Origin of the sequence: Nocardioides sp. Soil796 (assembly GCF_001429525.1) — a bacterium.
Classification (GTDB): domain Bacteria; phylum Actinomycetota; class Actinomycetes; order Propionibacteriales; family Nocardioidaceae; genus Nocardioides.
The window spans coordinates 9350-67020 of the sequence record NZ_LMSQ01000016.1 but is presented as its reverse complement, the minus strand read 5'-3'; the positions used below and the strand labels follow the sequence as shown (position 1 = coordinate 67020).

Annotated in this window: 47 protein-coding genes, 1 tRNA gene and 1 pseudogene (1 of these 49 cut by a window edge); 25 read left to right on the top strand and 24 right to left on the bottom strand. The window is 69.5% G+C overall.

The window, feature by feature from the left end:
* A protein-coding gene (locus ASH02_RS06460; protein WP_057294467.1) for an SDR family oxidoreductase crosses the window boundary here: on the bottom strand, window positions 1-188 show its 5' portion. Its footprint begins 562 nt before the window's first position; the window shows 188 of its 750 coding nt (coding positions 1-188); its start codon is at window positions 186-188; the stop codon falls past the left edge of the window.
* Window positions 189-381: 193 nt separating this feature from the next.
* Here ASH02_RS06460 and ASH02_RS06455 point away from each other — a divergent pair, with 193 nt between their 5' ends.
* Window positions 382-1419 carry a trypsin-like serine peptidase gene (locus ASH02_RS06455; RefSeq protein ID WP_056680108.1) on the top strand — a complete coding sequence of 346 codons (1038 nt, stop codon included), beginning with the start codon at window positions 382-384 and terminating at the stop codon, window positions 1417-1419.
* A 21-nt stretch (window positions 1420-1440) separates the two neighbouring features.
* Here ASH02_RS06455 and ASH02_RS06450 read toward each other — a convergent pair whose 3' ends face one another.
* Together ASH02_RS06450 and ASH02_RS06445 are read right to left on the bottom strand one after the other, a co-directional pair.
* Window positions 1441-2832: an FAD-binding oxidoreductase gene (locus ASH02_RS06450; protein WP_057294466.1), complete on the bottom strand. Its 1392-nt coding sequence runs from the start codon at window positions 2830-2832 to the stop codon at window positions 1441-1443.
* Entirely contained in the window at window positions 2829-3911 is a 1083-nt protein-coding gene (locus ASH02_RS06445; RefSeq protein ID WP_057294465.1) for a zinc-dependent alcohol dehydrogenase, read from the bottom strand. The genes ASH02_RS06450 and ASH02_RS06445 overlap by 4 nt, the downstream gene beginning before the upstream one ends.
* 201 nt (window positions 3912-4112) lie before the next feature.
* Here ASH02_RS06445 and ASH02_RS06440 point away from each other — a divergent pair, with 201 nt between their 5' ends.
* The 3 genes from ASH02_RS06440 to ASH02_RS06430 are packed head-to-tail and all read left to right on the top strand — an operon-like array spanning window position 4113 to window position 7827.
* Complete coding sequence (locus ASH02_RS06440) at window positions 4113-5282, top strand: acetyl-CoA acetyltransferase (RefSeq protein ID WP_057294464.1); 1170 nt, start codon at window positions 4113-4115, stop codon at window positions 5280-5282.
* On the top strand, window positions 5279-6901 hold the full coding sequence (locus ASH02_RS06435) for an AMP-binding protein (RefSeq protein ID WP_200959100.1): 1623 nt from the start codon (window positions 5279-5281) through the stop codon (window positions 6899-6901). The genes ASH02_RS06440 and ASH02_RS06435 overlap by 4 nt, the downstream gene beginning before the upstream one ends.
* Window positions 6898-7827 (top strand): hypothetical protein, encoded by a 930-nt coding sequence (locus ASH02_RS06430; protein WP_057294463.1) that lies wholly within the window; start codon window positions 6898-6900, stop codon window positions 7825-7827. Before ASH02_RS06435 ends, ASH02_RS06430 begins: the two co-directional genes overlap by 4 nt.
* Window positions 7828-8066: 239 nt before the next feature.
* Here the strand turns inward: ASH02_RS06430 and ASH02_RS06425 are convergent, their stop codons facing one another.
* The 6 genes from ASH02_RS06425 to ASH02_RS06400 form a co-directional block, all read right to left on the bottom strand.
* Window positions 8067-8852, bottom strand: coding sequence for an SDR family NAD(P)-dependent oxidoreductase (locus ASH02_RS06425; protein ID WP_057294462.1), 786 nt, complete (start codon window positions 8850-8852; stop codon window positions 8067-8069).
* Window positions 8849-10201 (bottom strand): MFS transporter, encoded by a 1353-nt coding sequence (locus tag ASH02_RS06420; RefSeq protein WP_057294461.1) that lies wholly within the window; start codon window positions 10199-10201, stop codon window positions 8849-8851. Before ASH02_RS06420 ends, ASH02_RS06425 begins: the two co-directional genes overlap by 4 nt.
* Before the next feature lie 100 nt (window positions 10202-10301).
* Window positions 10302-11501, bottom strand: a complete 1200-nt coding sequence (locus ASH02_RS06415) for a helix-turn-helix domain-containing protein (RefSeq protein ID WP_057294460.1) — start codon at window positions 11499-11501, stop codon at window positions 10302-10304.
* A 26-nt stretch (window positions 11502-11527) separates the two neighbouring features.
* A complete protein-coding gene (locus ASH02_RS06410; RefSeq protein ID WP_057294459.1) occupies window positions 11528-12166 on the bottom strand; it encodes a hypothetical protein in 639 nt (212 codons plus the stop codon).
* 67 nt (window positions 12167-12233) lie between these two features.
* A complete protein-coding gene (locus ASH02_RS06405) occupies window positions 12234-12902 on the bottom strand; it encodes a hypothetical protein (RefSeq protein WP_056680084.1) in 669 nt (222 codons plus the stop codon).
* 58 nt (window positions 12903-12960) lie between these two features.
* Window positions 12961-13215: a DUF3303 domain-containing protein gene (locus ASH02_RS06400; protein WP_056680082.1), complete on the bottom strand. Its 255-nt coding sequence runs from the start codon at window positions 13213-13215 to the stop codon at window positions 12961-12963.
* A gap of 119 nt (window positions 13216-13334) precedes the next feature.
* Here ASH02_RS06400 and ASH02_RS06395 point away from each other — a divergent pair, with 119 nt between their 5' ends.
* Window positions 13335-14102 carry a SurA N-terminal domain-containing protein gene (locus ASH02_RS06395; protein WP_056680080.1) on the top strand — a complete coding sequence of 256 codons (768 nt, stop codon included), beginning with the start codon at window positions 13335-13337 and terminating at the stop codon, window positions 14100-14102.
* A 23-nt stretch (window positions 14103-14125) separates the two neighbouring features.
* Here the strand turns inward: ASH02_RS06395 and ASH02_RS06390 are convergent, their stop codons facing one another.
* The 4 genes from ASH02_RS06390 to ASH02_RS06375 all read right to left on the bottom strand — a co-directional run bounded on the left by ASH02_RS06390 (window position 14126) and on the right by ASH02_RS06375 (window position 18291).
* Window positions 14126-15445, bottom strand: coding sequence for a hypothetical protein (locus ASH02_RS06390; protein WP_156409717.1), 1320 nt, complete (start codon window positions 15443-15445; stop codon window positions 14126-14128).
* Complete coding sequence (locus tag ASH02_RS06385) at window positions 15442-16224, bottom strand: hypothetical protein (RefSeq protein ID WP_057294457.1); 783 nt, start codon at window positions 16222-16224, stop codon at window positions 15442-15444. The genes ASH02_RS06390 and ASH02_RS06385 overlap by 4 nt, the downstream gene beginning before the upstream one ends.
* A gap of 142 nt (window positions 16225-16366) precedes the next feature.
* Window positions 16367-17230: a glycerophosphodiester phosphodiesterase gene (locus tag ASH02_RS06380; RefSeq protein WP_057294456.1), complete on the bottom strand. Its 864-nt coding sequence runs from the start codon at window positions 17228-17230 to the stop codon at window positions 16367-16369.
* A gap of 266 nt (window positions 17231-17496) precedes the next feature.
* Window positions 17497-18291 (bottom strand): MBL fold metallo-hydrolase, encoded by a 795-nt coding sequence (locus ASH02_RS06375; protein ID WP_056680071.1) that lies wholly within the window; start codon window positions 18289-18291, stop codon window positions 17497-17499.
* Between the two features lie 229 nt (window positions 18292-18520).
* Between ASH02_RS06375 and ASH02_RS06370 the strand changes: the two genes are divergently transcribed.
* Together ASH02_RS06370 and ASH02_RS06365 are read left to right on the top strand one after the other, a co-directional pair.
* The gene (locus ASH02_RS06370; protein WP_200959098.1) at window positions 18521-18910 is read left to right on the top strand and encodes a nuclear transport factor 2 family protein; all 390 of its coding nucleotides are present in this window, start codon (window positions 18521-18523) and stop codon (window positions 18908-18910) included.
* Between the two features lie 172 nt (window positions 18911-19082).
* The gene (locus ASH02_RS06365) at window positions 19083-20663 is read left to right on the top strand and encodes an HYR domain-containing protein (protein WP_082620824.1); all 1581 of its coding nucleotides are present in this window, start codon (window positions 19083-19085) and stop codon (window positions 20661-20663) included.
* A gap of 83 nt (window positions 20664-20746) precedes the next feature.
* On the opposite strand, the gene ASH02_RS06360 is transcribed toward ASH02_RS06365, so the two are convergent.
* Entirely contained in the window at window positions 20747-21595 is an 849-nt protein-coding gene (locus ASH02_RS06360) for an SDR family oxidoreductase (protein WP_235539006.1), read from the bottom strand.
* Between the two features lie 253 nt (window positions 21596-21848).
* Here ASH02_RS06360 and ASH02_RS06355 point away from each other — a divergent pair, with 253 nt between their 5' ends.
* Window positions 21849-22937, top strand: a complete 1089-nt coding sequence (locus ASH02_RS06355; RefSeq protein WP_156409716.1) for a hypothetical protein — start codon at window positions 21849-21851, stop codon at window positions 22935-22937.
* A gap of 305 nt (window positions 22938-23242) precedes the next feature.
* On the opposite strand, the gene ASH02_RS06350 is transcribed toward ASH02_RS06355, so the two are convergent.
* The gene (locus tag ASH02_RS06350; RefSeq protein ID WP_057294451.1) at window positions 23243-24898 is read right to left on the bottom strand and encodes a bifunctional 3'-5' exonuclease/DNA polymerase; all 1656 of its coding nucleotides are present in this window, start codon (window positions 24896-24898) and stop codon (window positions 23243-23245) included.
* 146 nt (window positions 24899-25044) lie between these two features.
* Between ASH02_RS06350 and ASH02_RS06345 the strand changes: the two genes are divergently transcribed.
* The 4 genes and pseudogenes from ASH02_RS06345 to ASH02_RS25565 all read left to right on the top strand — a co-directional run bounded on the left by ASH02_RS06345 (window position 25045) and on the right by ASH02_RS25565 (window position 27781).
* The gene (locus ASH02_RS06345; protein WP_056680055.1) at window positions 25045-25251 is read left to right on the top strand and encodes a hypothetical protein; all 207 of its coding nucleotides are present in this window, start codon (window positions 25045-25047) and stop codon (window positions 25249-25251) included.
* Between the two features lie 2 nt (window positions 25252-25253).
* Window positions 25254-26384 carry a cupin domain-containing protein gene (locus tag ASH02_RS06340; RefSeq protein WP_057294450.1) on the top strand — a complete coding sequence of 377 codons (1131 nt, stop codon included), beginning with the start codon at window positions 25254-25256 and terminating at the stop codon, window positions 26382-26384.
* A complete protein-coding gene (locus ASH02_RS06335; RefSeq protein WP_057294449.1) occupies window positions 26381-27289 on the top strand; it encodes a sucrase ferredoxin in 909 nt (302 codons plus the stop codon). Before ASH02_RS06340 ends, ASH02_RS06335 begins: the two co-directional genes overlap by 4 nt.
* 25 nt (window positions 27290-27314) lie before the next feature.
* Window positions 27315-27781: pseudogene (locus ASH02_RS25565) on the top strand (putative molybdenum carrier protein).
* 36 nt (window positions 27782-27817) lie between these two features.
* On the opposite strand, the gene ASH02_RS06325 reads toward ASH02_RS25565, so the two are convergent.
* Window positions 27818-28144, bottom strand: a complete 327-nt coding sequence (locus tag ASH02_RS06325; RefSeq protein ID WP_235538999.1) for a helix-turn-helix domain-containing protein — start codon at window positions 28142-28144, stop codon at window positions 27818-27820.
* A gap of 1 nt (window position 28145) precedes the next feature.
* Complete coding sequence (locus tag ASH02_RS06320; protein WP_235532541.1) at window positions 28146-28505, bottom strand: type II toxin-antitoxin system RelE/ParE family toxin; 360 nt, start codon at window positions 28503-28505, stop codon at window positions 28146-28148.
* Between the two features lie 253 nt (window positions 28506-28758).
* Here ASH02_RS06320 and ASH02_RS06315 point away from each other — a divergent pair, with 253 nt between their 5' ends.
* A complete protein-coding gene (locus ASH02_RS06315; RefSeq protein ID WP_235538997.1) occupies window positions 28759-29145 on the top strand; it encodes a cupin domain-containing protein in 387 nt (128 codons plus the stop codon).
* A 38-nt stretch (window positions 29146-29183) separates the two neighbouring features.
* Here ASH02_RS06315 and ASH02_RS06310 read toward each other — a convergent pair whose 3' ends face one another.
* From ASH02_RS06310 to ASH02_RS06290, 5 genes are all read right to left on the bottom strand, one after another.
* Window positions 29184-30734: an HD domain-containing phosphohydrolase gene (locus tag ASH02_RS06310; protein WP_057294446.1), complete on the bottom strand. Its 1551-nt coding sequence runs from the start codon at window positions 30732-30734 to the stop codon at window positions 29184-29186.
* Window positions 30731-31477, bottom strand: coding sequence for a hypothetical protein (locus tag ASH02_RS06305; RefSeq protein WP_057294445.1), 747 nt, complete (start codon window positions 31475-31477; stop codon window positions 30731-30733). Before ASH02_RS06305 ends, ASH02_RS06310 begins: the two co-directional genes overlap by 4 nt.
* A gap of 122 nt (window positions 31478-31599) precedes the next feature.
* Window positions 31600-34851, bottom strand: a complete 3252-nt coding sequence (locus tag ASH02_RS06300; protein ID WP_057294444.1) for a family 78 glycoside hydrolase catalytic domain — start codon at window positions 34849-34851, stop codon at window positions 31600-31602.
* 50 nt (window positions 34852-34901) lie between these two features.
* Window positions 34902-38651, bottom strand: a complete 3750-nt coding sequence (locus tag ASH02_RS06295; protein WP_057294443.1) for a glycosylhydrolase-like jelly roll fold domain-containing protein — start codon at window positions 38649-38651, stop codon at window positions 34902-34904.
* Entirely contained in the window at window positions 38648-41794 is a 3147-nt protein-coding gene (locus ASH02_RS06290; protein WP_057294442.1) for a glycoside hydrolase family 78 protein, read from the bottom strand. Before ASH02_RS06290 ends, ASH02_RS06295 begins: the two co-directional genes overlap by 4 nt.
* 277 nt (window positions 41795-42071) lie before the next feature.
* On the opposite strand from ASH02_RS06290, the gene ASH02_RS06285 reads away from it, so the two are divergent.
* Window positions 42072-46739, top strand: coding sequence for a family 78 glycoside hydrolase catalytic domain (locus ASH02_RS06285; RefSeq protein WP_156409713.1), 4668 nt, complete (start codon window positions 42072-42074; stop codon window positions 46737-46739).
* Window positions 46740-46747: 8 nt separating this feature from the next.
* Here the strand turns inward: ASH02_RS06285 and ASH02_RS06280 are convergent, their stop codons facing one another.
* Window positions 46748-47200 (bottom strand): carboxymuconolactone decarboxylase family protein, encoded by a 453-nt coding sequence (locus tag ASH02_RS06280; protein ID WP_057294440.1) that lies wholly within the window; start codon window positions 47198-47200, stop codon window positions 46748-46750.
* Between the two features lie 139 nt (window positions 47201-47339).
* Between ASH02_RS06280 and sigJ the strand changes: the two genes are divergently transcribed.
* The 3 genes from sigJ (at window position 47340) to ASH02_RS06265 (ending at window position 49586) form a co-directional block, all read left to right on the top strand.
* Window positions 47340-48218 carry an RNA polymerase sigma factor SigJ gene (gene sigJ, locus ASH02_RS06275; RefSeq protein WP_057294439.1) on the top strand — a complete coding sequence of 293 codons (879 nt, stop codon included), beginning with the start codon at window positions 47340-47342 and terminating at the stop codon, window positions 48216-48218.
* 83 nt (window positions 48219-48301) lie between these two features.
* Window positions 48302-48375 (top strand) — tRNA-Gly (locus ASH02_RS06270).
* Between the two features lie 224 nt (window positions 48376-48599).
* Window positions 48600-49586, top strand: a complete 987-nt coding sequence (locus tag ASH02_RS06265; RefSeq protein WP_057294438.1) for a hypothetical protein — start codon at window positions 48600-48602, stop codon at window positions 49584-49586.
* Between the two features lie 55 nt (window positions 49587-49641).
* Here the strand turns inward: ASH02_RS06265 and ASH02_RS06260 are convergent, their stop codons facing one another.
* Window positions 49642-50346 carry a FadR/GntR family transcriptional regulator gene (locus ASH02_RS06260; RefSeq protein ID WP_057294437.1) on the bottom strand — a complete coding sequence of 235 codons (705 nt, stop codon included), beginning with the start codon at window positions 50344-50346 and terminating at the stop codon, window positions 49642-49644.
* 151 nt (window positions 50347-50497) lie between these two features.
* Between ASH02_RS06260 and ASH02_RS06255 the strand changes: the two genes are divergently transcribed.
* The 8 genes from ASH02_RS06255 to ASH02_RS06220 are packed head-to-tail and all read left to right on the top strand — an operon-like array spanning window position 50498 to window position 57618.
* Window positions 50498-50764 (top strand): biotin/lipoyl-containing protein, encoded by a 267-nt coding sequence (locus ASH02_RS06255; RefSeq protein WP_057294436.1) that lies wholly within the window; start codon window positions 50498-50500, stop codon window positions 50762-50764.
* Complete coding sequence (locus ASH02_RS06250; RefSeq protein ID WP_057294435.1) at window positions 50761-51750, top strand: thiamine pyrophosphate-dependent dehydrogenase E1 component subunit alpha; 990 nt, start codon at window positions 50761-50763, stop codon at window positions 51748-51750. Before ASH02_RS06255 ends, ASH02_RS06250 begins: the two co-directional genes overlap by 4 nt.
* On the top strand, window positions 51747-52754 hold the full coding sequence (locus ASH02_RS06245) for an alpha-ketoacid dehydrogenase subunit beta (RefSeq protein ID WP_156409712.1): 1008 nt from the start codon (window positions 51747-51749) through the stop codon (window positions 52752-52754). Before ASH02_RS06250 ends, ASH02_RS06245 begins: the two co-directional genes overlap by 4 nt.
* Entirely contained in the window at window positions 52751-54088 is a 1338-nt protein-coding gene (locus ASH02_RS06240; RefSeq protein WP_057294433.1) for an aminotransferase family protein, read from the top strand. The genes ASH02_RS06245 and ASH02_RS06240 overlap by 4 nt, the downstream gene beginning before the upstream one ends.
* 46 nt (window positions 54089-54134) lie before the next feature.
* Entirely contained in the window at window positions 54135-55109 is a 975-nt protein-coding gene (locus ASH02_RS06235) for an ABC transporter substrate-binding protein (RefSeq protein ID WP_057294432.1), read from the top strand.
* Window positions 55110-55123: 14 nt separating this feature from the next.
* Complete coding sequence (locus tag ASH02_RS06230) at window positions 55124-56074, top strand: ABC transporter permease (RefSeq protein WP_057294431.1); 951 nt, start codon at window positions 55124-55126, stop codon at window positions 56072-56074.
* Window positions 56058-56921, top strand: coding sequence for an ABC transporter ATP-binding protein (locus ASH02_RS06225; RefSeq protein WP_200959096.1), 864 nt, complete (start codon window positions 56058-56060; stop codon window positions 56919-56921). Before ASH02_RS06230 ends, ASH02_RS06225 begins: the two co-directional genes overlap by 17 nt.
* Complete coding sequence (locus ASH02_RS06220) at window positions 56914-57618, top strand: 2-oxo acid dehydrogenase subunit E2 (RefSeq protein WP_057294430.1); 705 nt, start codon at window positions 56914-56916, stop codon at window positions 57616-57618. The genes ASH02_RS06225 and ASH02_RS06220 overlap by 8 nt, the downstream gene beginning before the upstream one ends.
* Window positions 57619-57671: the final 53 nt, after the last annotated feature.

Sequence of the window (57671 nt, the reverse complement as noted above, 5' to 3'; positions counted from 1 at the left end):
GCCCAGGACGGCGAGTTGGTCAGGTCCACGACCACGTCCGCCCCCTTGACCGCATCGGCCACGCCCTTGCCGGTCGTGGTGTCGATGCCGTCCTCGCGTCCCAGCGCGTCGACCTGATGGCCCTGCTCCCCCAGTCGGGCAGCCAGCTGGCTGCCGATCAGGCCTGCTCCGAAGATGACAACCTTCATGATCCCACTCCTTACTGAGACAAGTTTTGTAGTAGTTTACTACGACACTCCTTGTCCGAGTCAAGGAGTGTCCTGCCGATCCCCGACAACGGGGAAGTCGACCGGCTCGGGTATCGCGCGTCGCCATGCGTGCTCCTTCCGTTCGACGCACCACGCGTCGTACTCATCGAAGTCGTACTCATCGGAGGACACCATGGCAACCGGACGCAGCGACCACGACCACGACAGGACGACGCGGGAGCGAGCGGAGGAGCCGCTCACCGTCGACCAGGAGCTGGAGCTCGGCGACCGACAGGGTGAGCCCGACTGGTTCGACCTCAACCGCCTGCGCTCCCCCGCCGAACGCGAGGCGGAGCCGTCGGGGAGCGTCGGCCTCGGCGAGGAGCTGCTCCGCGACGAGATGGTGCACAGCGTCGACGAATGGACCCCGGAGAACTCCCGGACGATCATCGGCGGACCGCGCTCGCTGGGCGTCCACCGTCCGCGGATGCTGCGCCGGTTCAACGGGTCACCCGTCGAGCCCGCGAACTTCACCCAGATCTACGACGGTGAGAGCCGGCAGGTCTACTCGACGACCGCGGCCCCGTGGGTCCGCATCGGTCAGCTCGACACCGGTCGTGGCAAGGGCAGCGCCACGTTGATCGGGGAGTCCACGATCCTGACGGCCTCCCACGTCGTGGCGAACTCATGGTCCCCGGGTGGTCCGGTGATCGGGAACGTCACCTTCACACCCGGCATGTTCGACGGCACGTCGGTGCTCGGCGGGAGCTGGACGGCCAACGTCATCGGCATCGCCGCCTGGGAGCAGTTCGTCGGGCAGGACGGCTACGACATGGCCATCTGCCAGCTCGACCAGCCCTTCGGCCGGTGGCTCGGCTACTTCGGCTACCGGACGTACGACGACGACTGGGAGGACCTGCACGTCTGGAACCACGCGGGCTATCCCTACGACCTGAGCGCGACCGGCCAGCGGCCCTGCTTCGAGCTCGGCATCTCGGTGCACGACGACGACAGTGACAGCTACGACACGCTCGAGCTCGAGACCAGGGCCGACATCGCCAGCGGTCAGTCCGGCGGACCGCTGTGGGGTCGCTGGACCAATGGTGGTCGCCAGGTCATCGGCACCCTCAGTGGCCGTGAGGACAACTTCGCCGAGGAGAAGAACAGCCTCTTCGCCGGGGGCAACGGCCTGAGCCGACTCTGCAGGTGGGGCCGCGACAACTGGGGCTGAGGGTGTCGGCAGCCGCGCGGGTCAGATCGGCAGAGCCTTGCCAGGGTTGAGGATTCCGTGCGGATCGAGCGCGGCCTTCACCGAGTGGTGCATCTGCGCCACGGCCGGCGAGAGCTCCTGTCCCAGTCCGGCGCGCTTGAGGAGGCCGATCCCGTGCTCCCCCGTCACCGTGCCGCCGGCCTCGAGCGCAACCCGCAGGATCTCGTCGAACGCGGCCCGGGCCCGCACCCCTGCAGCCTCGTCGCCCGGCGGCGTGACCAGCAGGGGATGCAGGTTGCCGTCGCCGGCGTGGGCGATGTTGGCCACCATGACGTCGTGGGCGCGGCCGATGTCGCGCACCTGTCCGAGCACGTCGGCCACGCGCGCCAGCGGCACGCAGATGTCCTCGGTCAGCACCACGCCCTTGCGCTCCATGGCGGGGAAGGCGAAACGCCTGGCGGCGTACAACGCCTCCGACTCCTGCTCGTCCTCGGAGGCTGCGGTGAAGGTCGCCCCGGCCTCCTCGAAGCAGCGGATCAGCTCCTTCGTCTCATGGACCGCCAGCTCCCCCGGTGCGTCGGTGCGACCGATCAGCACGGTGTCGGCGTCGTTCGAGAGGCCCATGTGCTTCCACTCGTCGACGGCCTCCAGGCAGCCGCGGTCGACGAGCTCGAGGACGCTCGGTGAGATGCCGGAGGCGCCGATCAGCGCGACCGCGCGCCCGGCGTCCTCCAACGAGTCGAAGTTGCCGATGACGGTTGTCGCGGACGGCGGCAACGGCCGCAGGGCCAGCACGACCTCGGTGACGACGCCCAGGGTTCCCTCCGACCCGACAACCAGGCCGCGCAGGTCGTAGCCGGCAACGCCCTTGGCGGTACGCCGACCGAGCCGCACCACCTCCGCGGTTCCGGTGACCACCTCGAGCTCGCGCACGTAGTCGCCGGTGACGCCGTACTTCACGCAGCACATGCCGCCGGCGTTGGTCGCGACGTTGCCGCCGATCGTCGACCAGGGGCTGCTGGCCGGGTCCGGCGGATACCACAGCCCGTGCTCCACGAGGGCGGCACGGAAGTCGTCGTTGACCACACCGGGCTGCACGCGCGCCAGCCGGTGCTCGACGTCGACCTCGAGGATCTGGTCCATCCGCTCCATCGACACGACCACGGCGTCGGCGGTGGCATTGGCCCCGCCCGACAGGCCCGTGCCCGCACCCCGGGTCACCAGTGGAGTGCCCGTCCCGACACAAGCCGCCACGACCGCACGCACCTCCTCCGTCGTGCGAGGACGCACCACTGCCGCCGGGACGTCGTACGCCGCCCACACCGAGCGGTCGTGCGCGTAGGCCGACGTGGAGTCGGGGTTGGTCAGCACGTCGAGGCCCTCGATTGCCTCGAGGGCCTCCACGATCGAGGCCGAGACGGTGGACGCGGTCATCGGGTCTTTCCTTCGGTCGAGGTCTCGTGCAGCTGCGTGTCGGGCAGCGACGGCAACAGCAACACCTTGCCTGCATCCTCCCGCATCAGCTCAAGGGCGAGCGGCAGCCCGCTGAGCGGCAGCCGGTGCGTCAGGAGCCCGGCCAGGTCGACCCGGCCGGAGATCACCAGCTCCGAGAGCCGGTCCCAGGTGCCCCACAGGGACCGACCGAAGCTGCCCCGCAGGGTCAGTCCCCGGGTGATCAGGGTGCGCGTGACCGGCAGTGCGACCTCGCCCTTGACCAGGCCCACGACGACGACGGTGCCCTCGTTGCGGGTCGCGTCGAGGACGGTGGACAGCGCCGCGCCCGCGCCCGAGCACTCGAAGGCCACGTCGTAGCCACCGCGGTGGCGCGTCGTCGGGTCGGCGACCTCCATCGGGTCCACACCGACGTCGAGCACGACGGCGCCGGACCGCTCGGCCATCTTGCGACGCATGGGGTTGGGCTCGACCACGGTGACGATGCGGGCGCCCATGGCCACGGCGATCTGGACGAGCACCAGCCCGACCGGGCCTGCACCCGAGACCAGGACGCTGCTGCCGGCCAGGGACACTCCGCTGCGCAGCACGGCGTGCATGGCGCTGCCCCCGGGCTCGAGCAGTGCGGCCTCCTCGAGCCCGATTGCGTCGGGCAGGGCGAAGCAGCTCGCTGCCGGGACGACGACCCGCTCCGCGAACGCGCCGTCGAGGTGGACGCCGAGCAGCTGCACCCGCGCGCAGTTGTGGCCGTCGCCGTTTCGACAGAAGAAGCACTCGCCGCAGTGGAGGTGGGTCTCGACCGTCACCCGGGTGCCGACGGCGACCCGCGTCATGGGGTCGGCCTCCACGACGATCCCGGCAACCTCGTGCCCCATCGTGACGGGGAACCTCATGCCGAAGTCGTCCAGCACCGGTCCGGAATCGTGGATCGCGGCATCCGTGCCGCACACGGACGCCGCGGCCACCTCGATGCGCACCTGGCCGGGGAGCAGCACCGGCTCCGGTCGATCGGTGACGAACCGGCAGCCGGGTCCGCGGTCTGCCTTGACTGTCGCTCGCATGAGCGCCTCCTTCGCGTTGCTCCCATGCTCGGCGGGAACGACGGGACGGCGGCACCGCTGCGAGACGAGACCGCAGATCGGCACCTTCGACAGATGTCGAAACACCGCAGGTGACGTGCTCGACGCCCGCACGTAGTCGCTGACCGGGGCGCGAGGCCATCGTGGAGGCACAGCGCACCGCCACGTGGAAGAGGACACGCAATGAACTCCAGTACGTCGATCATCGGTTGGGCCCACACGCCGTTCGGCCGGCTCGAAGCCCCGGACACGACCGCCCTGATGGCCTCGGTCATCCCGCAGGCCCTCGCCGACGCGCAGATGGACGCCGCCGACGTCGACGGCATCTTCGTCGGCGTCTACAACAACGGGTTCAGCGCCCAGGACTTCCAGGCAGCACTGGTCTCGGTCGCCGACAGCCGCCTCGCCGCGACACCCGCGACGCGACTGGAGAACGCCTGCGCCACCGGCTCGGCCGCGATCAACGCCGCCTGCGACTTCATCGAGTCCGGACGCGGTCGCGTCGCGCTCGTCGTGGGCGCCGAGAAGATGACCGGCGTCAGCACCCCGCGAGCCGGCGAGATCCTGCTCAGCGGCTGCTACCAACCCGAGGAGGCCGCTGTGGAGGCCGGTTTCGCGGGCGTCTTCGCCGGCATTGCCCGCGCCTACGCCGACAGGTACGGCGACCCGTCCCGGGCGATGGCGATGGTCGCGGCGAAGAACCACGAGAACGGCGTGACGAACCCCCTCGCGCAGATCCGCAAGGACCTCGGCCTCGACTTCTGCTCGACCGTCTCGGAGAAGAACCCGTTCGTGGCCCCACCGCTGCGTCGCACCGACTGCTCGTTGATCTCCGACGGAGCCGCGGCCCTGGTGCTCGCCGCGCCGGACGTGGCCGCGACCAGCGACCGCCGGGTCCGGTTCAGGTCCCGTGCACAGGCCAACGACGCCTTCCCGCTCTCCCGCAGGGATCCCACCGAGTTCGCCGGCGCCCGTCAGGCCTGGGCCGCGGCCACCGCCGACGCCGGACTGCAGACCCTCGACCTGGACCTGATCGAGACCCACGACTGCTTCACGATCGCCGAGCTCATCCAGTACGAGGCGTTCGGCCTGGCCGAACCCGGCCAGGGCCACCGGATCCTCGAGGAGGGGCTCACCACCGCCGACGGCAAGCTGCCCGTCAACCGGTCCGGAGGCCTGAAGGCCAAGGGCCACCCCATCGGCGCGACCGGTGTCTCGATGCATGTCATGGCCGCCATGCAGCTGACCGGCACCGCCGGCGACCTGCAGCTCCCCCGTGCCGACGTCGCCGGGGTCTTCAACATGGGCGGCGCCGCCGTCACCAACTACGCGAGCATCCTGGAGCGCTGGTGAGCACCACACGGACCGACACCCGAGCGACGCCGACGACGGCCCTCACGATGAAGACGACCAACCTCTCCTCGCTCCTGCGCCAGACCGCGGCTCGGCTCCCCGCCCACACGGCGATCGTGCGTGGCGACCTGGCATGGACCTGGCGCGAGCTCGACCAGCGGGTCGACGCCCTCGCCGCCGCGATGTCCGACACCGGCATCACCCGCGGCTCCGTGGTGCTGCTGCACAGCGCCAACGCCCGCGACTACCTCACGGTGATGTTCGCGGCGTGGAGGGTCGGCGCCGTCATCACCCCGACCAACGCCAAGCTCACGCCGACGGAGCTGCTGCCGCTCGCGGACGTCGTACGCCCCGACCTGGTGGTGCTCGAGAGCTCGCTGACCGGGCACGCAGCGGCGCTCGCCAGCGCTTCGGTCGCCCCGGTCTGGAGACTCTCGGACGACGAGCCGGACGACGTGCCGAGCGACGGGCACGTCACCGTGGCCGGACTGATCAGCGACCACCACGGCCGCCGCATCGACGACGTACCGGTCGACGCCGGCGACCCCTGCTGGTTCTTCTTCACCTCGGGGAGCTCCGGCCGGCCCAAGGCCGCGGTGCTCACCCACGACCAGATGGGCTTCGTGGTCAACAACCACATCGCCGACCTGATGCCGGGCCTCGACCACACCGACGCCACCCTCGTGCTCGCGCCGTTGTCGCACGGCGCCGGCGTCCACGTGCTCACCCACGTGGCCCGGGGCGCGGCCGTCGTGCTGCTCCCCGGTGACAGCCTCGACCCGACGGCGGCCTGGGAACTCGTCGCCCGCCATCGGGTCACCACGCTGTTCACCGTGCCGACGATCCTGAACCGTCTGGTCGCGGCCGCGGACGGCGTCGACCACTCGAGCCTGCGTCACGTCGTCTACGCCGGGGCACCGATCACCGCACCCGACCAGCGCCGGGCGTACGACGTCCTCGGGCCAGTGCTGGTGCAGTACTACGGGCTGGCCGAGGTGACCGGCGCGATCACCGTGCTCCCACACGACCGGCACGCCGACGTGCCGACCGTGGACGGGATCGGCACCGCCGGCTACCCACGAACCGGCATGACGATCTCGATCCAGGACGCCGAGGGGAACCCGCTGCCGCCCGGGAAGCGCGGGGAGATCTGCGTGGCCGGCCCGGCGGTCTTCGCCGGCTACCTCGACCACCCCGAGGGCAACGTGAAGGCGTTCCGCGACGGCTGGTTCCGCACCGGCGACCTCGGACACTGCGACGAGGCGGGCTTCCTCTACATCACGGGACGCGCGTCGGACATGTACATCTCCGGCGGCTCCAACATCGACCCGCGCGAGGTCGAGGAGAAGGTGCTCCAGCACCCCGGCGTACGACAGGTCGGTGTGGTCGGCGTACCCGATGCCGACTGGGGCGAGGTCGGCGTGGCCGTGTGCGTCGTCGAGCCGGGCCTCGAGCCCGAGTCGCTGCTGGCGTGGTGCCGCGAGCACATGACCCGGTACAAGGTGCCCAAGCGCGCGCACTTCGTCGACCGCCTGCCCACCTCGGCCTACGGCAAGGTCACCACTCCCCTGCTGCGCGAGCTCGTCACCGGCGCCGGACTCGCGGAGGCGACCCGATGACCTCTACCGCCGGTACGGCGACCCGCGCGGCCGCACCGGAGCCGCTGTGCCACCCCGGCCCGGTCCTCCCCGACCGGGTCGTCTCCCTCGAGACTCGTCTCGTCACCCATGAGGTCGAGCTGCCGGCGGGTGCGCGGCTCCTTGACGCCCTGGGCGACGTGCTCGACCGCTTTTGCGCGGCGGGGGCCGTGGGTCGTCTGGTCGGCGGCTCACTGGCGGAGTTCGACTACTACATCCCCGCCCTGGGGCCGCCGGGCGGTTCGGTCGCGACGTTCAGCGAGCCGATCCCGGGCGGCCGCAACGGGCGCCTGCGACTGGGCGGCGTGACCCTGGGCCACCGCGACGGGGAGGTCTTCGCGCACAGCCATGCGCTCTTCGACACCGCGCTCGGCGAGCGCCGGGCCGGTCACCTGATCCCTGACTCCGTGGTCCTCGGCCGCGGAGTCACCGCCCACGTCGCCGTGAGCGCCGACGTGCGGTACGACGTGGCGCACGACCCGGAGACGACGATGTCCCTGTTCGAGCCGCGACGCGTGGTGCCCGGCCCGGCCGACCGCGGCGAACCGATCGGCCGGCGGGCGATCGTGTGCCGCGTGCGGCCCAACGTCGACCTGCCGACCACGATCGAGCGGCTCACCGAGCAGCAGGGGTGGACGGGCGCGCGCGTGCACGGGCAGATCGGCTCGATCGTCGGCGGACGCCTGCGCCAGCCCGACGGCTCGATCCTCGTTGTGGAGGGGCCAGCGACGGAGGTGATGTACCTCGACGGCGAAGTCCGCCGCGTCGACGGCCGGATGACCGCGGACCTGATGGCCGGTCTCGTGGACCGCTTCGGCGGCATCCACCACGGTGGCCTCGTGCGCGGGATGAACCCGGTCGCGATGACCTACGAGCTGGCACTCGCCGAGTCCGACCCGATCGGCTGACACCTTCAGGACAGAGCAACCCGGCCCACCCCGTCGACGGGGTGGGCCGCGTTGTTCGTCGTACGCCGAGTCAGCGGGTCCTCAGCGCAATGCCGGCAAGACGGTCGGGCCGCTGAACGGGCACAACGGGCCGTTCCGTGCCGGAATCGGACCGTGTGCGGGCGTTGTGCCCGTTCAGCGGTACAGCGAGACGCTCCCAGCCATCGCACGGTGGGGCGTGCGGGCCCACGGTGGCCGGGTCAGACGCTGCGCATGCCCAGTCCCCCGTCGACCGGGAGGCAGACCCCGTTGATGTAGGCCGCCTTGTCGGAGGCCAGGAAGACCGCGGCATTGGCGACGTCCCACGGCGAGCCCATGCGCCCGGTCGGGCTGAGCGCGTGGCGTGCCTCGACCTCGGCCTGCGAGCCGGCCAGCTGCTGACCCACCAGGGGCGTGTCGATCAGGCCGGGGAGGATCGCGTTGGCGCGGATGCCGCGGTCGGCGTACGTCAGGGCGATCGAGACGGTGAGCTGGTTGAGCGCGGCCTTGGCGGCGCTGTACGCCGGGTACGGGTAGCCGGTGTGTCGCACGCTGGCGAGCGAGGAGACCTGGACGAAGACGCCACGGCCCTCCTCGAGCATCGGCGGAAGCGCATGCCTGAAGGCCAGGTAGGCACCGTTCAGGTTCACGTCGACTGCCGCCTGCCACTCGGCCGGTGCCAGCTCCATGACGGAGCCGGTGCGGGCGACACCCACGTTGCCGTGGACCACGTGGGGTACGCCGAACCGGGCGATCGTCTCCTTGACGACCGCCTCGACATCGGCGTCCACGGTGACGTCGGCCTCGAGAGCCAGAGCCCGACCGCCGGCCGCGGTGATGCGATCGGCGACCCGGTGGGCCTCGTTGCCGTTGCGATCGACGGCCACGACGGTCGCGCCGGACTCGGCGTACGCCAGGGCAGCAGCCTCGCCGTTGCTGGTGCCGGCTCCACTGGAGCCGGCACCCATCACGACGACGACCCGGTCCTGCAGGTCGCCGGCGCTCATCGTTCGGCGACGGTGGTGCGGGCGACGGGGATGACCTTGCTCATCGCGAGCAGCCCGATGGCGGCTCCGACGGCGAGCACGCCGACGACCCACAGGCCGGCTCGTGCGTTGCCGGTGAGGTCGACCAGCCACCCGGTGGCGTAGGGCGCCAGGAAGCCTGAGGCCGCACCGATGGTGTTGACCAGGGCGATGCCGGTGGCGGCGCCCGGTCCCGAGAGGAAGGTCGGCGGGAGGTACCAGAAGACCGGGAAGGCCGAGAAGATGCCGATCGAGGTCAGGGTGATGACGACCATCGTGGTGAACGGCGAGTTCATGTAGAGCGCGACCGGGATCGTCACGCCGGCCAGCAGCATCGGCAGCACGACGTGCCAGATCCGCTCGTCGGAGCGGTCGGAGTGCTTCGACCACAAGACCATCGCGATCGCCCCGGCCGCGAACGGCACGGCCACGATCAGACCGGTCTGGAGGATCGAGAACGAGGTGTCGAACGTCTCGGAGAAGCCGGCCACGATCGAGGGGAGGAAGAAGCTCAGCGCGAAGAGGCTGTAGCCGAGGCCGAAGTAGACGCCTCCGAGGGCCCAGACCCGACCGTCACGCAGGCTGGCGCGCACCGAGTGGTGACCAGTGGCGGCCGACTCCTGCTGCTCGGCCTCCATCGTGTCGTGCAGCCACTCCCGCTCCTCGGGCTCCAGCCAGGCGGCCTGGTTGGGGCGGTCGGTCAGGTAGAACCAGGCTGCGACGCCGAGCACCAGGGTCGGCAGGCCCTGCAGGAGGAACATGGCCTGCCATCCGGCCAGGCCCATCCAGCCGTGGGTGTACTGCAGGATCAGGCCCGAGATGGGCGATCCCAGCGCCGAGGACAGCGGCAGGAAGACCATGAAGAGGCCGACGAGCCGAGCGCGGTCCGCGCGCGGGAACCACCAGGTCAGGTAGAGGATGATGCCGGGGAAGAAGCCGGCCTCGGCGATGCCGAGCACGATGCGCGCGGTGTAGAGCCAGCCGGCGGTCGGCACGAAGGCCATCAGCGTGGCGACCAGCCCCCAGCTGACCATGATCCGGGCGATCCACCGTCGGGCGCCGAAGCGCTGGAGGGCCAGGTTGCTGGGCACCTCGAAGAAGATGTAGCCGATGAAGAAGAGACCGCTGGCCAGGCCGTACATGGTCTCGGTGAGACCGAGGTCGGCGCTCATCGTGAGCTTGGCGAAGGCGATGTTGCTGCGGTCGAGGTAGTTGAGCAGGTAGGCGATTCCCAGGAACGGGATGAGCCGCCGGGCTACCTTCTTCATCACCCGCTGCTGCAATGCGTGCTCCTCGGGAAGTGATGAAGTCGGTGCGAGTTCCGTGGTCATCGCGGAACCTCCTTGGTCTGTGACGGTGGTAACACCGACGATCGGCCACCCACCCCCGCGGCAACCATGTGGAGCAGACGAAAGCGCCCGGCTCCACTTGCTACATATGTCGAACGTCGGGCAGGAGGTCCATCAGGGTGAGCCCGAGGTGCATCGTCAACCTGACCCGGCCGTCGGACAGGTCGTAGCCGGTCAGCTCCTCGATCCGGCTCAGCCGGTAGTAGAGCGTCGTGCGGTGGATGTTGAGCGCCGCGGAGGCAGTCGGTGCCGATCCCCCGGCATCGAGGAAGGCACGCAGGGTGACGGCGAGCTGGCGGTCCCCGTCGACCTCGAGCAGTCGTTGGACCTCGGCGGGGAGCGCCCGGGGGCCGAGCTGGTCGTGCGGGATCCGCATCAGCGGACCGTAGGGGCCCAGCTCCTCCCAGGTCGTCGTACTGCCCTTGAGGCCGGCGTCCGTGGCCCGACTCGCGAGCGCGGCGAGCTCGGCGGTCTCGAAGGCCCGGTCCAGGCCGGTCACGGCCGGCCCGATCCCGGCCACCGCCCGGAAGCGGCCCGAGGAGAGATCGTGAACCCGGGTCAACATGCGCTCGGCGTGGGCGCGCACCTTGACCGGCTTGGCACTGCCCAGCAGGAGCACGGCGGTGCGCTTGTCGACCGCTGCCAGCTGACGGCGTACGCCGACCGGCGTGGGCAGGGTGAACGCGCTGCGCATCGCCACGTTGACGTGCGCCTGCGAGGCATCCGAAGACGTCTCCGGGATGGCCAGCCAGATGGCGGTGACCAGTGCGAAGTCCTCCGCGGTCCTGGTGGAGGCGACTTCGGTCAGTGCGCGTCGTCGTACGGTCGGCTCCTGGCTGACCAGGTCGAGCACGGCCTGCTCACTCGTCTCGTCGGCGACCGAGAGCTCGTCGGCCAGGAGCGGGGCGACCTGCTCGGCGATCCCGGAGATCTCCGCCATCTCGGCCATCGTGAACGAGCCGTCGGGGTCCATCACCATGATCAGGGCGAGCAGCTCTCCCCGCCAGCGCACCGGGACGCAGATCCGGGCCTGCATGCCGAGCTCGGCGTTGGACGGGATCACCCCGGCCCGGGGCCACGACGCGACACCTTGGGCGAGCACGTGGCCGATGGCCTTGCTGTTGGCTCGACGCTTGAGGATCGCGTCGACGCGGACCGGGTCCTCGTCGCCGAAGTGGGCGCTGCTGTAGAGCAGCTTCACGTTCGGATCGTCGATGATCACGGAGCGCTGCAGCTTGCTGGCGATCCGATCGACGATCTCCTGGATCTCTTCGCTCGGCATGAGTCGATCCTAGGGCCGAACGAGGATCAGCCGACCTCGACGAATCGCGACGACTCGGCCGTGCGGACGCGAGCGGACTCCGTCAGCGAACGCCTGGCCCGCAGCCGGTCGACCTGCCCTGCTGCGGCGTACAGGCCGAAGCCCGCTGCAAGCACGAGGACCAGCAACAGGGACACGTGCCTGACGAACGACGCGGGGTGCGCGGGATCGAGGGCCTGATAGACCAGCAGGTCGCCGACGAGGTAGTACGCCAGGTAGGCCAACGGCGGAACCAACCAGGTCAGCGGGTGCCACCAACGCAGGTGCGACAGCTTGTCGCCGACGACGAGGAAGTCGATCACCACCAGGGTGGGCGTGACCATGTGCTCGAACACGGAGTAGGTGTCGAGGAGGTTGCCGTGCTGCATGGCAATGAAGGCCAGCGACACGAGCACCATCAGGGTGGCCAGGGCTCCCCGCACCCGGGTCCAGTTCCGCACCCGCCGACCCTCCGCAGGGGCCGACGCGCCCAGGGTGAGATAGCAGAACCCGACTGCGAGGCTGGCGAGCTGGCTCAGCGCCGTCCACCAGACGTCGTACTGCCGAGCGGCCAGGGTGACGCCCAGGAATGCGGAGGCGGCGATCAGCAGGTGCCAGAGCCTGAGGGGCGGAGTCGTGTCGGACATCCGCAAAAGGGTACGCCAACTACCGTCTGCCCCACGTTCATTCGTCGTTCACCCGGCGAAGTCCAGGTCACTCGGAGCCGATGGAGTCGGAAACCTCGAACCGCTTCTCGTGCCGCACCCGCACCGACCCGGCGTACCCGTCGACGAAGCCGACGACCACCGCGTAGGTGTCCCCCGCGCGCGAGCGGAGCTTGAAGGTCCAGGAGTTCTCGGTCTGGTGGTGCTCCTCCGCGCTGAGCGAGAGCGTGTCCGCGTCCACGGCGTACGCCGTCGCCGCCGCGGCTCGTGCCCGCAGGATCGCTGCATCCCGAGAGGTCTGCGCCGACTCCGGTCGGCCGACCACCTCCATCAGGTCGCGGAAGGCGCGGGTCACGCCGTCGAGAGGTGCATCGGGACCGGAGGCCCGCGTCCCGGAGCCGGTCGTCACGAGGAGCCCGATCTCCACGGCACCCGAGCTCGGACCCCAGCTGGTGTGCGACCGGTGCTGGTGCAGGGAGTAGTGCCGCGGCGCATCGCCGCCCGCGAACACGACGGGCTCCAGGGCACTGAGCGCCAGGCGCTCGTCGAAGGCCTCTCCGTCGCGCCCGTCGACCGTCTCCAGCACCGGGAGGTCGAGCAGGAACTGCTGGTACGCCGGCGTCTCGGGGCTCGCGCGATAGCCGACCTGGACCCGGACCAGGTCCACCCGGCCGAAGGTGAGCATCGTGCGCGAGGGATCGACCGCGTGAGTGTCCATGTCCTCAGACTTGGGCCTGCGGACACGGAGGTCAAGGACTCGGCTCCGGACTGCGGCGTCAGTCCTTGGGAACCGGGACTTCGCTCACCGGCGTGACGGTGCTCGTGCAGCGCCTGAACCCAGGCCAGAGGAACTTGTGGACCGCGTTGACGTCGTCCGCCTCGACCACGAGAAACAGCGTGTGTTGGGCGTTGGCGCCGTACCGGCCGACCACGCGGACGCCCTCGACGCTCGCGTCGAACAGCGAGTTGGAGCCGCCCTCGTCTCGAGGGCAGAGCTCCGGACTGTGAACCTGCGTGATGTGGAACAGCATTGATCCTCCTCTGGTGCCCCGATTCGTCTCCTGCAGCCCATGGTGGCCCTCCCGGGAGGGCCTGTCACTCGAACTCGGAATTGGGGTCATCTCAGGTGCGATCCGTATGGTCGACATGGATGAATCACTCCAAGCGCACCAAGACCGTCCTCGGCATCGCACTCGCAGCCGCCCTCCTTGCCACCTCCGCGTGCGGTGGCGACGACAAGGATTCCGGTAGCAAGGGATCCTCCGAGGAGACGACCGCTCAGGACAGCCAGCAGGCAGCGGGTCCCGACCTCGAAGGCATCCCGGACGTCGTGGCCGACGTCAACGGCGAGGAGGTGACCAAGGACGAGTTCGTCCCGATCTACGAGGCGCAGTTCCAACAGGCCGCCATGCAGGCACAGCAGACCGGCCAGCAGCCTGACGAGGACGCGCTCAAGAAGCAGACCGCTGAGACCCTCGTGGACACCGAGCTCCTCGTGCAGGAGGCCGCCAAGCGCGGCATCTCGGCGACCGACCAGGATGTCGACGCCGCCCTCACCAAGCTGGCCAAGCAGAACCAGATGGCTTCGGTCGACGAGTTCCTCGCGGCTCTTGAGAAGCAGGGCACCTCGGAAGACGTGGTCCGCAGCCAGATCGAGATCCAGGTCGTGATCGAGCAGCTGGTCGAGGACGAGGCCGGCCCGGTCAAGCCCACCGAGGCGGAGCTCCGCAAGATCTACGACGCCGCCGTGCAGCAGCAGAAGAAGGCCGGCAAGCAGAGTGGCCAGCAGCCGATTCCGCCCTTCGCGAAGGTCAGGCCCCAGATCGCGCAGCAGGCGAAGTCGGACGAGCAGACCAAGACGGCCCAGACCCTGGTCGACGGGCTCCGCAAGGGTGCGGAGATCAAGATCAACCTCTGAACGAAGACGTCGCGCCCGTCGTGTCAGCCTCGCAACTGGAGGCTGTCGGCTGCCTCGTTGGCCTGCGCAGCGAGGTCGGTCAGCTGGGCAGGCGTGAGCACGACACTGGCCAGCTCACGGAGGTTCCTGACCGCCCGCTCGACGTCGGCGCCCGGTCGGGCGGCGTAGTCCTGGTAGGCCCGAATCGTCGCCGCAGCGGTCGGCCTCGCCTCCGCCACGAGTTGTACGTCGAGAAGCCGGGCCACCAAGTTGTGTCGGGCCTCCGCGAGGCTGATCTCGTGCTCGAGCTCGCCACCGGCCGATGGCACCATGCGCTGCAACACCGAGAGGGCACCCCGCTGAGCCACCAGCGCGGCGTCCGCCAGTCCGATCGCGAGGAGCGGTTTCACGAACTCGGCGAAGTCTCGTTGGACGCGGAACAGGTCAGCACCCTCCCGCTCGGCGTACGTCCGGTAGCCCGACAGGGCAGGCTCGGCCAGCGGCGCCGCCTGTGCGTCCATCCCGCTCTCGAACAGCCGGACGAGCAGGTTGTGCCGCGCCTCCGCCAGCGCGATCACGTGCTCCGTCGCGCCGCCTTCAGGGGGCTGGAAGGCGGCGAGCGCGTCGGTCGCCATCTGTTGCGGAGTCACGGCATCGCGCGGCAGGTGCGCGGCCGCCAGCTGACCGGACAGCTGACTCAGCTCGCGCCCGGCTTGCACGACGTCGGCTCCGGGTCGAGTGAGGTAGTCGCGGTAGTGGTCCACCAGCAGGCGAGCCTGCGTCGCCAGGCTGCTGCCTTCTTCGGCGGTTGACGGAGCAGGCTGTGGTGCGCCGGCGACCGCTGCAGGTTCGTGGAACATGACCCAGCTGGTCACCTCGACGGCGCACGCCCAGATGACTCCATCAGCCATGTTGGCGGTGTCGGCGTCCAGCAGCCATCGACCGTCGTCGTCGAAGCAGGTGGTGAGTCCCGATCCGGGCATCGGCTGGTGTTGGCCCGTGGCATCGCAGGCGACCAGGAAGTCGCCGTCGTCACTGGCCTGCAGCATCCGGACCGACGGGGCACTCGAGGACCGGGCTTCGTGCAGCGCCGGGTCGGCGCCCGGGTCGAATCCCCTGACCCGCAACGCGGTGGGGATGCCGCGAATCTGCAGCCTGCGGATGTTTCCGTCCGCCGGAGTGACCAGTCCCGGCAGGCGGGTGTGTACGACGGCCACCATGTTGAACGGCGGCGGCCCCTTGATCGGGATCCGGACCACGGGTGTCGGTTCGGAGAGCGGAAATCGGTACGGCAGCAACGGGTAGAGCTCCTGCCACGTCGGTAGGCGCGCGGGGACGACCGGCGGGACAAAGGGATCGCTCATGCCGGGCCGCCTACCTTGACTCCCTTGAAGTTGACGTTGCCACGAGTCGGCTGGGCCGCGCTGAGGGTGAACCTGGCGACGTTGAAGGGATCGGGCAGCATCCTCGCCCCCGCACCGCCCGGCGGCTCGAGCGCGCGCGCCACGACGACGATCTCTATCAGCGTGTCGACCGGGACACCGGCGACCCGGTAGGTCGCGGTGGTCGTGGTGTCCCCGACCGTGACTCCCGTGATCGTGCCGAAGGCGAGAAAGGTGAGCTCGTCCATCGTGCCGCCGGTGACCCGCACCGCCTTGGCCTCGATGTCGAAGGCCCCCGCCAGCGAAGCCGGGTCCGTCGAAGCCGGCCGGAACCACGCTGTCGGCCAGGACAGGGTTCCGGTGACCTCGGTGGCCAGGGCGTGGTCGATGCAGACGACCTGGTACGAGAATCGGTTCAGGGTCGAGGACTCACCCATCAGCGCCAGGTGCGCGACCAGCACCAGCTCCCCGGACTCGTCGATCTCCAGCGAGGCCTCGTCGGTGGCGAACACATAGGCGGACTCGTCGTTGCTGAACGCGGCCGGGCCCACGTGGACGGTCAGCTGCTCGATCCTCGTGGCCGGCACCCGTAGCCGGACCCGGCACACCTCACGGTGGACCTGGTCGTCATCGATCCCGAACTCAGGCCGCGCCACACCCGACACCACGAGCAGGGACCTGCCCTCCCCGAGATCCGCACGGAGGGAGGAGGCCGACGCGACCTGGCCCGGGACACCGGCGTCGAGATTCAAGTTGGCCATGCTGGCACCGCCTCGCCTCCGGTGCCCGACGACGCGGCCTGCAAGACGACCGGGGCACGGTGATTGCGACTCTCAATTCACGCTAAGCCCGGCCCTCATGCTGCGGCAATAGACCGAACGGGCCCCTTCACCGGCGGTCAGGTCAGCTGCGACGGACGATGTCGCGCAGCACCTGCGGGTAGTTGGTGATGATGCCGTCGACGTCCCAGTTGATCGCCCGACGCATGTCGGTTCCGGCGTTGACGGTCCAGACGTGGATCTCCATGCCATGGGCGTGCACCTGGTCGACGCCTGCCTCGTCGATTGCGCCGAGGGCAGGGTTCACCTGCTGCGCCCAGGTGGCCGCGGCGGCGATGTCGGCCCCGCTCGGCTTGGTGCCGTACAGGAGCCCGACCGGTACGTCGGGGGCGAGGTCCTTGTAGACGCGCAGCCAGGCGTGGTTGAAGGACTGGACGACGACCCGGTCTGCCTTGAGTGCCCTCTGGAAGGCCGGCAGAGAACGCAGCTCCTTGTCGATGTCGACCTCGATGCCCGGGTAGAGCTCGGGCGCCTTGGGCTCGAGGAGCATGCCGGCCTGCTGGCCGACCGCGTTGACCCACTCGGCCAGGGTCGGCACCCGCTCGCCGGCGAACTCGGGCGCGAACCACGACCCGGCGTCGAGCTGCTTGATCTCGGCGAGGGTGAAGTCGCCGACGTTCCACGGGGCACGGTCCGGGAAGACCTGCTCGACGTCGGTGGTGCGGGCCAGGGTCGTGTCGTGCACGATCACCAGCTCGCCGTCACTGGTGCGCTGGATGTCGTTCTCCATGACCTCGGCCTTCTGCGCGATGGCCAGTCGGATGGCGGCGAGGGTGTTCTCCGGTGCCGCGCCGGAGGAGCCGCGGTGGGCGATGATGTCGACGTCCGGGCCGTCTGCAGCGGAGCTGGGCGTGGACAGGCCGAGGACGGCCAGGAGCGGGATGAGCATCGCGACGAGTACGCCGAGAAGCCGCGCGGTGCGAGACATGGGGTTCCTCCCGAGGATGGTTGGCCGCTGCCGATCGGCGGCGCCGTCTCGGACCCTGTCGGGCACATGCCAATGAACGGCGACATCGCGCCCAACCCCCGGTGACGACTGCCGGACGTTGCGCGCCAGCGGCTGCTCCGGTCGTTCCTGAGAGCCCGCGTGTGGCGGCCGAGTCAGCGTGGGCGGTCGCACCGACCAGGCCGAGTTCGAGAAGCTCGAGGGCCGTGTCACCCTGCGTGTCGTTGCGGCTTCGCGACTGACTCGAATCAGGCTGGTTCGAAGCTGGCCAGGAGCGCCTCCAGGGCCTGCTGGTCGGGGCCGACGAACTCGGGCCCGTCCGGGGCGGCTGCGATGTGGGCGAAGAGCAGGTGGTTGAGGCCCAGGGCGGGTGGCAGGTGGGAGCTGAGGATCGCCGAGGGGTCCAGTGCCCGAATCGGGTCGATCGTGGCGCCGTACTTCACCGGGTCGACCAGGCGTGCCCACGGACTGTCGATGGCCGCCCAGAGCATCATCGCCGACTCCAGGTCCGGCGCCTCCCGCACGTCAGGTCCGGTTGCCAGGTCCGCGGTGGGCATGGGGCCGCCGAAGCAGTCGGAGGAGAAGAACACTCCGCCACGGCTCTCCTGGAAACCAACGGTGGCGGGGTTGTCGAAGAGCGGGGGCCGGTAGCCGGTCAGTGTTCGATCGCCGATGTCGAGGGACTGTCCCGGGTTGAGGAAGTACACCCGGGACAGGGGCACCTCCCACTGCGTGGACATGATGCCAGCGCCGGCGAACGTCGTGATCAGACGCGCTTGGGGAGCTGCTTCGAGGAGCTGGAAGAGACCTCCAGTGTGGTCCCGGTCCGGGTGGGTCAGCCAGATCCAACGTACGTCGGCGGGATCGATGACCGCCGACAGGTCACGGACGAAGTCCTTGTCCGGGTTGCTGAGGCCGGTGTCGACGACCACGGGCTGCTCTGCGTGCAGGACGAAGGAGTTCACGGGCAGGAAGCCGAGCCCCGGCACTTCCGCGCAGTCGCTGAGCAGCGTCACGTCGGGCGTGATCGAATGAGCGTGCATCGAGTTCTCCAGGTGAGGTCGGACGGGACGTGCGCCAGTGACAGGCGCGGCCCGACGTCCGACCCGAGCGGATCAACCGCGTCCAGTGGCGGCGTGAATCGACTTCGTCCATCGTCATCCACTTCTCTCCGGGTTGTCATGGTCCACATGGGGTATGTGGACGGTTCACCCTTGTTCGCACACGTGCCGTGGGTCGACCATGGGGAGAACGCTCGAGGGGAGACCTGACGTGGATGACTTGGACGGTCGAACGGCCCGAGAGGTGCTCGACGACCACCTCGACATCGCGAACACCTGGGCCGACGAACACGCATCCTTCGACGACGTCCTCGACGAGGACCTGCGGCGCAACGTCTCGCCGGACATCGTGGTCCTGATCAACCGAGGCGTCTTTCGCGGCCACCAGGGCGTCAGGCAGCTTGCCGAGATGCTGGCCGAGGAGCTCCCCGGGCACCGCGCCTTCCGGTACACCCACGTCTCTGCGGAGGGCCGGGTTGCCCTGCTCGAGTGGACCTATGAGGACGACGAGGTTCGAGTCGCGGACGGCGTCGACTCCTACCTCATCGAGGACGGAAAGATCGTGGGGCAGACGATCCACTACACGGTGCAGGCCAAGTAGTCGACCGCCCGGACAGCACGTCCACCGGGGGCGGAAATGGCCTCATGGGGTCATGGCGGATCACGCGGCACCGCACGTGCGGGGCCCGGCAATGGGCACATGACGTCATGGTGGTGCTGCATCACGCGGGACCAGAGTGGAGTGTCAGTTCACCTCATGAGGAGGCTGTGCCATGGAGCACACATCCCGTCGTGGGCAGTCTCGGAGAGCATTGACGGCGATCTTCGCCGTACTGCTGGCCGGGACAGCAACCACGGCATTTGCCGTACCCGGGGTCACGCCGTCGCCGTACGCGACTGCGCTGGAGCCCGGACAGTCCGTGACGATCACCAAGACCGTGGACACCCCGGTCATCCCGCCCAACCCGGACATCGTCTTCCTGGCCGACACCACGACCAGCATGGGCGCCAGCATCTCCAACGTGCAGGCCAACGCCGACTCCATCGTCGACCAGGTGCTGGCCGACCAGCCGACCGCGCAGTTCGCGGTCGCGGACTACAAGGACGTCGCCGACTACTCCGGCGCCCACTTCAACCTGCGCCAGCAGCTCACCGCCGACCCCGCTGCAGTCGCCGCCGGCATCAACGCCTGGACTCCCCTCTCGGGTGGTGGCAGCGATGCCGCCGAGGACTGGATCGGCGCCCTCGGCGAGGTCCCCTCAGCCATCGACTTCCGCAATGACGGCACTCCCGTGGTGGTCATGTTCGGTGACTCGACCAGCCACGATCCGTCGGCCGGTTTCTCGCTGGCCACGGCGACCGCTGCGCTGCAGGCTGCCGGCGTGCGCGTGATCGCGATCGCGGTCCCCGGCGCGGACGGCTTCCTGTGGAACGGGCTGGACACAGCCGGCCAGGCCACCGCGGTCACCAGCTCCACCGGTGGCACCCTCGCGTCGGCCAACCCGTCAGAGGTCTCCGCCGCCATCCTGTCCGCACTCCAGAACCTGCCCGCCCAGGTCACCCATCAGGCGGTGTGTGACGCAGGCGTCTCGGTCAGTCTCACCCCGCCGTCGCAGAACGTGACCAGCGGCGGGACCGTCTCCTTCGACGAGACGATCACGCTCGCTGCGGACGCTCCGCAGGGTACGACGGTCTCCTGCCAGGTCAGCTTCCTCGTCAACGGCCAGCTGCCCGGTCCGGAGTTCGTCCAGCAGGTCGACGTCGACGTGCTGGACGTCGAACCCCCGGTGGTGACGGTCAGTGACGAGACCGTCGAGGCGACCGGGCCCGACGGTGCCGAGGTCGACTACGACGCGACCGCGACGGACAACGTCGACGGCCCGCTCGTGCCGACGTGCGCTCCCCCGTCGGGATCGCTCTTCGCGATCGGGGCCACGGTCGTCACCTGTACGGCGACCGACGCCGCCGGCAACACGGGCTCGGGTACCGGCACGATGACGGTGGTCGACACCACGCCACCCGATGTTGCCTGCAGTGAAGGCGCCAACCCGGGCGGCACGGTGCCGCGCTCGCACAACCAGGACGGGTTCTTCCTCCTGGGCGCCACCGACCTCGTCGATCCGGACCCGGAGATCTGGGTGCGCGACTCCGGCAGTGGCACGCTGTTCGGGCCGTACGCCGATGGGCAGCAGATCAAGTACACCGAGACACCCGGCGGGCAGCCTCGTTCGAAGTCGATGCCCGGCGACATCGTCCACCTCTTCGGCACCGGTGACGCCGAGGTCTACGCGGTGGATTCATTCGGCAACACCTCAGCTCCGGTGAGCTGCCTGGTGCCGCCGCCCCCGATGTAGCAGTCGGTCGCACCGCCCTGCTCCATCTGATGTGAGCGGGGCGGTGCGACGAGGGGGCGCAGGGTGCATGCACCGCCGGAGCGTCACCCGTGTGACGCGGTGGACTCGGCCTGCTGGCGGAGAAAGTCGCTTGCCGTCCTCGGTGTGATTCCGCGCTCTCGCAGCGCTGCGTCGTCCCAGTCTGCGGGGCGGATGTCCTGGAGAAGGCCGGCGCCGAAGGCCGACGCGAGGGCGTCATTCCGCTTGTTCAACAGACGGATTGCCATCCGGGCGATGGGCCTGGGCATGTGCTGGACCTTCATCCGGCGCCCAGCCACCTCCTCCACGAACGCCACCGCTTCGTTCTTGGTCATCGCCTCCGGACCACCGACGGTGATCAGGCTCGGCGGGTCGGGCTCGACGGCTGCCGACGCAACGAGCGCGGCGATGTCCCCGGTGCTGACCCAGCGTCGCTTGCTGTCCCCTCGACCGATGATCGTGATCTTTCCTGCCGCCACGTCGAAGCGCGCTGCGGCTCCGAAGTGAATCTCCTGGAATGCATCAGAACGAATGATGACGCGCTGCATCGCCGAGCCACGCAATCGCTCCTCCGTGGCCAGCTTGGCCCGTTCCAGCGGCGTACCGATGGCCTTCTCGACCCCCGGAAAGGACAGGTACACGAAGCGCCGCACCCCTGCGGACTCGGCGGCCGCGATCAGGGATGCCATCCCCTGCTCGTCGGCTTCATGAATCGTGGGCCGGGTCGCACCGGCCAACCTGCGCGCGATCATCGTCGCGGTGGCCACGACCGCCGTGACACCTTGGCACGCGGCGGCAAGCGACTCAGGGTCAGTGAGGTCACCCGGCGTCACTTCGACTCCAAGGCCCCGCACGACGGAGTCGTCACTGGTGGGGCGCACCAAGCAGCGGGCTGCATGGCCCTGTTCGCTCAGGGTGCGAGCGACGCGGCCGCCGAGGTCACCTGTCGCACCGACTACGAGAATCATCTCGGTCACCTCTTCTTCTGAAGACTCATTGTCCTCCGTGCACGCTGCGGCGTACAGACATCAGGTTCCCGAACTCAGGACAGGTTGAGCGGGCCGCGTCATTCCACCGCGCACCAACCGCTCGCCCCGCGCCAAAGCGTCCAGGACGGTGGGCTGACCGAAGTTGGGTACCTAGCGGCCGGGAGTGGAGGGAGGGACCTTGGCGAGCACGAAATCGGCGTACCGACTGGCCACGAACGCGTTGGGGCGCTTTCCGCTGTTGCCGGTGGCGCTCAAGGCCGCCGTGGCAGCAGCCTTGGCCTGGATCGTGGTGCAGCCGTTGCACGGCGCCGCCGACGACTACTCCTACTACGCCCCGCTGGGTGCCGTGGTGGCGGTCTCGTCGCGTCTGGCCCAGTCAATGCGCGCGTCGGTGGAGACAATCCTGGCCATCGGCCTGGGCGCCTGCCTCGCCCTCGGTGCCCGCGCCGCCCCGGTGCCCGAGGTGCTCTCCATCGGGTTGGTGGTCGGCGTCGGCACGCTGGTCGGGGCCTGGAAGCGCGTGGGGTCGATGGCCAGCTGGGTGCCGATCTCGGCGTTGTTCATCCTGATCGTCGGCGGGTCCGACCCAGCGCCGTACGTGTTGTCCTATCTCGGTCTCACCGCCTTGGGCGCCGCCGTGGGAGTCGTGGTCAACGTGGTTGCTCCCCCGCTGCCGCTGGTCGCGACCGAGCACGTGCAGGACGCCCTCCGCGAGGTTCTCGCCGACCAGCTGGACGGCCTCGCGGACGGCCTCGAGCGCGATCCCCTGCCGACCACTGACGAGTGGCAGACGGGGGTCACCAGGCTTCAGCAGCGAAACCAGCGGGCCCAGGAGTTGATGGGGCAGACGCTCGACACTCCGCGGATGAACTGGCGCGTCCGGCGACGAAGGGAGGCCACCGAGCGGCAGCGCCGGCAGGGCGAGGCGCTCACCCATCTGACCTTCCTCGTGCAGGAGATGATGACGCTTCTCTCCCACGCCGAGCACGCTGATCGTTCGCTGGTCGCCCTCGGTCCCGAGTTGCGGCCCTCGGCCGCCCGGGCATTCCGCAAGTCAGCAGCGGCCCTGCGCTCCGTGGAGGCCTCGGTCGCCGATGAGGAAGCACTCGACGAGGCACTCCGGGCCGCGGACGAGCTGGCCCTCGCCATCCGCCGGCAGCAGGACGACCAGAGCGGAGAGACCTTCGCCGCCGGAGGCCTGGTCACCGCCATCCGGCGGGTGCTGGCCTCGGTCACACCCGAGGAGCTGGCGAGCCTCGGTCGTTGACGAGGTCGGTGGGCCATGGCAGCAGAGTTCCCCTGCCGTAGGGCTACGGCAGGGGAACTCGGGCTCCGATCACTGCCGGAGCGTGGTCGGGCGTGGGGTCAGAGCCCGCGGCCTCCACGTACGCGCCCAAGGATGAAGAGCACTAGTGCGACAACTACCAACACGACAAGGATGGTCCACAACACGATGAGACTCCGTTCACGAGGTCCGGGGCCGAGTCCCCGGCGGGCCGGCGGCCGCGATCCCTCGGTACCCACACAGCTCTTCTCCATTCCGGCCACTGCCTGACCTTTCGACGTGGGACATCACCCGTGAGGGGCAACCACGGCCCCGGGCTTGCCTGCGTCGGCGTACGACCGCACGGTCGAGATGGTGAGCGGGAAGTCGATGCCCAGGGTGCGGAACAGCAGGCCGGAGGCAGTCGCGGCCGCCTCGGTGGCCTGCGCTGCGACGTCGTCGGCCAGGGCGAGCGGGGTGTGCACGACGACCTCGTCGTGGAGGAAGAAGACCAGGTGCGGGCGCGCCTTGAAGGGCCCGCCGCCACCCATGTGCCAGAGCCGGTTGCGCAGGTCCGCGATCCAGCAAGCCGCCCACTCCGCACCGGTGCCCTGCACCACGAAGTTGCGGGTGAAGCGGCCGAAGGTACGGCGGTGACGTGACTGCACCTCGGGGTCGACCGGCGGGCCCTCCGGGTTCCGGGCCCACGACTCCCCCAACGTCGGGGACCCGCGTCCCAGCAGGGTGCGCACCGCCTCACCTCGCTCACCCGCACGCGCAGCCTCCTCGACCAGACCGAACGCAGCCGGGTAACGCTTCGTGAGGCCGGCGACCATGCGTCCGCTCTCCCCGCTCGTGGCGCCGTACATCGCGCCGAGCAGGCCCAGCTTGGCATCGTTGCGGGTGGCAACAGCGCCGTCGTCGACCATCCCCTGATAGAGGTCGGCGCCCCTCGCCGACCTGGCCAGGGCGCGGTCGCCACTCATCCCGGCCAGCACCCGGGGCTCGAGCTGCGCCACGTCGGCGACCACGAGGGTCCAGCCCTCGTCGGCCACCACGGCGTGCCGGACCTGCGCCGGGAACGACAGTGCTCCTCCCCCGTTGGAGGACCACCGGCCGGTGGCGGATCCCGCCGGTTGGTACGACGGCCTGAACCTGCCGCCACGCACCCACTCGTCGCTCCAGGCCCAGCCGTTGGTCTGGAACAGGTGCGCCAGCTGCTTGTAGCGCAGCAGCGGTTCGACGGCCGGGTGATCGAGCTGGCGCAGCGTCGAGGCCCGGGTGTCGGGGACCTCCAGCTCGGCCCGCCGCAGTGCGGCGAGAAGTTCGGGATGTGAGTCCGGGTTGAGCCCCGGTGCGTTCAACGCACCTCGGATCTGGTCGGCCAACGCCTCGAGTCCCTGCGGGCGGGAGCCCAACGGCGGCCGCGGACCGAGCAGGTCGCTGAGCAGCCTCTGGTGGACGTCGGTACGCCACGGCACCCCGGCGTACGTCATCTCCGCGGCGACGAGGGCCCCGGCCGACTCCGCCGCGAGCAGCAGGCCCAGCCGGGCGGGATCGGTCGACGACGTGACGGCTGCCAGCTGACGCGCGTCCTCCAGGTCGGCGCGCAGGTGCTCGGCGTCGTCGTCGATCGAGAACAGTGCCGGATCAGATGCCACGCTGGGCCCGAGCCGGTCCCAGTGCTCCGACTGCGGCCCCACCAGCAGGGCCACCTCGATCGCGGGCGCCCGTCGGAGCAGGTTGTGGCCGAGCCTCAGGTCGTGGCAGCGCTCGACCCGCACGCCAGCGGCCAGCAGCGGCGGGTACCACCGGGCCGTGTCGTCCCACACCCAACGGGGCCGGTCGACCTCACGCTCACGCACGTACGCCGCCACATCGGCCGCCGCGATCACCCGGTCCACCGCACCCTCGACCACGAGCACCCGCTCGTCGGGCTGCCGCGAGAGCGAGATCCGGGTCATGGGCACACTTTCGCACTCCGCGACCCGCGCCCGCTCAGAAGCCCGGACGGCGACCGATCGGAATGCGCACGACCACAACGGGTACTGCCATCAGTGAGAGCGCCGTCCGTCGCGGGCGGCCGGCCACCGCACACACTGGAGGAAGCATGACCAACACCCCCGAAGAGCCGCTGACCGACGACGACATGACCACCGCCCCGGCAGGTGACGGTCCCGTGCCCGGCGGAGACGCCGACGGCACCGATGGCGACGCCACGGACACCACCGACGGTGACACCACCGACTCCGATGGCACCGACAGCGACGGCACCGATGGCGATGCCACGGACACCACCGACGGTGACGCGTCCTGACCGTGCCCGGTTCCGCGCTCGACCTGCTCAGCGGTGACGCCCAGACCTTCGTCGAGAAGGTCTGGGCGTCACGCGTGCACCTGCACCACGCCGACCCCGACGAGCTGGTCGATCAGCTCTCCCTCGATGACGCAGACACCCTGCTGACGTCGTCGGCGATCCGCACCCCGTCCATCCGGCTCGCGAAGGACGGCGCCGTACTGCCCGAGTCCTCCTACACGCGCGGTGCCACGCTCGCCGGCAAGCCACTGACCGGACTCGTGGACTCGCGCAAGGCGCTCGCCCTGTTCGCCGGCGGCGCGACGATCGTCTTCCAGGGGCTGCACCGCTACTGGCCGCCGATCACCCGGCTCGTCGCCGAGCTCGAGCTCGAGCTGGGGCACCCGTGCCAGGCCAACGCCTACCTGACCCCGCCCGGGGCCCAGGGCTTCGCGGTGCACTCCGACTCCCACGACGTGTTCGTGTTCCAGACCGCGGGCTCCAAGCAGTGGGAGGTCCACGACTCCGACGGCATCCAGGACGTGAAGCTCGAGCCCGGGGCGTCGATGTACCTACCGACGGGCACCCCGCATGCCGCTCGGGCGCAGGAGGTCGTCTCACTGCACGTCACCGTGGGCATCAATCAACTCACCTGGCGCGGCCTCGTGCAGCGCAGCCTGGCCGACCTGGCGGACGGCGTACCCGACGCGCACCTGCCGGCCGGCTACCTCAACGACCCCGGCAAGCTGGCCGAGGGTCTCGCGGATCGACTGGAGGCGGTGGCCGCGCAGATCCGTGACCTCGACGCCGCGGCGGCAGTCGAGGCCGAGGTCCGTCGCTTCCTGACCGGTCGCAGCCCTCGGCTCGCGGGTGGCCTGCACGACGTGCTCGCCGCCGACACGATCGACGACCACACCCGTCTGCGGCGTCGTCCCGGACACCCCTGCGTCCTGCTTGCGCGCGGCGACCGGATCGACGTACTGCTCGGAGACCGATCGTTGGACGTGCCCGGATGGCTGCGCCCGGCGCTGGAGGAGGTGCGCGCCCACCCCGAGTTGAGCCCCGGCGACCTGGCCGAGCAGCTCGATCCGCAGAGCCGGCTCGTGCTCTGCCGTCGCCTCGTGCGGGAAGGTCTGCTCGAGGTCGCCCCGTGACCGCACGCGACCCCGCGTTCCGCTGCTCGGTCGCCAGTGGTCTCCGCAACGAGTCGGCCGCGGGCACCGCGTCGACGGTGCGATCGTTCCTCTTGATCGAGCACGCCGGGCCGTGGGGTGTCGACGCCCTGCGCGACGCCCGGCTTCCTGACGGACTGGGCGATGCCGTGCTGCGGTCGGCCAGGGCCGCCCGCGTCAGGCCGCTCCTGGTACGGCGACCCGACCGCGGCACGCACGCGGAGGGGATGCGAGTGTTCGCCGCCTTCGCCCACCCGGCGCGACCCTGGGTGGAGACCACGGTGCTGTCCGATCCCCACGACCTGCTCGAACTCGACCTGGCGGCGCTGGGAGCCGGACGCTCCCCCGGCCTCACGGCGTACGACGGAACGTTGCTGTGCGTGTGCACGCATGGCCGCCACGACGCCTGCTGCGCCGAACGCGGTCGCCCGGTGGTCAGGGCACTGGCCGCCGCTCACCCTGAGGCCACGTGGGAGGTCTCCCACATCGGTGGCGACCGGTTCGCCGGCAACCTGCTCGTGCTCCCCGACGGCCTGTACTACGGCCGCGTGGAACCCGTCTCGGCGTTGGCGATCGCCGACGGTCACGCCGCCGGGCGGCTCGATCTCGACCACCTGCGCGGGCGCTCGTCGTACGCGATGCCCGTGCAGTTCGCAGAGATCGCCCTGCGTCGACAGCTCGGCGAGACCCGTGACGATGCCGTACGGCTGGTGTCACGCCGGGTGGACGACGACGTCACCGACGCCGTGTTCACCGTCGGCGGCGGCCAGTGGACGGTCCAGGTCCGTACGTCGCCCGGCGACGACCCCCTCCAACTGACCTGCCGTGCCGCCCGGGACAACCCGATCCCGCAGCACGAGTTGCTCACGGTCACCCGGACGTCGTGAGTCGCCGCCAGGTGTGGAAGTAGTCATGCGGATCGCGCGGATCGTGTCGGGCGGACAGACAGGTGCCGACCGGGCTGCGCTCGACGCCGCGATGCACGCCGGCATCCCCTACGGGGGTGGTGCCCGGCCGGTGGCCTGGCCGAGGACCACCCGGCGCCACCGGGCCTGCTGGCCGACTATCCCGCCCTGCGCGAAGCCCCGAGCGGCGACCCCGCGGTCCGGACGCGACTGAACGTCCGCGACAGCGACGCCACCCTGGTCGTGCTCGAAGCCGTGCACTCCCCCGGCACCGACCTGACGCTCGCCCTCGCTGAAGAGCTCGGCCGGCCCTGCCTGGTCACGGCCGGAGACACCGACGCCGTCACCGCCTGGCTCGAGGGTCTCGCCCTCGGGCTGACCCTGAACGTCGCAGGTCCACGCGAGAGCGAACAGCCGGGGTCGTACGCCGCCACGCGTGCCCTGCTGGAGCAAGTCCTGGAGCGCAACGCCTGAGGCTCGGGTCCCTCATGTGGTCAAACCGGCACGCCGCTACTTGCCGGAAGAGACGACGAAACGTCGATCGCCAAAGGTTGCGGTGACCTCGATGTCTCCGCCGAGAGCTTCCACGTAGGCCTTGATCGTCGCGATTCCTGAGCGGTCCAGGGCACCAGACTCGAGCGCGGAGATCGTCGGCTGGGTGATCGCCATGCGCTCAGCCAGTTCCTTCTGTGTGACGCCCTGTTCCTCACGAATCTCTCGGAGCCGGTAGGCGCGCTCTTCCGCTGCCATGCGAGCGACATGGTTTGCCACAGCATCGTCGTTGACCGGTCGCTTGGCGCGCGCCTCGCGCCAGCTGGTCGTCTTCGGCTTGCTCACGTCACTCCTCCTCACTGTCGAGCCATTCGTCGAATCTGTCGTCCGCAATCGGGATGTTGGTGTCGTACCACTGCCCCCACTGGCCAGCCTTGTCTCCCGCAACCAGCAGGATCGCCCGACGGTTCGGGTCGAAGGCGAACAAGATCCGAATCGCGCTGCGCCCAGCAGATCCTGGCCTCAGCTCTTTCATGTTGTGGTGTCTGGAGCCCTTGACCCGGTCGGCCGTCGGCCTGCCGAGCGTCGGACCTGCCGCCTCCAATCGGGTGATCGCCGCAGCGACCAGGACATAGCTCTCATCGTCCAGTCCGAGAAGCCACGACTCGACCTCATTCCGGAGACGAACCTCCCAGAACATGGTCATGATAGTTTCCAATCGATATAGATACAAGGCTATGTTGAGCAACCATCGACTCGGGCGGCCCCAATGCCTGCCGCTGATCTCCACCCGTCCGCCAGCTCGTCGGGCCTCGACTCCGGCGTGACCGCATCATTGCCGTCACCACCGACAGCCACAGGGCTTGGCTGACCGACGCACCGGCGGAGCTACTCACCGGGTCGCGGAACCAGATGGCCCATGACGCCGTGGTGGACGAGTCCAATTCCGATGATCTTCGGTGAATCGACGGCTCGACGCGACGAGTGCCTGCCACGCTCTGACCATGAGCCTGGATCCTGTAGTCAGCAATCCCGAGAGCTACAAGGTCGTCTTCGAGAACGACCGGGTTCGTGTCCTGGAGTACACCGACGCACCAGGACACCGCACGACTCCGCACCAACATCCCGACAGCGTCATGTACACGCTGTCCTCGTTCAGGCGGCGCCTCTCCTCAGGTGATTCTCACCGCGACGTGGAAATGCAGGCTGGCAGCGTTGGCTGGCTCCCGGCCCAGGAGCACCACGGCGAGAACACCGGCGACACACCGACGCATGTCATCTTCGTGGAACTGAAGGAGCAAGCCACGCCCGTCGACCTCGGAGTTCTCGGCCCCTCGTCCGGCTAGCCGCTGCTGCCACGACTCGCGGCTCCTTGGCACAGCCGTCAGTCGACGGGCGCGACCAGCCCGTGCTGGAGCGCGTAGAGGCTCGCACCCACCCGGTTCGTGGCGCCGATCTTGGCGTAGGTGCGCTCGACGTGGTTGCGGACCGTCTTCTCGCTGAGCACCAGCCGACTCGCGATGTCGCGGTTGCCGAGGCCACGGGCGACCAGCCCGAGGATCTCGGTCTCGCGCGGGGTGAGGGCGTCGTCGCGGCGTACCTTCCTCGACGCGTGCCCGGCCACGGCCAGGACCGCCTCGACGCTCTCGGCCTCGAGAACGCCGCGGGTCGCCCGTTCCTTCAGCCGCCTCGCCGCCGCATCAGGGTCAAGGGTCTCGCGGTACGGCCGGGGCTCCAGCGCTGACTGGTAGGCGACCGCGGCGGCGAGCAGCCGTTCCGGCCGGCCGAGGGCTGCACCGGCCAGGCCGAGCGGGTAGCCGGACCCGTCGAGGTGCTCGTGGTGCGCGCGAGCGATCGCGGCCACCTGCCCGAGGCCGGGGATGCGGGTCAGCACCCGGTCGGTGAGGTAGGGATGCATGCGCACCCGCTCCCACTCGGCACCGGTCAGCTCCCCCGCCTTCGACCAGACCTGGTTCGAGACGCCGATCCGGCCGACGTCGTGGAGGTGCCCGGCCCGGCGTACGGCGTTGGTGTCGTCGGCGGAGAGTCCGAGTTGTACGGCGGCCGCCTCGGCGAGCGCGGCGACGTTGCGGGAGTGCCCGAGCGTGAACGGGCACTTGAGGTCGACGAAGTCTCCGATGGCGGTCAGCAGGTCGTCGAGTCGGGCCGCGTCCAGCGGCGTCTCGGAGTCGGGTGCGATCGAGAGCGCCCGGTTCCAGGGGTCGTCGCCGGACGCGGGGAAGAGCGCCTCGGGATCCGCCGTGAACGCGTCGACGACGGTCGGGTCGAGGTGACCTCCTCGGCGGCTCCTGGCCATCGCGACCGCACCCTGGACGCCGTACATGCGTTGGTGCACCTCGGCCACGTCGGCCAGCTGGGCAACCCGCATCTCGATCGGGATGGCATCGCCGGAGACACCGGCCGGAAGCCCGCCGCCGTCGTACCGCTCGAAGGTGTGGGCGAGTGTCGCCTCGACGTCCGGGCCGAGCCCGAGGTGTCGGGCCAGGACTGCCGCGGAGGCGCAGTGCGAGTGGATCATGGTGGCCAGCTGGCCGCGGGCGTCGCGCATCAGCGTGGCCATCACGCGCACCCGCTGGCTCAGCGGCTCACCGCGCGCGATGTTGCCCACCAGGAACCGCAGGTAGGGCAGGCCGGACCAGTCGACGAGGTAGGCGTCGCGGCGGACGGAGATGTCGTCACCGAACCAGCGCGCGTACTCCTGCGAGTCCGCGTGACAGCCGATCCACATGAGCAGCGTCGTGTAGTAGACGCCTGCCTTCTGCTCGCGGCTGAGGCCGAGGCGATCCGCCAGCCCGCACGCGATGATCGACGAGCGCAGCATGTGCTCGGCCGGCTGCCCCAGGCCGAGGTCGATCGCCACCGACAGGCCGGCGAGCACCTCGACCCGGCGGGGCAACGGCGCCGATGCGGTCATTGACCCATTCTGGCGCCCGCAGCGCTTGCCCCGCTGTCGATCTGCTCGATCGGTGGTGTGAACCGTGCCCGCCCGACGAAGAAGACGCCGCGCTGCGGCAGCCAGAAGTCACCCAGGCGGGTCTGCTCGTCGAGCGACGCAGGCGCACCGAGGTCCTCGCCGCGGTACGTCGCAGCACTGTCGACGACGCGCCAGATCTTCAACGGCGCGGCCTTGAAGTGGGGGCCGTTGGGCGTCGCTCCGCGGAGTCGGATCCGGCCGGTGTGCAGCATCGTGCGCGCCATCGGTCCCATCGCACCGAGCACCGCGTTGCTGTTCCAGCCCGCCTCGGGAAGCACCCCACCCATCCCGGTCATCATCCGGGTCGCCGGCGTCGCGCCCAGCTCGATCCGCCAGGTCAGGTCGTCACCGAGCGTCACCTCGAGCGTGTGGTCGTCGGACCAGGACACGTCGATGCCCGGCACGCGGGTCCCGGTCGCGACCGACCCGAAGTAGCGCGGGCAGGTCAGCTCGGTGGGGCCGGTCGTGTGGATGGTCCAGCGTCCCCCCGGATCGCGGAACCAGATGGCCCTGTACGCCGGACCGACCGAGCTGGCCACCATGTCGCGCAACGCGAGGTAGTGCCCGCTGGCGAACGGCATCCCCATGACGCCGTACCCGGTGAATCTCTCGTCGTCACCCTCGGGGAGTGAGGGGTTGGCCTGCAGCGCCTCTACGGCCTGCCGTGGTGTCGTGGTTGTCATGCATTCACAGTGGGCCCGCACGTCCTCGCACCGCGTGAGGCATCTGCCTCAACTGTCGGGAGCAGAGGCAGTCGAACGTGATCGCCGTCCCGTCTCCCTGAGGTTCGAGGGTGAGCACGCGGCTAGTCGTGGAGAACGCGGAAGGCGTACCTGCCGGAGCCGACCTCGAACCGGGCGTAGCCATCCTCCATTCCCACGAACGTCGCGCCCTTGGGGGCCTTGACCGAACGACGGTCGGGCGACGGCACGTAGATGTCGCCCGACGCACCGACCGGCACCTCGGCGCGGAGGGTGAAGTGGTCGCGGTTCCGTCGCCAGGACGAGCCCACCCGACCGAGCGGGGACGACACATGGGCCGACGCGTTCTTGAGGTCTCCCACCGGGTAGGGCTTGATCCGCACTGCGGAATAGCCCGGGGCGGCCGGCTCGATCCCGGCCACCCGCTGGTAGAGCCAGTCGTCCACGGTGCCCAGGAACGCATGCTGGTGCGAGCGCGACGACTCCTGCCACTCCTCCCACATCGTGGTGGCCCCGAGCTCCTCGAACCAGTAGCCCCAGCCCGGGTACGTCGGGTTGGTGGCGACGTCGTACGCCAACTCGCCGTACCCGAGATCGGTCAGCACCGGAAGGATGATCTTCGTGCCGAGCGCGCCGGTGTTGAGGTGGACGCCGCGGTCCTTGATGTCCTTGACCAGGTTGGCGATCACGGTCTTGCGGTGCTCCTGCGGGACGATCCCGAGACTCAACGGGAACAGGTTCGACGTCTGCCGGTAGCCGGCGGCCGGGTCGTCGTAGTACGCCCCCTCGGACTCGTCGTAGAACGTCGCGTTGATCGCGTCGGCCAGTGAGGACGCGAAGTCGGTGAAGTGCTCGGCATCCGCGTCGTGCCCGAGTGCCGTGGCCATCTTGGCCATCGCTGTCGCGGTCATGTGGAGGTAGGCGGTGCCGGTGAGTCGGGTCCCCTCGGGCGGGTTGGCAGCGCCAGGCGCCAGCCAGTCGCCGTAGCTGAACCCGGTGTAGATCCCGTTCGTCTTCGCCACGTCACGTTCGAAGTGGTCGAGCCACGCCTTCATGCTGTCGTAGTTGTCTGCGATCGCGCGGGTGTCGCCGTAGTACCAGTAGAGGTCCCAGTTGACGAGGACGTAGCTGGCCGACCAGACCGGGTCCACGACCTGCTTGCCGCCAACGGTGCCCGGGACGGTGTGGCCGAGCGTCCCCTCGGGGGTCAGGTCGTCGCGGTGGGCCCGCATCCAGTTCGCGTAGAACTCCTGGACGTCGAAGTTCGCGATCGCCGAGTCCGAGATCAGCTGTCCGTCCGCGGTGTAGGGGCGCTTCTCATACATCGGGGTGTCGGTCGGCACCGAGTGCAGGTTGTTGAGGATCGTGTTCGCCTGTGCCGCCTGGTAGCGGTTGAGCAGCCCGCTGGAGCTGTGGAAGTCCCCGGTGGTGGGCACCGCGGAGTGAACCCGCTCCCCCGCAACCGACTCCACCTCGACGCCGGCAGGCACCTCGACCTGCAGGTAGCGGAACCCGGCATAGCTGTAGCTCGGACGATAGGTCTCGACGCCCTCCCCGTTGAGGATGTAGGTGTAGGCCTGCATCGCCATACCGAAGGCCCCGGAGTTGTCGACCGTGCCGTCGGCGCGGAGCTTCTCGCCGTAGGTGATCTTGACCTCCGCTCCGGCCGGCCCGCTCACCGCGACCTTCGCCCAGCCCGCGGTCGGGCTCGTGAAGTCGTAGACGTGGATGCCACTCCTCGGGCTGGTGACCGTGCCGACCTGCAGTGGCTCGGTGACCTTGATCGGCGGGAACATCTGGGCCGTCAAGGTGCCTTCGGGAGCCGAGACCGAGCGTGCGGCGCGCCAGCTCGCGTCGTCGTACCCGGGCCCGGTCCAGCCCGGCAGCTCCAGCCTCGCGTCGTACGTCTCGCCGAACCACAGGGACTCCGTGCGGGTGGGGCCGTCGGCCAGCTTCCAGCTGTCGTCGCTCACCACCCGGGTCGAGGTGCCGTCCTCGTAGGTGATGTCGAGCTGGAGCTTCAGCTTGGGCTCGCCGTGCCAGGGCGAGGTCATCCACTCGTCGGGTCGGGTCATCGCGTAGTACCCGCGGCCCAGGCTCACGCCGACGGCGTTGTCACCCGACCGCAGCACGTCGGTGACGTCGTACGTCGCGTAGAGGACGGTCTTGTCGTAGACGGTGAAGCCCGGGTCCAGCTCGTGGTCGCCGATCCGCTGCCCGTTGACGAAGAGCTTGTAGTAGCCGAGACCGGAGACGTAGGCCCGTGCAGACGCGATGGGCTTGTCCGTCGCGAACTCGCGCCGCAGCAAGGGTTCCGGCGGAGTCGCCACGGTGACGGAGCTGCCCCAGGGACCGGACCCGTAGGCCGCCCCGACCAGTGCGTGGGGCCAGGCGGAGTCGTCGAAGCCGGACTGCTGCCAGCCGTCCGCCGCGGTCTCGCTGCTGACCCAGGTGTCGTCGGTGACGATCCGCAACGGGTCGCCGGCGCCCCCGACCGTCACCTTGAGCGAAGCGAGCAGGCCGGCAGGCCCCGGCTGGGCGTTGACCGCCTCGATCGCGATCACGTTGCGGCCGGGCTGCAGGTGGGCCGCGATGTCGACGATCGTGGCCGTGCGCCACGCGTCCTGCACCCGCGGCGACCTGACGATCTCTGCGCCGTTGACGTAGAGCGTGAAGGAGTCATCAGCGGTCAGCTGCATCTCCGCCGTGTCGATCGCCTGGCCGGCAGGAACTTCGAACGAGGTGCGGAAGAAGCGGTTGCCGACGGGCGCAGAGTCGGAAGGCTTGCCCGCGGGGAACCAGATCCAGCTGGCACCCTCGAACGAGGGCTTGGGCAGTTCGTCCTGGGCACCGATCCAGTCGCCCTCGAACTCCTCCGGGTCGAGGAAGGCGGTCTCGAACCGGGCCGGCGCGCTCCACGGCGATGCCTTGCCCCCGGCGTCCCAGACCCGCACCTGCCAGGAGTAGCGGGTGCGCGACTCGAGGGCGGGGCCGTCGTACACGACGTCGACGGAGCGCGACGACGTCACCTTGCCGCTGTCCCAGATCTGCTCCGGCCGACCGCTCCTCGTGGAGACCACGATCTCGTACGCCGACTGCTCGGCTCCGTTGCCCGAGGCGCTCAACTCCCACCCGAACCGAGGGTGTGCCGCGTCGATCCCGAGCGGGGTGGCCTGGTGCTCCACCTCGAGAGTGCCCACCCGCAGACCGTTGCCCGGCGCCGTCGCTCGTGCACGCTCGACGACCGGAGTGGTCCCGTTCGCGAATGCGGGCGGCAGGCTGACCATGGCCAGCGCAAGGGCGGTGAGCAGGGCCAGCGGCACACGTGAGGCGCGCTGCGTCAAGGACAAGGGCATCGTCGGACTCCCAGTGATGAAGCGATTCGGCATGGACACATCGAGTCAGCTCACCCGGCCGGCAGCACCCGGATCGCCTGCACCGCGAGGTCTCCGGTGCCGGAGAGTGGGTCGAGCCGAAGCTGCCGCAGTCCGGCCGCCTGTGCCGGGATCGGCACGCGGTAGGTGCCCGTCCCGGCCACCGTGTCGAACCGCCCGCTCCGGGACTCGGCGAAGCCGCCGTCGGTCGTCGCCCAGAACAACTGGCCCTGACCGGAGACCGACGAGTCCATGGTGATCTCGACGACGGCGCCGCCGGCGAGGTCGACATCGACGTTCGGCCCGACGACGTACGGATCGCCGCCGGTGGCCGAGAAGCCCAGCACCCCGTCGGAGACCGTCAGCTCGCTCACCTGGTTGCCTGCCGACCACCCTTCCGTGTCACCGGGAGTGTCGAACTCCCATGACGCGAAGGCGTTCGACACCCGCACGGTGACGGTGCGGCTGACCGGCTCTCCGCCGTCCGTGGAGAAGCTGACCGTGACCTCGTAGGAGCCCTCTGCGGTGCCCGCCGGCACCGACACGTCGAGCGGCACCTCGTGCGACACCCGCCGCCCGTCGGAGTCCAGGGCGACCGGCGCACTGGCCGGCTGGACCGTCCAGCCGTCCGGTGCCTGCGTGGCCAGCGTTCCGGCCAGCGTGTCGGGCGCGACCCCGTCGATCCGGGCGCGCACGGAGGCGGTCCCCCCGGGCAGCACGGTGGTCCGGGCCGGGTCGACGGAGAGCTCGTACGACGTGACCTCTGCGCCCTCCTGCAGATCGAGGGAGACGACCCGCACCGGCTGCAGCTTCACCGGCCCGAGCAGCCCGGAGGCACGAGGACTGTGCTCGAGCTGGTTCGTCCTGGTGTTGGTGACCGTGACCTCGATGGTGTTGCTGCCCGGGTGCAACCGGTCGGTGACGTCGACCACGTAGGGCCGCGCGTCCAGCGGTGTGGGGGCGTCCCCGTTGACCGAGACCGCCGCCAGCTCACGGACGTCGCCGAGGTCCAGCCGGATCCGGCGCCCGTCGGCCAGGAAGTCCGCCGGCACCTCGACCTCGCGGGTGTAGGCGCCCGAGCCGGAGAAGTCCGGGTCGAGGTCGGTCCAGCTGCGCAGCGGTCGGGTCACCGTGCTCGCGCCGTCGGCGTCGAACCGGAAGTCCCAGTCGCCGCCGAGGGCGATCGGCTCCATCGGGTCGGTCACCTCGGCCTGCGCGGCGTACTGCCGGTCTCCGAGACTGCCCACGGCGTAGACGGTGCCCGGCTCCTCGACGACCAGTGTGGTCCGGAGGTCATCGGTCACCTCCGTCACCTCGGCCGCGTTGGTGGCGGTGAGATGCGGTGTCCTTCCCGGTGCGTGGGCACCGGGTCGGAACGTCACCCAGACCGCCTCGTAGGGGTCCAGGTCCAGGTCGACCGCCGTCGAGTCGTCGCTCTTGCTGTAGACCGGTGCCACGCGGCGGTCGCCGGTGTCGAGATTCCACAGCTCCGGCACGCCTGCCACGTCGAAGTCGGCCGTGGTGCGCACCGACTTGTCGCTCAGGTTGACGACCAGGAACGCGTCGTCTCCCCCGCGGCGTACGTGTCGCACCCGCACCGCCGACGTCTCCGGGGCCAGGGTGACGCCCGGCGTGACCCGCTCCCTCACCACGTCGGCGAGCTCGCTGCGATCGGGCAGGAACACGGCGCGGCCGCCACTCCCGTGGTCCTTCTGGGACTTCTGGGCGTGCAGCGGATCGGTGCCGAACAACGCCTCCAGCCGGGTGCGGAGCTGGGCGTCACGACCGTCGGCCTCCTTGCTCGGCAGCCCGTCGACCGCGACCACAGTGCCGCCGCTGTGCACCATCTGCTCGATGGTGTCCAGCGCTTCCAGGGAGAGTACGTCGGCCCGCGGCATCACCAGGGTCTGCCAATGCTGGTCGCGGAGCACCAGGTCACCCTTGCTCACCTCGAGGTCGACCCCGAGGTCCTCGTCGCCGGCCAGGGCGAGCTCGTCGAGATAGTCGAAGTCGAGCTGTCCCTGCAGCAGCGCGTTGGAGGTCCCCGTCCAGGACGCGTCGACCGGTCCGAGCGCGGAGCCGTTGCCGGCGAAGCCACGCACGTCCCACGGCGTTCCGGTCGCCATCACCGACGAGCTCGGGTAGAGCACGCCGACCGGGTTCACCGGTGTCGCGCCGCGCGCCGGCTCGGTCAGCCGACCGACATAGTCGGCGTACTGGTGGAACCGCGGCCAGAAGGTGTTCTGGAAGAACTCGCTCGGCTGCGACTCGAAGGCCCGCTTGCCGTCGGTCGAGTAGTAGAACGCGTGGTTGTCGATCAGGTCCACGCCGCCGGACGCCTCCCAGGCAACGGTGCGCCGCATCTCCTCCATCGTCAGGTCCCACCCGAACGCACCGAACGTCTCAGCGAGATTGCGTTCGCGACCGAACAGGTGCGCCACCGACGAGTTGAGCTTGGGCGTGATCGCCGACGGGTTGAGACCACCGATCAGGTCCATGCCGGGAAGCTGGTACTCACGCTGCATCTCGAACCAGCTGCCGCCCTGGATCAGCCGGTGGCTGCCGAGGTCCTCCTCGACGAGCGGGTTGGAGATCAACGCGATGCCGTGGTCGTCGGCCCAGCGGGCGAGCGGGACGGTGTGCGCCTCGTTGTACCTGTCGGACAGGGCGTCCTGATAGGCGACTCGCACCTTCGTGGTGTCGGAACCGGTGTCGTACCAGAGCGCGGCCAGGTCGCGGGTCAGGTCATGGCCGGCGTTGTGCGTCAGGTAGTCACGGAAGCCCGGGGTCCAGGCGACCGAGCCGCGCGAGTCCGCGCCGCCACGTCCGTCAGGGAAGTTGTTGTAGAAGCCGGGCTCGTCGTTGAAGATGCCCGGGATCGTGTCGCCGAACTGCTCACCGACGCGGGCGGCGTACGACTCGTGGGTGATGTCGATGAACTTCTCGGTCACCTTCGGGTTGAGCATGTCGACGTACGGCTCGTCGGGCTCGAGGTCGGGGTGATAGTTCAGCAACGGGCGCTGCACGAGCTGCACCACGCACCAGCCGTCGCCGGCGGGGGCGGTCCACGAGATGCGGCCGTCCTGCGGCTCGAGCTCGCGCGCCGAGGAGCCGTCGAGCTCGACCCCTCGGGCTTCCCCGTTGGTGACGCAGGTTCCACTGGCAGCCTTGCGGTAGGCCACCGCGGCGACCAGCTCGTCGTCGACCGGGCCCTCGCGGTCCTTCGCCGCCACCGGCTGGTCGTACGTCGTGCCGCCGGGCACGTCGGCAGCGATCGGGGTGAGGTACCACGGCACGTAGGTCGGATTCGCCTCGATCGTGCGGCCGTCGACCTCACCGCCGCGGACGGTGCGCCCACCGGCGAAGCCGCTCGGCCAGTTGAGGTCGTCGTACAGCCAGGCCTTCATGCCACGGTCGGCGGCCTGCTCCACGACGTGCTCGACCTTGTCGAAGTAGTCGGTGGACAGGTAGTAGTCGTTCTCCGTCACGCCGAACTCGCCACCCAGGCCCTGCCGCGGGTGGATGAAGAACTCCTCGACGCCGTTGGCCTGCATCTCGTCGAGCTGCCGGTCGAGCTCGGCCTCGGTGAGCTCCCCGTTCCAGAACCAGAAGGCGTGCGGCCGGCTGGTGGACGGCGGCTCGGCGAACGCCGCAGGATCGAGGCGTCCGGTGGTGTCGTCCCAGTCGGGACCCTCACTGCCGGAGTCCTCGGCCTGCGCCGCTCCGAACAGACCGACGAGCAACGCCGCCGTGGCCAGTCCCACCAGGTTCTTCCGCATCATCGAGCGTTCCCCTCGCTGAACTGGTAGGAGCCGGAACCGACCTCGACCCGTACGACGTCGCCGTCGCGCTCGACCGACGTGACCCCCGCGGCGTCGGCCACCGGGGTGTCCCCCACCAGGACCGGGTCGTCGGCCGGGATCTCGATGGTGGCCGTCGTGTTGACCGGAACCGTGACGTCGAGCGACAGGTCGCCTTCGTCCAGGCGCCAGGCCGAGGTGATGGTGCCGTAGCCGCTGTCGAAGGACCCCTCCGCGTGGGTGAGTCCGCCGCCGGGAATCGGCGCCACGGTGAAGTGCTTGTAGCCGGGGTGCTCGGGGTCGGGCTGGATGCCGGCGACGTTGCGATACATCCAGTTGCCGACCGCGCCGTAGGAGTAGTGGTTGAACGAGTTCATGTTGACGTCGCCGAAGCTGCCGTCGGGCTCGATCGAGTTCCACCGCTCCCAGATCGTGGTCGCCCCGTTGTCGACCTCGTAGCCCCACGACGGATAGCTCCGCTGGTTGAGCAGCCGGTAGGCGACGTCGGTGTGGCCGGTCTCGGTGAGCACGGGCAACAGGTCGGGGGTGCCGAGGAACCCGGTGGCCAGGTGCCAGTCGTGCCGCTCGAGGTTGGCCACCAGGTGGTCGGCCGTCTCGTCGACGAGGTCGTCGGGGATCAGCCCGAACGACAGCGCGATCACGTAGCCGGCCTGCGCGTCGCCGGGCAGGCTGCCGTCGGCGGCGACGTACTTCTTCACGAACGCCTGCTTCACCGCGTCCGCGAGGTCGGCGTACTTCTGGGCGTCCGCGGTCTTCCCGACCGCCTGCGCCATCTGCGACATCAGGCCGCTCACGTGGGCGAAGTACGCCGTCCCGATGAGGTCGCGTGGGGCGTTGTCGTCGAGGTTGAGCCAGTCGCCGTAACCGGAGTCGGGTCGGATGTAGCCGGTGCTGTTGTTCGTGAGGTAGGTGATCCACGCGGCCATCGCGTCGTAGTTCTCGTCGATGACCTCGGTGTCGCCGTAGGTCTGCCAGACCGTGTAGGGCACGGTGATGCCGGCGTCTCCCCAGCCGGTGTTGCCGGCCCCGACGACGGGCACGAAGGGCGCCACGTCGGTGAATGCTCCGTCGCTGCGTTGGGCGTCGCGCAGGTCGCGCAACCACTTGTCGCCGAGGAAGGTCGAGACGTCCATGTTGAAGGCGGCGGTGGGTGCGAAGACGTTGATGTCGCCGGTCCAGCCCATCCGCTCGTCGCGCTGGGGGCAGTCGGTCGGGACGCTGAGGAAGTTGCCGCGCTGCGACCAGGTGATGTTGCTCTGCAGCTGGTTGAGCATCGGGCTGGAGGTCTCGAGCGAGCCGGTCTCGGCGGCGTCGGTGTTGATCACCTGGCCCACGACGTCGGAGGCCTCCGGGCGGCCCGGGTAGCCGGTGATCTCGACGTAGCGGAAGCCGTGGAAGGTGAAGACCGGGTCGATCGTCTCGACGTCGTCCCCCTTGGCGATGTAGGTGTCGGTGGCCTTGGCCGAGCGCAGGTTCGCGGTGTAGAGCGTGCCGTCGGGGTTGATCTCCTCCCCGTAGCGGATGGTCAGCTTCTGCCCCGGCTCCGGGTTGCGCACCTGGATCCGTGCGGTGCCGACCATGTTCTGTCCGAGGTCGAAGACGTAGGTGTCGGGCTCGGGCTCGGTCATCTCCTGCGTCAGCAGCTCCTGCGTCACCCGCGCCGGCGGGTCGGCCTGGGCGACGAGCTCCGCGGTCACACCGGTCTTCGGGATCACCGGCTTCCACGTGGAGTCGTCAAAGCCAGACGTCGTCCAGCCGGGCGTGGCCTCGCGGGCGTCGATCGCCTCGCCGTCCTGCATGTCCGACTCGCGGATCTCGCCGCGGGTGCTGCGCCATGAGTCGTCGGTCGTCACGGTCTCGGTGGTGCCGTCGGCGTGGGTGACCTCGAGCTGGGCGAGCAGGCCCGGGAGCTGGCCATAGAGGTTCTGGCCATAGATCGCGATCTTGCCCGAGTACCAACCGGTCGAGAGTCGTGCGCCGATGGCGTTGTCGCCGCCGCGGACCAGGTCGGTGACGTCGTAGGTCTGGTACTGCACGCGCTTGTTGTAGTCGGTCCAGCCCGGGGCGAAACGGTCCTTGCTGACCAGCTGACCGTTGAGGTGTACGTCGTGCACGCCGAGCGCCGTGACGTAGAGGCGCGCCGACTTGATGTCGTCGCTGAGCTCGAACTCCTTGCGCAGCTGGGAGGTGCGCTCGTCGTCCGCCTGCGTCGTCGGGGTCCACCGGATGGTGCGGTCACCGGCGACCGGCTTGCCGTCGGCGTACGCCGTGCCGTGGGCGTACTTGTCGTCGCTGTGACTCCACCAGCCGATCTTGCCCTCGACGTCGGAAATCTCGAGATAGTAGGTGCCCGGCTCGGCGGGCTCGTCGAGCTTCACCTCGCCCCACCCGTTGTCGGGGTGGTCGACGAGGCGCTGCGTCTTGAGCACCGCGCCGGCGGGGCCGTCGGCGCGCAGCGTCACGGTGACGTCGGAGTCGGCCGTGTTCCAGGTGGGCATCCGGCCGGCCGCCGCGTCGAAGGTGCGGTCGGCGGTGAACGTCTGGCCGAGCGTCTTGCCGGCAAGCAGCTCAGCCGGATAGCTCTGCTCGGTGTTGGTGGTGGGCAGCCAGAACTTCGCGTCGTGGGCGATCCACTCGGCCGTCCAGTCAGACTTCTGCAGCAGCCCGGTCTCGAACCACGCCACGTTGCTGGGCGGCGCCGGCTGGCCGGCGGCGTCCCACACCTGGACGCTCCAGAAGTAGCGGGTGCGCGAGGTGACGGCCGGGCCGTCGTACGCCACCTGCCGGGAGTCGGCGGACTCGACCTTGCCGCTGTCCCACGCGTCTGCCCGGCCGGCCTTGAGTAGCGACGGACTGGTCGCGACCAGCAGCCGGTAGGCGGTCTGTGCCTGGCCGTTCTCCTTGGCCTGCATCACCCAGCCGAACCGTGGCGTCGCGTCGTCGAAGCCGAGCGGGTTGTGGGTGCCGTTGACGGTCAGCTGCCCGACCCGCAGGTCGCTGCTGGGCGCGGTCGCAGAGGCGCTGGTCGCCGGTGCGACGACCAACGCCGAGTTGCCCAGGGCCAGGGCGAACGCGGTGGCGATGATGGCGATGATCCGAGACATGAGAGGTATCTCCAGGGTTGGGATGTCAGGCATGACAAGCGGGTGCGCTGGATCGTTTCAATTCCAGATCGCACGCTAGGTGCGTGACTGGCGTCACGTCAACGACGTGTCCGGTATCGGCCATCCGTGGCTCAGGAGAAGCGTGACGCGCGGGCAAGGAGCATCTCGCCGACCACGCAAACATGACCGGGTTCGGTCAGTCGTAGGCCTGTTTGTCCAGGGCTTCCGCTGTTAGCGTCAGGAATCCCTGAAACGCTTCAGTTGCCCTGGAGGCCACATGTCCGGCTCATCCCGCTGGAATCTCCCGCGAGTCCTGGTGCTGCCACTCGTGCTCGTGGCGATGCTGGCCGCGGTCCTCAGCGTGAGGTCGGCACCGGTGGCCGCCGAGAACGACGCGCTCTCCGTGGGGCAGCTCTCGACGAATCACCTGGAACACGCCCTGGGTGTGCCCGTCGAGCCTCCGGTCCTCTCGTGGCACCTTCACGGCCCGGACCGGGGACTCGTGCAGACGGCGCGTCAGATCCAGGTCGCGACGACGGCCGACGGCTTCGACGACGCGGTCGTGTGGGACAGCGGTCGGGTGTCCGACTCGAAGTCGGTGAACGTTCGGTACGCCGGACCTGCCCTGAAGGAGAAGACCCGCTACCACTGGCGGGTCCGGGTGTGGGACGGCACCGGCGCCATGAGCGCGTGGAGCGAGCCCGACTGGTTCGAGACGGCACTCGCGAACGACGCGACGTCGGCCTCGGGCTGGGGGGCGCAATGGATCGGCGGACCGTCTGATGCGCCGCGCGGGGTCGACTGGAGCGACTACACCCTCACGGTGCGCACCAGCAACGTGCAGGAGGCCCTCGGCATCGTCTTCTACTCCGACTCGGCCGCCTCGCAGAACAACTACATGTGGCAGCTGTCCAACCGCGGCACACCGAGCCTCCGGCCACACAGCAGGGTCAACGGCACATGGTCCGCGCTCGCCGACGTGCCCATCGCGGACGACGTCCTGCCCGGTGGTCTCGGCGCCGAGCACGAGATCACCATCGACCTGTCCGACGGTGTCGCCGCGACGAGCATCGACGGTCACCAGATCGACTCACGGCCGATTCCGCTGCGCTCGTCAGGGACCATCGGCTTCCGGACCGCCGCCGGCGAGTCCGGTGACGTCCGCGAGGTGACCGTCTCGAAGGGCGAGGAGGTCCTGTTCCACACCGACTTCTCCGACGGCGTCAACCCGTTCGCCATCGGAGAGGTGCGCGACGGGGTGCTCAAGGTTTCCGGTGTGGTGGAGAACGGCGTGATGTCCACTGAGCAGCAGGCGCTCCCCCTGTTGCGTCGCGACTTCGCGCTCGACAAGCAGGTCGCCTCCGCCCGGCTCTATTCGACGGCCCTCGGTATCTATCGCGCGGAGATCAACGGCCAGCGGGTGGGAGACCACGAGCTCGCCCCGGGCTGGACCGACTACAGCAAGCTGGTCCAGTACCAGGTCTACGACGTGACTGACCACCTCCAGCAGGGCGAGAACACCATCGGCGCCGAGCTCAGCAACGGGTGGTACGCCGGCCACCTGGCCTGGATCGGCGACAAGCGCTATGGATCGGACCCGGCCTTCCTGGCTCGCCTCGAGGTGACCTACCAGGACGGCACGACCGAGGTCGTCACGACCGACCAGAGCTGGACGACGACGCCGGGGCCGGTGCTCGAGGCCGACCTCCTGATGGGTGAGACCTATGACTACCGCCGGCAGATGCCGGGGTGGAGCGAACCCGACGCGACGGGTGACTGGTCGCCGGCGCGCGTGCTCACGCCGACACCCGGAGAGCTGCACGCTCAGACCGATCCCCCGGCGCGCGTCACTGAGGAGCTGGACGTCGTCGAGCTGACCCACCCGCAGCCCGACGTCTCCATCTACGACCTGGGGCAGAACATGGTGGGCTGGGCCAAGGTCCGGCTGACCGGCGAGGCCGGCGACGTCGTCAGGATCCGGCACGGCGAGGTGCTGAACCCGGACGGCACGCTCTACACCGCGAACCTGCGGACGGCGAAGGCCACCGAGACGGTGACCCTGGGCAAGGACGGCACCGTCGAGTTCAGCCCGCACTTCACCTCCCACGGCTTCCGCTACGTCGAGATCACCGGTCTCGACGTACTGCCAGCCGCGGAGGACGTCACCGGCATCGTCGTGGGCACCGACAACCCTGCTGCCGCGTCCTTCTCGACGTCCGACCCGATGCTCGACCAGCTCCAGTCCAACATCTCGTGGGGCATTCGCGGCAACTTCCTGTCCGTGCCCACTGACACCCCGGCCCGCGACGAGCGGCTCGGCTACTCCGGTGACCTCAACGCCATCGCGGACACCGCCGTGTTCAACCAGGACACCTACGCCTTCCTGACCAAGTGGCTGCGGGACATGCGGCTGCACCAGAACCCGAACGGCGTCATGCCGATGATCGCGCCGGGCACCGAGCCGGGTGTGGGCGAGAGCACCGCCACCGCGGGCTGGGGCGACGGGTTCATCACGGTCACGGACGCGCTGTGGCGCAACCACGGCGACAAGAGCGTGATCGACGAGAACTGGTCGGCCATGGTCCGCCTGGTCGACCACTGGACCTCAGTGGCGCAGGACGGCATCGTGCCGAACGGCCACGGCATCGGCGACTGGCTGAACCTCAACGATCCGACTCCGGACACGTTGCTGGCAACCGCCTTCTACGCGCTCGACGCCCGACTGCTGAGCGAGATGGCCGAGGCGACCGGGCGCGACGCGGCCGCGGCCGACTACCGGGCGCTGTACGACGACGTCCGGGCCGCGTTCGCCGCCCGGTTCATCGCACCGGACGGTCAGGTGGGCACCGGGTCCCAGGCCGCCTACGCCATGGCGATCGACATGGGCCTGGTGCCGGAGGAACAGCTGGACGCCGTCGGCCGCAAGTTCGTCGCCGCGATCAAGGCCAAGGGCTGGCACCTCAGCACGGGGTTCCTCGGCACACCACACCTGCTCCCCGCGCTGAGCGCCGTCGGTCGCGACGACGTGGCCTACCGGCTGTTGCTCGAGAAGCAGTACCCCTCCTGGCTGTACGAGGTGACCCAGGGCGCGACGACGACCTGGGAGCGGTGGGACTCGATCCGCCCCGACGGCTCCTTCCAGGACCCGGGGATGAACTCCTTCAACCACTACGCGTACGGCGCGGTCGGCGAGTGGATGTACTCCTCGATCGGCGGCATCCGGTCGACCGGGCCCGGCTACTCGACCTTCCGCGTCGCACCGAGGCCGGGCGGCGAACTGACCCACGCCGACGTCAGCCACGACTCGCCGTACGGCGAGATCCGGTCGGCGTGGCGGACCGTCTCGGACGATCAGCTCACCCTCGACGTGACCGTGCCCGCCAACACCGTGGCGCGGGTTCACGTTCCGGCGGTGAGCGAGCAGGCCGTCTTCGAGGGCGGCGGTCTCGCCAGCGAAGCACCCGGCGTCCGTTTCGTGCGGATGCAGGACGGAGCGGCGGTCTTCGAGGTGGGCTCCGGGGACTATGCCTTCGAGTCGGACGACGTGCGTGGCTACATCGGGCTGGCTGCCGCCAGGGCTCTCGACCTCCGGGACCTGGCCGATGAGGTGGCCGGCTCTCCGGAGGCGCCCAAGGTGGTCCAGAAGCGACTGCCGGTCGAGTCCGGCCAGCTCGTGACGAGCCTGGACGACGCCTTCCAGGCGTACCTGGACGGCGACACCGATCTGGCCACCGAGTCGTTGGCCAGCGCGCAGGCTCGGGCAGGCCGGCTTCGCAGGCTCATCGACGAATGGGCCACCGAGGGCGCCGTCAGCCCCGGCGACGCAGAAGCGCTGACCACGTCGTTGGCGCGGGTCGACTCGGCGATGTCCCAGGCCGCCCGGCGGCTCCATGACGTCTCGGCGTCGCTGGTGCAGGGGGAAGGTCCTGCCATCCCCGGGTCGAGCCTGCGTGTCGTGGGGCGACTGACGAACAACGGCTCGGAACCAGTCCGTGACGTGAAGCTCTCCCTCGACCTGCCTGCTGGGTGGTCGGCAGACCCGGCCACTGTGTCCGAGCAGGTCGGCCCCGGGGAGTCGATCGACGTACCACTCGACGTACACGTGGCCGAGGACCAGCCACTCGTACAAGGCCTGGAGGTCGAGGGTTCCATGAGCTATCGCCGCGGCCCTGCCACGACGACGGTGCCCGTGCGCGTGCTCGTGGACGTGGTCTCGCCCGTGCGCATCGTCTCGACGAACGTCGAGCCCTCACTCCTCGAAGAGCCGGGAGACTCCACCACGGTGACGGTCACCCTGGAGAACCAGCGCCCGGATGCTCCGTTGAACGGCGAGCTGAGGTTCAGTGCCCCACCGGGATGGACGGTGACGCCGCAGACCGAGACGTATGAGCTGGCCGCGGACGCGGATGCGTCCGTCCAGGTGACCGTCACCTCGCCGGCCGACGCGACCAACCTCGCCGCAGTCATCGCTGTCGATGCCTTCTACGAGGCTGGCCCGGCCGCCGGTGACAGTGCCGAGGTGCGGATCTCGTCCGCGCTGACGCGGTGGGAGTTCAACACGGCAGGTGACACCGAGGGCTGGACCCCGACGAGCCAGCTCACCGGCTTCACCGTGGCGGATGGCGCCCTCCGTGCCACCTCCACGGGCGGAGACCCGAACCTGGCCTACGGCCCCGGCGCTGGTTCCTTCGACGTCACGCAGGGTGCCTATCTGGAGATCACGATGACCTCGTCGATCGCCGGAGACGGGCAGCTCTTCTGGGGGACACAGGCCTCACCGGGTCCGAGCGAGGGCAACAGCGCCAGGTTCGGTGTCCAGGCGGGCGGCGAGCACGTGTACCTTGTGCCGATCCCCGCGCTGGAAAGTCCGCTGACCATGCTCCGGCTCGACCCGTTGAGCTCCCAGGGAGACCTCGAGATCAACAGCATCCGGCTGATTCGCTAGGGCCTGCGTCAGGGGGCCACCGGGTAGTGGCTCGCGATGGTGATCCGGTTCCAGGTGTTGATGACGATGGTGAGCAGGGTGACCGCTGCGATCTGCTTCTCGTCCAGAACACCCTCGATGTCGACCTGCGGGGCCGGGGCAGTGTGCTCGTCGCCGATCCGGGTGATGCGTTCGGCGAGCACGAGGGCGGCCTGCTCCTGCGGGGTGAAGTACTGCGACTCCCACCAGGCGGCGACAAGGGCGAGGCGGTCGGTGGTCTCGCCCTTCTCGAGCGCGTCGCGGGTATGCATGCGCAGGCAGAAGGCGCACCCGTTGATCTGCGAGGCGCGCACCTTGACCAGCTCGACGAGCAGCGGGTCGAGTCCTGCGGTCATGGCGGCCTCCTCGGCGGCCTTGTCTGCGGCGAGCTGGGCCTCGTAGGCAGCCGGGAAGAGCTTGGTGAGGTTGACGTGCGGCAGCATGATGACTTCCTGTAGTGACGGGCCTGCGGTTCGCGGGCGTTCCTTGTGATGACGACACAGCGCACGCGGGTGTGAGGTCGTGACCTCACACCCGAGGCGTGCGTCTCGTCACCATGGTGTGAGCAGCGAAGGAGCCCCGATGGACGAGCTTGACGCGGTGATGGCGGAGCGTCGCCGACTGATCGCCCTCGCCTACCGCTTGCTCGGCACCCTCGAGGAGGCCGAGGACGCGGTGCAGGAGACCTACCTGCGCTGGTACCGCCTCACCGGGGAGGAGCGCGAGGCGATCGGCAACCCTCAGGGTTGGCTGACCCGGGTCGCGAGCAGGATCTGCCTCGACGTGCTGAAGTCGGCGCGCGCCCGGCGGGAGCAGTACGTCGGCGACTGGCTGCCTGAGCCGGTGCCGGCGGGTCTCCTCGGCGACAGCGCGCCCGCCGACCCGGCCGATCGAGTGACCCTCGACGACACCGTCAGCACCGCGCTGCTCGTGCTGCTCGACACCATGACGCCCGCAGAGCGGGTGGCCTTCGTGCTGCACGACGTCTTCGCACTGCCTTTCCCCGAGGTCGCCGAGATCGTCGGCCGCTCCCCTGCCGCCGTACGACAACTCGCGACCGCCGCCCGGCGCCGGATCGCCGACCACCGCGGCATCGTTGACCCGCCCGCTGAGCACGATGCGGTGGTCCGGGCGTTCCTCGCGGCCGCCGGCGGCGGCAACCTCGGCGCGCTCACCAGTCTGCTGGACCCCTCGGTCACCCTCCGCTCCGACGGTGGCGGCGTGGTGCGCGCGGCCCGCAACCCCATCGTCGGACCCACACGAGTCGCGCGGTTCCTGCTCGGCGTGCTGACGAAGAGGTCGACCTGGGCGCTCTCGGAGCGGGTCACCGCCGACGGACTCGGGTTCACCATGACCGACGGCGGCGAGGTGCACGCTGTGGTCAACCTGCGAGTCGCTGGCGGGCTGGTCACCGACGTGTGGATGGTGGTCAACCCCGCCAAGCTGACCGGCTGGCGCTAGCTCGGGAGTCGCACCCTGGCCGCCGGACACTCCCGAAGGTGGTTCATACTCAGAGCGTGTCAGCTTCGTCAGAGGCTGTCCTCGCGGACGTGGTGTAGTTGCAGCACGCTTCCCTTCCAGGGAAGGAGTCGAGGTTCAAATCCTCGCGTCCGCTCCACTTTCCTCACCCGGCTCGACTCGAGACGTTGTCGATTCGCCGGGATCAGACCCCACTGACAGCGCCCCTGCCGGTTCGCGTTTGAGGCGACAGCGTTGTCGGCATGCTGTCAGTGCCGCACTCGACCGGTCGGGCGCGGGACAGATCTCGGCGCGAACAGCGGGAAGTGCACGCACGATGTCGGGAGCTGTGCAGATCCGGTTCTCGAGGGCGGGCGCAGTCACATGGAACGTTGGGACAAGGTCGGACGGATTGCGGCGTACGGCGCAGCGGCAGCGATGACGCCGTACCTCGTGATCAAGGTCTGTTGGGTCGTCGGTTCGATGATCGGGTTGGCGCCGAGCGGCGACGGATACAGCACGGCCGGTTGGGCTCTGCTCAACACGGTGACGATCGGCATGGCTGCCGTCGGCATCGCTCTGGCGCTGGCCCTGGTGCGCCCCTGGGGCAACCGCGTGCCCGGGCGGGCGGTGATCTTCTGCGCCTGGACAGGGGCCGGTTTCCTGGTCTCGATCCTTCCGTACGCCGTGCTCAGCACCGTGCTCGGAGCCGCCGATGGATCCTCGTCGGGCTCCGACGACGAGGGTGCGGCGGCCTCACCTGGATGGATCGACGCTCTGCTGCAGTTCAGCTTCCTCGGCATGGGGCTCGGCCTGGCCATCGCCCTTCCGGCCTATCTGCGTCGCAGGTGGCCCGAGCCATTCGTCGGCCCTGCGCAGGTCGTTCCCGGTGCGTGGTGGCCGATCGGCGCAGCGTTCGGCGTCGGTGTCGCCTGGCTGTATTGGGCGGTCGGCGGCACCGTGGGCATCGAGCACCCGGACGAGCGCGAGCTCAACGGCGCTCTCCTCAACGGTCTGAGCGGGTTGTGGGCACTCGCCGGCGCAGCTGCCTTGTGGATGCTCGTGCGTGGGCGACCGACCCGGATACCCCACCAGTTCCTTCTCGCGATCGCGTGGCTCGGCTCTGGGTCTCTCTTCGCGTGGAGCGCCTGGAAGCTACCGCTGACGCTGGTCGTGGAGCTGGCCCAACCCGACGACATCACCCCGCCCGAGATTTTCGCGGTCGCGGCGACGCTGCACCTCGCCGCGGTCGTGGCAGGAGCCGGCATGCTGGTCGTGCTCCTTCGGTCGTTCCGGCGCATGGCAGCAGCTGGGCCGGGCACCGCGGTGACCCCGTCGGGCGACCCGATCGTGACCGCCGACCCGGAGTGAACGCATCGCCTGGGCAACGCTCGACCCGCACGCCGGCGGCCAACCCTGCCCCGGTCTAGTGCACGGCTGAGGGAAGGGCGTTGAAATGGTTGTCGACGGCCTCCATGGCGAGCTTCGGGTCGCCGCTCTCGATGGCCTCGCAGATCGCCAGGTGCCGCTCCACGAGTAGCGCCTGCGAGGGTGACTCGCTGGTGCTGTCACGCAAGCGATGGCTGCGCTCGTCGAGGTCCTGGTTCAGCACGTCGGCGAGCGCATCAGCGAAGAAGGTCAAGGCCGGATTCCCGGCCGCACGCAGCAAGCACTGGTGGAACATGCGGTCCGCCTCGAGCACGGCTTGGCGCTCCGTCGTCTCTCGCATCGTCTGCACCGCTTGGCGCATGTAGCCGAGCAGCACCGGTTGCGCGCGCTGCGCGGACTCCGCGGCAGCCTGACGTTCCAGGCCGATGCGCACGGACTCGAGGTCGCCCAGTGGCAGATGTGACGAGCTGATTGCAAGGTTCAGGGCCAGTGCCAGCGCATCGGGCTTCAGCGCCTCGACATAGGTGCCCGAGCCAGTGCGGCGTCGCAGCATGCCGAGTCCTTCGAGGATTCCGAGTCGGTCGCGAAGCAGGGTGCGACTCACGCCGAGCTGGGTGGCGAGCTCCCGTTCGCTGGGCAGCCGTGCGCCGGGCTCGAGCGCCCGGATCATCTTTGCGAGCGACTCGGAGACGGGGTCAGCGGCAAACACTGTTGCCAGCGAGTCGTCCGGGCGAGCATCCATTGCCATGAGGTTCCTCTGTCTCCGATCGAGTAGCAGCAGGGTAGCCGGGTCGTCCTGCGCAACGAACTTCGTGCAATCCGTTGACAACGGTGAGTGACGCCCCTCACTATTGGTGTTACCAATTCGACATTCGGTAATACCACTCTACCGCATGACACAACGGAGGGCCGACCACGTGCAGCACGACATCACCATTCAGAATCTCGGCGAGGGCGTCGAGGAGGCCACGTTCGCCGAGTGGCTGAAGCAGGTCGGCGACGAAGTGACCACCGACGAACCCATCGCCGAGTTGATGACGGACAAGGTCAACCTGGAGCTCGTCTCCCCCTTCACCGGGGTGCTGACCGCCCAGCTCTGCGAAGCAGAGGACGTCGTCGCCGTCGGTGCCGTGATCGCGCACATCGAGAGCTCGTCATGAGCGCGGCGAGCGCCCTCCTGGAGACCCCCGAGGGGCGACAGCGGATCTGGAGCTCGCTGGTCACCGCCCGCGCCTTCGACCAGGCCATGTGCGAGCACAACAACCACTGGCACGAGGCCCGCGGCGAGGAGGCCGTGATCGTCGGCGGATTCCTCGGGCTCGGCGAGAACGACGTCGTCGCCCCCCACTTCCGCGGGGCCTGCGCCGTCTCCCTGTTTCGCGGCGCCGACCCCGAGACCCTCGCGGCCGGTGTGTTCGGCACCGCCGGCAGCAACTCGCTGGGCCACTGGCGGGGCGACATCTGTCCGCACCCCGACTCCCGCTCGATCGGGATGTTCTCCGGCTCCCTCGGCACCACCGTCGCCTACGCCACCGGTGCCGCCCTCCACCTCCAGCGCACGGCGCCGGGCAACGTCGCGGTCTGCGCGTTCGGCGATGGCACGGCCAACGCCGGCATCGTCTCGGAGTCGATGAACCTGGCCGTCATGCTCCACCTGCCGATCGTGCTGATCTGCCAGAACAACCAGTTCGCCACCTCGCTCCGCGCGAGCGACGCCATCGCGGGCGGGCCCGTCTCGGCCCGCGCTCGTGGCTTCGGCCTCCCGTCGATCGACGTCGACGGCAACGACGTACGCGCCGTACTGGCGGCACGCGACGACGCCGTCGCCAAGGCCCGCGAGGGTGGCGGTCCCACCTTCATCCACGCAACCACCTACCGGATGGGCGGTCACTACATGAACGATCCCGAGAACTACCGCACCGCCGAGGAGGTCGCCTCGTGGGCCCAACGCGACCCGCTCGACCGGTTCGCCGCCGAGCTCGTCGCCCTCGGAGAGCTGGGCCCCGAGGAGGCCGCGTCCGGCGTACGCTCGTTGACGGAGCGGATGACCGAGCTGGTCGGTGGTGCCAAGGGTGCAGGCGTTGGGGACGTCGTCGCCCCGCTCGGTCACTCGGCGTACGCCGAACACCAGGGGTGGGCCTCATGACCCGGATGACGATCGCCGAGGCGATCACCGACGCCATCGGCATCGCGATGGACAAGGACGACGCGGTCTACCTGATGGGCCAGGACATCGGGGTCTTCGGCGGCCCGATGCAGTCGAGCAAGGGCCTGTGGGAGCGCTTCGGCGAGCAGGGCCGAGTCATCGACTCCCCCATCTCCGAGGCCGCCATGATCGGCACCGGCGTCGGCGCCGCGATGGCCGGAGCCCGCCCGATCGTCGACCTGATGTTCGCCGAGTTCCTCGCCCTCACCATGACCCCCCTCGCCCTCGAGGGCGCCTCGGTCGCCTACCGCACCAACGGCAAGGTCACCGTGCCGCTGGTGGTCCGCGCGAAGTACGGCGTGGGCCCGCACCGCGGTCACGCCGAGGGCTGCATCGGCATGCTGATGAGCTTCCCCGGCATCAAGGTCATCGCACCGACCACCCCGCAGGACGCGCACTCCTTGATGCTGGCGGCCATCGAGGACGCCAACCCGGTGGTCTTCCTCGAGCACATGAGCCTGCTGCACGGTGGCCGCGGCGAGGTGGACCCCGGGGCCCGGGTCGACATCGGCGAGGCCCGCATCGAGCGCCCCGGCACCGACCTGACCGTCGTCGCGTCCGGCCTGATGGTCAAGCGGGCCACACGGGCCGCCCAGGTCCTGGCCAAGGAAGGCATCGACGTCGAGGTGATCGACGTACGCACCATCGTGCCGCTGGACGTGGCCACCCTGCAGAGCTCGGCCGAGCGCACCGGTGCCGTGCTGATCGTCGACGAGGGATGGCCTGTCGGTGGAGCGGCGTCCGACGTGTGCGCACAGCTGGTCCGCGCCAGCGGCGGGCGACCGTCGTACTCGATCGACTTCCTGACCCCGCCGCCGACGCCGGTGCCGTTCGCCACCCACCTGGAGGCGCAGTTCGTGCCAGGTGTCGACGCGATCGCCGCACAGGTCAGAGAGCTCATCGCCACCCCGAGCAGCACCGACGAAGAGGAGTCATCCCGATGACCATCGACACCCGCGTCTTCCACCGCGACCTTGTGCACGAGCAGGGCATGGTCAGCCATGCCAGCGGCGTGCACGTGTGGGACAAGGAGGGCACCTGCTACCTCGACGCCTCGTCGGGCGGCAACGTCGTGATCAGCATCGGGTACGGCGTCGAGGAGATCATCGAGGCCATGTCCGAGCAGGCCCGCAGGGTCAGCTTCAGCGGCGGCTTCACCAGCGAGCCGCAGGAGCAGTTGGCCCGCGAGCTCGCCGACTTCGCACCCGAGGGCCTGGACTACGTGCGGTTCGTCTCCGGCGGGTCGGAGGCGAACGAGACCGCGATCAAGCTGGCCCGGCACTACTTCGTGGAGACCGGCAAGCCCGGCAAGCACAAGGTGATCGGGCGCTGGCGCAGCTACCACGGCAACACCCTCGGCGCCCTCTCCGCGACCGGTCACGTGCTGCGCCGTCACGGCTACGCGCCGATGCTGCTGCCCTTCACCCACGCCGCGCCGCCGTACCGCTATCGCTGCCAGCTCTGCGCGACCCGCGACGCCTGCACCCTGTCGTGCGCGGACGACGTCGAGCGAATGATCCTCAACGAGGGACCGGAGAACGTCGCCGCCTTCATCGCCGAGCCCGTCGTCGGCGCGGCGGCGATGGGCATGGTCGCCGACCCCGGCTACTTCCCGCGGGTCCGGGAGATCTGCGACAAGTACGACGTCCTGCTGATCGTCGACGAGGTGCTCAGCGGCATGGGGCGCACCGGCCGCAACTTCGCGATCGACCACTGGGGGACGAAACCCGACCTCATCTCGTGTGGCAAGGGGATCAGCAGTGGCTACTCCCCTCTCGGTGCGGTGATCGCGACCGGCGAGATCCACGAGGCCGTGCGCAGCGGCAGTGGCATGTTCGAGCACGGCTTCACCTACGGCGGCAATCCGCTCTCGTGCGCGGTCGGCCTGGCCGTGCTGCGCCACATCGAGAAGCACGACCTGGTCGCCAACGCGGCCGAGGTCGGCACCTACCTCATCGAGAGCGTCCAGCAGGCGATCGGCGACCACCCGATGGTCGGCGAGGTCAGCGGCCTCGGCATGTTGTGCGGCATCGAGGTGGTGGCCGATCGGGCCACCAAGCAGCCGTTCGCGTCGGCACTCGGCGTCAACAAGCGCATCGCCCGACGCTGTCAGGAGCTCGGCGTGCTGATCAACCCGTCGTTCAGCGGCAATGCCGACGGCTATCTGGGAGACCGCTTCGGCATCTGCCCGCCGTACACCTTCACTCGGGACCAGGTCGACGAGACCGTCAGCGCCCTCACCCGCGCGGTGACGGACGTCGGCAAGGAGGTCATGTGACCCACCGGATCCTCTCCCCGTCGTTCCACCACCCCCAGGAGTCCCCATGAATGCTCGCAGCATCCGATTCGCCTCAGTGGCGGCGCTGCTCACCCTCCCCTTCACCGCCTGCTCCGCCTCCGGCAACGGCGGTGCCCTTGGCGACAAGAAGGTGTGCGTCGACCAGTACGCCACCGCCACCGTGATCAGCGACCTGCTCGACGGCCTGAAGAAGGGCCTGGCCGACGCCAAGTCCGAAGGCCTCGAGATAGACGTCCAGAACCCCAACGCCGACCCGGCCACCGAGCAGACGATCGCCCAACAGTTCATCAGCGGCGGATGCGACGTCATCGTGCCCGTCGGCACTGCCGCAGCCCAGTTGATGGCGACCGCCGCACGCGACATCTCCGTCGTCTTCTCCGGATCCTCCACACCCGAGGAGGCCAAGCTTGTCGACTCGATGGAGAAACCGGGAGGCAACGTCACCGGCGTCGCTGACGTGATCAACCCCGTCCCCGACATCGACGCGATGAAGAGCTTGTTGCCCAAGTTCGAGACCGTCGGTCTGGTCTGGAAGCTCGGGGATCCGGCCGGCGACGCGCAGGCCGCGATGGCCAAGAAGCGACTCGACGAGCTCGGCATCGACTACATCGAGGCGACCATCCGCAACGGCAGCGACATCACCCAGGCGGCTGAGTCCCTGGTCGGACGTGTCGACGCCATCGAGGTGCCCGGTGACACCACCACCATCAGCGCCGTCGCCGGCCTGATGAAGGTGGCCGACGACGCAAAGATTCCGGTGTTCGGCGGCACGAGCGAGGCCGTCGCCCAAGGGGCGATCCTCTCCTCCACCTATGACTACAAGGTGGTCGGAGACGAGACCGCCAAGCTGGTGCTCAAGGTGCTCGATGGCGAGGATCCCGGCGACCTCGCGGTCGTCGTACCACCAACCGGCGGCTTCGACCTCAACACGACCAAGCTGAAGAAGCTCGGCATCGAGGTTCCCGACGAGCTGCGCGACGCCGCACTCACCACTCACTGACGGAGGACTCCCCCATGTTGTGGAACCTGATCGAGATCTCCGTGCAGGTAGGTCTGCTCTATGCACCGCTGGTGCTGGGCATCTACCTCGCGATGGGCGTGCTGAGCTTGCCCGACCTGACCCTGCAGGGTTCGTTCGGGATCGGTGGCTCGGTGTCAGCTGTGCTGACCGTCAACGGACACCACCCGCTCTACAGCCTTGCCATGGGGATGCTGGCCGGTGCCGCCTGCGGCCTGGTGACCGCCCTGTTGCACATGTGGCTGCGCCTCAACGTGCTCCTGGCCAGCATCCTGGTCGCCACCGCGGCCTACTCCGCATGCCTGGTGATCATGAAGTCCGGCAACGTGGCGCTGTTCGGCGCCGACACCGCGTTCTCCTGGGCCGACGACACCGGGCTGAGCTACCGCTACGCGACCATCATCACCGGCGCCGTGGTCACCCTCGTCTGTGCACTCGTGCTGCTGTGGTTCCTGCGCACCGACTACGGCCTCTCGCTGGTGGCCACCGGGCAGAACATCCAGACCGCCCGCGGCCTGGGAATCCGCACCGAGCACCGGCAGGCCGTCGGCCTCGCTGTGGCGAACGCACTCGCCGCGCTCTCAGGGGCGCTCGTCGTGCAGAACCAGGGATTCATGGACGTCACCATCCAGAACGGTGTGATCGTGATCGGGCTCGCCGCAATGATGGTCGGCCTCTCCCTGACCTGGTCGCCACGCGTCGTGCCGACAGTCCTGGCGCTGATCATCGGCGTCGTCGTCTACCGGTTCGCAGTGGCCGGCTCCCTGCAACTGGGACTCGACCCCAACCTGCTCCAGATGATCACCGCCGTCCTGGTGATCGTGGTCATCGCCCTGCGCTCCCACGGTCGGTCCCTCGCCCGCAGCGTCACCGCAGCCGGGCGCAACGAACGCCGCGTGGCCCAGGCCCGCTTCTACGAGGAGGATCGCGTTGCCAGCTTCATCTGAGACTTCCCACGACCTGACCCTGTCAGGCATCCGGAAGCAATTCATCACGCCGGGCCACGAGAAGGTGACGGCCCTCGACGGCATCGACCTCGCGGTCGAGCCCGGCACCCTGGTCTCCGTCATCGGCTCCAACGGGGCCGGCAAGTCGACCATGTTGTCCGCCATCGCCGGCAACCTGCTGGTCGACTCCGGCCGCGTCCTGATCCGCGGTGAGGACGTCACCGCGATGCCGAGCTGGCGCCGCATCCAGCGGGTGTCCCGGGTCCGCCAGAACCCGCAGGACAACATGGCCTCGACACTCACCATCGAGGAGAACTTCGCCCTGGCCCTGGCCGGCAAGCGTGGCCGCTTCGCGCTGCGCCGACCCGGTCGCGTCAAGATCAGGGAGATCGCGGCCGAGAAGCTCAAGCCGTTGGGCATGGGGCTCGAAGACCGACTCTCGGCCGTCTCCGGAATGCTCTCGGGTGGTCAGCGCCAGGCCATCGCCGTGGCCATGGCGTCCCTAGGGTCCCCCGCCGTGCTGCTGCTCGACGAGCACGTGGCGGCCCTGGACCCGAACAGCGCTGCCCGGGTGCACGAGGTCACCGAGCGGATCGTGCGCGAGCAGCGCATCACCACGCTGATGGTCACCCACGACATGTCCCATGCACTGGAGCATGCCGACCGGCTGCTGATGATGCACCAGGGCCAGATCGTGCTTGACCTGGCTGGAGCCAGCCTCGTCGGAGTCACCCCGCGCGACCTCCAGGAGCGGTTCGCCGCGCTCTCGGGTGGCTCGCTGTCGGACGCCGCGCTGCTCAGCGCGGACCCAGGACCGACGAAGGAGCAGGTGATCGGGCGTGTCTGAGCTCGCCACCACGCCCGTCGGCTCCGAGAGGGCCGCTACCCCTGCCGCGGCCCTCCCGGAGCAACGCGAGGTACGCCGTCCGATCCGCGGCATCCGCCGGGTCATCGCCCAACGGATGGCCTTGTCCCACGCCGAGATCCCCGGCGTCCACGTCGTCGAGGAGGTCGACGTCACGCACCTCGACCTTCGACGACTGGTGGCGGTCTCGGCCGCGGCGACCGCACGTGTCGTGGCGCACCACCCCGTGTTCAACGCGCACGTGGTCGATCGGGAGATCGTGGAGTTCACCCGGTGCGACGTGGCGGTCGCTGTCGACACACCTCACGGGCTCATGGCTCCGGTGGTGCGTGACTGCGGCCGGCGGAGCGTCGACGAGATCCAGTCCGAGATCGATCGCCTGGCCGACCTTGCCCGCGTCGGCAAGCTCGCCCCCGCGGACCTGATCGGGGCCACCATCACGGTGACCAGCCCGGGCAAACGGGGCGGAGTCCTGGCCACACCTCTGATCAACCATCCGCAGACCGCGATCATCGGCCTGCACCGGGCGACCGAGCGGGTGGTGGTGCGAGACGGTGCGTTCGTGGTGCGCAAGATGGCGAACCTGACCGTCACCTTCGACCATCGCGTCATCGACGGGGCCGAAGCCGGAGACGTCGCGATCGAGTTGCGGGCCGAGCTCGAGCGGGCCCACGAGTGACGGCATCTCCCCTGCCACCTCAGGTGACATCAGCTCATTCCCCTACGGCACCG

What these genes read in the sequence shown, in the direction of transcription:
- ASH02_RS06415 (WP_057294460.1), bottom strand. Translation starts at nt 11,501, where the DNA reads ATGCCGAGCGAAGAGATCCAGGAGATCGTCGATCGGATCGCCAGCAAG.
- ASH02_RS06230 (WP_057294431.1), top strand. Translation starts at nt 55,124, where the DNA reads ATGTTGTGGAACCTGATCGAGATCTCCGTGCAGGTAGGTCTGCTCTAT.
- sigJ (WP_057294439.1), top strand. Translation starts at nt 47,340, where the DNA reads ATGGACGAGCTTGACGCGGTGATGGCGGAGCGTCGCCGACTGATCGCC.
- ASH02_RS06300 (WP_057294444.1), bottom strand. Translation starts at nt 34,851, where the DNA reads ATGCCCTTGTCCTTGACGCAGCGCGCCTCACGTGTGCCGCTGGCCCTG.
- ASH02_RS06245 (WP_156409712.1), top strand. Translation starts at nt 51,747, where the DNA reads ATGACCCGGATGACGATCGCCGAGGCGATCACCGACGCCATCGGCATC.
- ASH02_RS06345 (WP_056680055.1), top strand. Translation starts at nt 25,045, where the DNA reads ATGACCAACACCCCCGAAGAGCCGCTGACCGACGACGACATGACCACC.
- ASH02_RS06260 (WP_057294437.1), bottom strand. Translation starts at nt 50,346, where the DNA reads ATGGATGCTCGCCCGGACGACTCGCTGGCAACAGTGTTTGCCGCTGAC.
- ASH02_RS06400 (WP_056680082.1), bottom strand. Translation starts at nt 13,215, where the DNA reads ATGCTGTTCCACATCACGCAGGTTCACAGTCCGGAGCTCTGCCCTCGA.
- ASH02_RS06380 (WP_057294456.1), bottom strand. Translation starts at nt 17,230, where the DNA reads ATGTCTCGCACCGCGCGGCTTCTCGGCGTACTCGTCGCGATGCTCATC.
- ASH02_RS06280 (WP_057294440.1), bottom strand. Translation starts at nt 47,200, where the DNA reads ATGCTGCCGCACGTCAACCTCACCAAGCTCTTCCCGGCTGCCTACGAG.
- ASH02_RS06235 (WP_057294432.1), top strand. Translation starts at nt 54,135, where the DNA reads ATGAATGCTCGCAGCATCCGATTCGCCTCAGTGGCGGCGCTGCTCACC.
- ASH02_RS06255 (WP_057294436.1), top strand. Translation starts at nt 50,498, where the DNA reads ATGACACAACGGAGGGCCGACCACGTGCAGCACGACATCACCATTCAG.
- ASH02_RS06320 (WP_235532541.1), bottom strand. Translation starts at nt 28,505, where the DNA reads ATGACCATGTTCTGGGAGGTTCGTCTCCGGAATGAGGTCGAGTCGTGG.
- ASH02_RS06405 (WP_056680084.1), bottom strand. Translation starts at nt 12,902, where the DNA reads ATGGACACTCACGCGGTCGATCCCTCGCGCACGATGCTCACCTTCGGC.
- ASH02_RS06350 (WP_057294451.1), bottom strand. Translation starts at nt 24,898, where the DNA reads ATGACCCGGATCTCGCTCTCGCGGCAGCCCGACGAGCGGGTGCTCGTG.
- ASH02_RS06375 (WP_056680071.1), bottom strand. Translation starts at nt 18,291, where the DNA reads ATGCACGCTCATTCGATCACGCCCGACGTGACGCTGCTCAGCGACTGC.
- ASH02_RS06420 (WP_057294461.1), bottom strand. Translation starts at nt 10,201, where the DNA reads ATGACCACGGAACTCGCACCGACTTCATCACTTCCCGAGGAGCACGCA.
- ASH02_RS06425 (WP_057294462.1), bottom strand. Translation starts at nt 8,852, where the DNA reads ATGAGCGCCGGCGACCTGCAGGACCGGGTCGTCGTCGTGATGGGTGCC.
- ASH02_RS06410 (WP_057294459.1), bottom strand. Translation starts at nt 12,166, where the DNA reads ATGTCCGACACGACTCCGCCCCTCAGGCTCTGGCACCTGCTGATCGCC.
- ASH02_RS06365 (WP_082620824.1), top strand. Translation starts at nt 19,083, where the DNA reads ATGGAGCACACATCCCGTCGTGGGCAGTCTCGGAGAGCATTGACGGCG.
- ASH02_RS06240 (WP_057294433.1), top strand. Translation starts at nt 52,751, where the DNA reads ATGACCATCGACACCCGCGTCTTCCACCGCGACCTTGTGCACGAGCAG.
- ASH02_RS06310 (WP_057294446.1), bottom strand. Translation starts at nt 30,734, where the DNA reads ATGACCGCATCGGCGCCGTTGCCCCGCCGGGTCGAGGTGCTCGCCGGC.
- ASH02_RS06445 (WP_057294465.1), bottom strand. Translation starts at nt 3,911, where the DNA reads ATGCGAGCGACAGTCAAGGCAGACCGCGGACCCGGCTGCCGGTTCGTC.
- ASH02_RS06430 (WP_057294463.1), top strand. Translation starts at nt 6,898, where the DNA reads ATGACCTCTACCGCCGGTACGGCGACCCGCGCGGCCGCACCGGAGCCG.
- ASH02_RS06250 (WP_057294435.1), top strand. Translation starts at nt 50,761, where the DNA reads ATGAGCGCGGCGAGCGCCCTCCTGGAGACCCCCGAGGGGCGACAGCGG.
- ASH02_RS06295 (WP_057294443.1), bottom strand. Translation starts at nt 38,651, where the DNA reads ATGATGCGGAAGAACCTGGTGGGACTGGCCACGGCGGCGTTGCTCGTC.
- ASH02_RS06285 (WP_156409713.1), top strand. Translation starts at nt 42,072, where the DNA reads ATGTCCGGCTCATCCCGCTGGAATCTCCCGCGAGTCCTGGTGCTGCCA.
- ASH02_RS06390 (WP_156409717.1), bottom strand. Translation starts at nt 15,445, where the DNA reads ATGAGCGATCCCTTTGTCCCGCCGGTCGTCCCCGCGCGCCTACCGACG.
- ASH02_RS06290 (WP_057294442.1), bottom strand. Translation starts at nt 41,794, where the DNA reads ATGTCTCGGATCATCGCCATCATCGCCACCGCGTTCGCCCTGGCCCTG.
- ASH02_RS06305 (WP_057294445.1), bottom strand. Translation starts at nt 31,477, where the DNA reads ATGACAACCACGACACCACGGCAGGCCGTAGAGGCGCTGCAGGCCAAC.
- ASH02_RS06385 (WP_057294457.1), bottom strand. Translation starts at nt 16,224, where the DNA reads ATGGCCAACTTGAATCTCGACGCCGGTGTCCCGGGCCAGGTCGCGTCG.
- ASH02_RS06450 (WP_057294466.1), bottom strand. Translation starts at nt 2,832, where the DNA reads ATGACCGCGTCCACCGTCTCGGCCTCGATCGTGGAGGCCCTCGAGGCA.
- ASH02_RS06395 (WP_056680080.1), top strand. Translation starts at nt 13,335, where the DNA reads ATGAATCACTCCAAGCGCACCAAGACCGTCCTCGGCATCGCACTCGCA.
- ASH02_RS06265 (WP_057294438.1), top strand. Translation starts at nt 48,600, where the DNA reads ATGGAACGTTGGGACAAGGTCGGACGGATTGCGGCGTACGGCGCAGCG.
- ASH02_RS06440 (WP_057294464.1), top strand. Translation starts at nt 4,113, where the DNA reads ATGAACTCCAGTACGTCGATCATCGGTTGGGCCCACACGCCGTTCGGC.
- ASH02_RS06455 (WP_056680108.1), top strand. Translation starts at nt 382, where the DNA reads ATGGCAACCGGACGCAGCGACCACGACCACGACAGGACGACGCGGGAG.